The organism is Chryseobacterium sp. FG46, from assembly GCF_057809135.1.
This window is the reverse complement of record NZ_JBMDJJ010000003.1, coordinates 57,672-115,342: the sequence shown is the minus strand read 5'-3', so window position 1 is coordinate 115,342 and position 57,671 is coordinate 57,672. Positions and strand designations below refer to the sequence as shown.

Sequence of the window (57,671 nt, the reverse complement as noted above, 5' to 3'; positions counted from 1 at the left end):
AAAGAGTTCGGCATGGTTATAAAGAAAATATCCGTTTTCCGGTTTCCCGGATTTTTTCATCAGATAATCTACCATATAGATCAGTGATGAATTCTGTCTCTCCAGATAACTTGGAAGCAGCCCCAGAAAAATAAAATCTTCCGGTTTTCCGATAAACTGATCAAAGCTTTTGTAAATACTCTCCTCATAAAGCTCAGTATCTGCGATGAAATGTTTTGAAAGGTTCATTTGGGTTGTTCCTGAACTTTGAAAGAAAAGATCCGTATCAATATTTTTATCCAGAATCTGATGGTTTTTAAACATTTCAATAGGAAGAAACGGAATTTTCACCAGACTGTTGACCTCATCGGGATTAACCTTCAGAAAATCAACGAATTTCCTATATATTTCAACATTTTCATATTGATAACGAAATGTTTTCAATGAGGCATTCAGGAAATCCTGTTCAGTCTGTATGTTGAATATATTTTTCAATTCCATAATTTTTGAGTTTTTTAATCCCTTACTACAAGGCAATTACAGAGATAAAATATTGTTTTTTAATAATTTTTTAATGTATTAAACCTATTTTGGTAGACTTATTGCAATGTGTTACTTGGAATATGGATTAAAAACAAGAGTGGGTTTTTCCACCCGTTCGAAAGTTACCTCTTTTAGGGGTAATTTTTTTTGCTTTATTTTTGAAAAGTCTTCAGTTCAAAATCTTTTTCAAAAACCCCGTACGTGAAATAGGAAATCCAGTCTCCAAGGTTGATATATTTTGCATTATGGTCCAGATCCAGTACCATAGGCAGATGCCTGTGTCCATAGATAAAATAATCAATCTTCTGGGTTTTCAGCTTTTCTTTGGAATAAATGATGAGAAACTCTTTATCTTCTCCCAGAAAAGCTTTGTCTTCTTCTCCTGAGATCATTTTATTTTTTTGGGAAAGATACAATGCCACTTTCATCGCAATATCGGGATGAAGCCATTTGAAGAACCATTGTGCCACAGGATTTGTGAATAATTTTTTCATTCTTTTATATCCTTTGTCTCCGGGTCCCAAGCCATCTCCGTGGGCCAGCAGAAACTGCTTCCCTCCCATTTCAAAATATTGTTTCTGATAGAATACGGTACAGCCAATCTCTTCTTCCAGATAATCTTTCATCCAAAGATCATGATTTCCGACAAAGAAATAAATATGAATTCCTCTGTCTTTCAATTCTGCAATTTTCCCAAGCACCCGGACATATCCTTTGGGAATAACATGCTTCCATTCATGCCAGAAGTCAAAAAGGTCACCCATTAAAAACAAAACCTGAGCATCTTCTTTGATCTCATCCATCCAGCGTATAAATCTCTCCTCCCGCACCTTGCTTTCCTTGGGTGTAGGAGCACCAAAATGCTGATCCGAAGCGAAATATACTTTTTTTCCAGGTTCTAAATTAATTGTTGTTTTTAACACCTTCTGAGTTTTGTGAAAAATTATTGATTATCTTCTGCAAACCATTCTCCATAAGAGTTTTCTGTCTCATGAAGTTTAAGATAGGCTAAAGAAATTCCTTCGGGAAGTCTTGATTTGATTTTAGCAGCAATGGCGTACAACATGTTTTCACAGGTTGGCTGGAAGCTGCAATAGATTACTTTATGTCCTTTCTGCTCAAGGTCATCTCCCAGTTCTTTATGAGGAGACAGCGCATTGACAAGGACCGCATGATCCCATACGTCCACGATCTCAGATTTTACGATACTTTTGATATCTCCGAAATCTACCACCATTCCATTTTTAGGATTTTCAATATCATTAATCGGTCTCCCTTTCACTGTTACAAACAGCTTATAAGAGTGTCCATGCATATTTTTACACTTCCCATCGTAGTTGTAAAGCACGTGAGCCGTTTCGAATGTAAAAATTTTTGTAATACGTATCATATTACAAAGATATGACAAAACCGCTTAATAGAGAAAAGACTGTTTCTATTAAGGCGATTTTAAAATATTTTTTTAGCAGGTTTTCAAAATTGATATCTATTACTTCTTGAGAATTAATTGGTCTACTTCAAAACCTAATTGACACAAATAATCCAATCCATCTTGAACTGCTATTGAATTAACACCTGACCATCCATTTCTTAATCCAAGCAAAATAAACTATTTAATGTACTTTGGCTCATTAAGATTAACGGTATCTTCTGAATTTGTTATTTTACTTCTCAACTTAATACCGGATTTTAAAGGCTGACCCATAATATAATGATCAACTGTTACAAACTCAACGATCAAAGGAGTCTGTTTATGCCCTCTTAGAAAAACTTTCAATGTTAGAGTATTAATTTCAGTTCCAGCGTTCAATTGATCCGTAACCGAATACAAATATTCATTATTATCGATGACTATCTTTCTTAATTTGTTTTTCATCACCTCTCTTTATCTGATCGTTTTTTCAAATCTGTTAATGACTTTATACTGTTTATTTTTAATGACAATCTCATATTCTCCTTTGTCCAGAATTAAATAACGATTGTCTTTAGATGTTTTGAGTTCAATGATATCGGCAGGAATTCCTTTTTGTTCATACTCCCCTTTTCTATAGGCAAAAATCAATGCCGGATATTCTGAAACTTCAGAAACCGGAATCTTATACCACTTTCTATTTTTCGTCAGCATCCAATCTGGTCTGCCTTTGATGTATTTTGTAACGGGATGAATGATTTTAATATCGGTATACAGCTCTTTATCTTCTCCGTTATAGATTGCCTGATTTTCATCTTTTAAAACAACAGGGATAGTATTATTTACCAATCTTAAAAGTGGGTCATTATACTTCGGGTTACTTTTTTCTGAAAACTGAGTCTGATCAATGGTAAAAGGATTCACACCTGTTAAGTCTGAAAGCCTTCCCGCCATTGTTTTCTCCCAGGATTTATGAACACCTTCATAAGCGTGCTGATAACCGCAGTAGATGAAATATTTGCCATCTTTATTTTTCTGCATAAAATCGAAGATATTGTTTGCCTCTCCTATTTCTCTTTGTTTATTATTTCCTTCTGCTTCATATGGGAAAAGCTTGAACCCAATTTTCAAGGCATTGTAAATAAAGTTTCCGAATTCCGGTTCTTTGGAATAATATCCACTGTTAAGAGCAGCAAATTTCGTGGTGTTTACAGAGTCACTCGCTAATGTTTCAAGTCCCAAATATCTGTATCCGTTATCATATAACCCCTGAAGCAAGGAAGATGCGAAAGTTCGGTGACTGGCATTGTGATGGGCTTCATTAATGATGATAATCTGTTCACTAAAGGATCTTTCTAAGATATAATCTTTTGCGTTGACAGGGATTAGTTTTGTAAATCTTAAACTATCTGCAGTGCTCAGCTTTTTCACTCTTCCAAAAGTCATATCCCAACTTTCCAATGCAGGGTTATATTGTCCGCTTATCGAGTAAAATGTTGCACCCATCTGGCTTCTCCAGGATTGACTTTGGGTGGAGTCTGCCACCTTTTTTTTAATATCATCTGCAAACCAGTAAGGATTTTCCTGGCCATAGCCTGCCATGCTTAACAACAACAATGTCAGTGAATATAAAAGCTTCATGTATATTTAGTTTTTGGTTTAGTTTTATACTAAAAAAATCTCTCCAACCAGTCGTTTTCCAAACGTTTGATCTTTTTAGTTTCAGGATCAAACAAAATCCAGAGTGTGCTTGAATTTACCACCAGTTCATCATTGCAATAGAATTCTACTTTCCTTGGCTGCTTAGCTCCTTCCGGAGCCATTGGATAGGTTCTTACCGTAATAACATCATGCAGATAAACCTGTTTTTTGTATTGAATATGATGATCCAGAAGCATCCAGGCGTTGTTTACATAATCTGTTTGCTGTTTCAGAAGATCCCAGTGCTCTGCTGCCACTTGTTCCACCCAGTGTACATACTGTACATTATTCACATGGCTATTGTGATCAATATGTTCTTCTGTTACTTTGATCTGTTTTTCGTACATTAAATTCATTCTGCTGAAAGTTTACTCAAATTTATTATTTTAAAACAAAATATTCTTCATCCCATTAATCACTTTTACGCATAAAAAAACGGAATCATGAATTCTGATTCCGTTGTAATATTCAGTATATTAAGTTTCTTATTTAGATTTTCCAGCCGGTTTTGCAGGCGTTGCTGCAGCTCCTAATTTACTTTTCACAAGAGCTGTGATATCTTCACTTCCATCGTTGTAAATAAGATTATTAGTTTCCTGAGATGCAATATCAAAAACATAATTGATACCTTTTTCTTTGGCAGCAGCAGAAATAGCAGCTTTTACTTTTTGCTGTAACGGAGTAAACAATTCATTTTGTTTTGCAGAAATATCTTTAGCAGCCTGTGCTCTTGATTCTTCAATTTTTTTACCCAGAGTCTGTAATTCTGTTTGTGCTGCCATCAGTTCTTTCGTCACCGCTTCTTTGTTAGCTTCACTAAGGGTCTTTTCTTTATCCTGGGCTGCCTTCAATTTAGCCTGATAATCACCGATTAATTTTTCAATTTCAGTCTGCTTGGTTTTTGTCAGATTATCCACAGTTGCACTTATTGTTTTTACTTCGGATAAACTTGCAAAAATTTCATCAGTATTCACGCTACCAATCTTCTGTTGGGCTTTTGCAGCATTTGCTGTAAGTGTCAATCCTAATGTAATAAAAAGTACTTTAATTAAATTCATTTTTAATAATATTTTTTCAGCCTCAAATATAATTCAAATTTCAATTACTTATCATGTAGTATTTATTTCTTTATTATTTTGAGATATCAATAGTGTAAAAACAGGCTTAAACACCTTTAAACAAAAGAAAAACCTTCCCACAGTTGAGAAGGTTTAATATCAAAAAAATAGGAAAAAATGACTAATGGAACTGTGCGGTTTCTGTAGAATCTTTCATCGCTACAGTAGCCGAGGAACCGTTGGTGACAATATTCTGTACTTCATCAAAATATCCTGTTCCTACAAAAGACTGATGCTTCACTGCTCTGAATCCTTTCTGCTGTAATGCAAACTCACGCTCCTGAAGTTCTGAATATCCTGCCATTCCTCTTTCTTTATAAGCTAAAGCCAATTCAAACATAGCCGTGTTCAAGGCATGGAATCCTGCAAGGGTAATAAATTGGAACTTGTATCCCATTTTAGCCAGCTCTTCACGGAAAGTAGACATTTCTTCCACACTCAGTCTTGCTGCCCAGTTGAATGAAGGTGAACAGTTATAAGCCAGCATTTTTCCCGGAAATTTAGCATGAATTCCTTCTGCAAATCTTCTCGCCTGTTCCAGGTCAGGATTTGAGGTTTCCATCCAGATCAGATCTGCGTATGGAGCATAAGACAAACCTCTGTCGATTCCCTGTTCTACTCCGTTTCTTACCACATAAAATCCTTCAGAAGTTCTTTCTCCCGTTACAAATTTTTTATCCCTGTCATCAATATCAGAAGTCAGTAAATCCGCTGCATCCGCATCTGTTCTTGCAATAATAAGACTTGGAACACCTAATACATCGGCAGCCAGACGTGCTGCAATCAACTTATTGACTGCTTCCTGAGTAGGCACCAATACTTTCCCACCTAAGTGTCCGCATTTTTTTGCAGAAGAAAGCTGATCTTCAAAGTGTACGGCAGCAGCTCCCGCTTCGATCATTTGTTTCATCAGCTCAAAAGCATTCAGATTACCTCCAAAACCTGCTTCTGCGTCGGCAATAATAGGCACAAGATATTCTTTGTTTCCTGTTCCGCTTACGGATTGCACCTGATCTGCCCTTAGTAAGGCATTATTAATTTTCTTTACCACAGAAGGCACTGAGTTAGCCGGATATAATGACTGATCCGGATACATCTCACCTGACAGGTTGGCATCCGCCGCAACCTGCCACCCTGAAAGATATATTGCTTCCAGCCCGGCATCTACTTCCTGTACCGCCTGATTACCTGTCAATGCGCCAAGTCCTGCCACATAATCCTGAGTATTTAATTTATTCCAGAATTTTTTGGACATTTCTGTAGCAATAGTATAATCTATGGTATAAGAACCGCGAAGTTTTAGAACTTCTTCTGCTGTATAAGGTCTCTTAATACCTTTCCAACGTGGATTTGTAAGCCAATCCTGTTCAATAGCTTGGATTTGTTCTTGTCTTGTTTTCATAATATTGGGATTTTGTTTGATTAGAGGTTGAGTTTTGAGGTACGAGATTCGGAGTGCGGGGTTTTAGGTTTGAACGAATGATAAAAACTATCTTGAATAGGAGGTTCAAACTTTCAGATAATCCCACGCTCTCACTCTCAATCTAAATAAAAGGATATGCTTTAAGGGTCAGAAATTCTTCAAATTTTTCAGAGAAAATCAGTTCATTGAAAAGTTCTTTGGCGAGATTAAATTTTCCGTTCTGGAAACGGGCTTCTCCTACATACTTTTCAATATGGTCCATTTCTTCTTTTTCCCACTGCAGTATCATACTTCGGGTCAATATCCTGTCATCACTCAGAACTGCTTCGTTTTTCAGCCACTGCCAGATTTGTGTTCTTGAAATCTCTGCAGTAGCGGCATCTTCCATCAGATTATAAATAGCAGCAGCACCGGTTCCCATCAGCCAGCTTTCAAGGTAAAGAATTCCTACATTGATATTTTTCCGGACTCCTTTTTCAGTAATATCTCCTTTGGGGATTTCCAGCAGCTGATTTTCCGCTATATGATATTCAAATTTTTTATCGATCTGATTTTTGGAAGGCATATACTCATCAAAAATTTCTTTTGCCACCGCTACCAATGCCGGATGTGCTACCCATGTACCATCATGACCGTTTTTCACCTCCCTTTCTTTGTCATTTTTTACTTTTTCAAAAGCTTTTTTATTGGCTTCATCATCATCCTTTACAGGAATCTGGGCAGCCATTCCGCCGATAGCATGAACGTTTCTTTTATGGCAGATTTCGATCACTCTTTTTGAGTATGCATTCATAAAAGGAGAAGTCATCGTCACCTGGTCTCTGTCCGGAACAATAAACTCGGGAAGGTTTCTGAATTTTTTAATGTAAGAGAAAATATAATCCCATCTTCCGCAATTCAGTCCTGCGCTGTGTTCTTTTAATTCAAATAAAATTTCATCAATCTGAAATGACGCAGTAATGGTTTCTATTAAAACGGTAGCTTTAATAGTTCCTTCCGGGATTCCAAGGTAGTTTTGTGCAAAAACAAAAACCTCATTCCACCATCGGGCTTCTTTATAATGTTCCAGTTTTGGAAGGTAAAAATAAGGACCGCTGCCGTTTTCCAGAAGCTGTTTTGCATTTCTGAAGAAATACATTCCAAAATCTGTCAGTGATCCGGAAGCTTTCTCTCCATTGATCTCAATATGTTTTTCCGGGAGATGAAGACCGCGTGGACGAACCTGTAAAACAGCCGTTTTCTCATTCAGGGTATAGGCTTTTCCTTTTTCGTTGACAAAATCAATTTTTCGGTTAATGGCATCAGAAAGATTGATCTGTCCCTGGATACAGTTTTCCCACACCGGCGAGCTGCTGTCTTCAAAGTCGGCCATAAATGTAGAAGCACCCGAATTCAAGGCATTGATAATCATCTTGCGGTCAACAGGACCGGTAATTTCTACTCTTCTATCCAGCATATCGTCAGGAAGCGAAGCACATACCCAATTCCCATTCCTGATGTCTGCAGTTTCTTTTAAGAACCCGGGCAGATTTCCCTGATCAAAATGTTGCTGAGTATTTTTTCTTTCTTCTAAAAGTTCAAGTCTTTTATCATTAAAGTTTTGATGAAGCGAAATCAGAAAATCTACCAAATCAGGAGTAAATATTTCCTCAAACTGCTTCTGTGACTTTATTTCTAACTGAGTCTTTGTTTCCATAACCTATTGATTTTGTGATTTGATGTTACAAACATAAATAAAAATTTTCACAAATAGCGAACGTTCGCTAAATTTATTTTAAAATTTATTATGCGAATAATCGCATCTAATTATTTATATTTGAGTAATGAATTCAGAAAGCGACTTTATCAAAACAGTTTTCGGGCTAAAACTGAAACAGCAGAGACAAAAGAAAAACTGGTCTCTGCAGGATCTTGCTGTAAAGACAGGATTATCAAAATCTTACCTCAACGAAATTGAAAACGGGAAAAAATATCCCAAACACGATAAAATCATCCAGCTTTCTGAAGCGCTCAACTGCACTTTTGATGATCTGGTTTCTACCAAGCTTGATAAAAGTCTTGCCCCTTTCAATGAAATTCTGCAGTCTGATTTCTTTAAAGAAGTTCCTCTGGAACTTTTTGGAATCAATAAGAACAACCTCATCAGCATCATCAGCGATGCTCCTAAAAAAGTAACTGCTTTTATCAATGCCCTGATCGAAATTTCTCAGAATTATAATCTGGGAAAAGAAAGATTTTATTTTGCGGTATTAAGATCATTTCAGGAATTGTATGACAATTATTTTCCGGAAATTGAAGAAAAGGTAGATTTGTTTACACAGGAAAATCAGTTAAAAATCAAGAAAAGTTTAAAGTCTGATATTCTGGAGAAAATTCTTGCAGAAAAATTCAGCTACACCATTCAGTCGGAAGATTTTGAAAAATATGGAACTCTGGATAATCTGCGATCTCTTTTTATTCCGGAGAAAAAACTTTTGCTTCTGAATCAAAAACTGGAAAAGGATCAGAAAACATTCATCCTCGCTAAAGAAATCGGCTTCAATGTACTGGAATTAAAAAATCGTCCCAATACGTATTCATGGCTTGACTTCGGAAGTTTTGAAGAGATTCTGAACAACTTTTACGCCTCTTATTTTGCAGGAGCATTACTTATTTCCAAAGAACCCGTCATTGAAAAAACTTCAGAATTTTTCCAGCAGAATACATGGGAATCTAAAAATTTTGAGGCTCTGATCGACAGCTTCACCCACTCTCCTGAAACGTTTTACTATCGGCTGACCAACATCCTCTCGGCTGAAATGGGAATTAAAGATCTTTTTTATTTATGTCTGGTAAAAAAGAAAAACTCGGATAAAATTCAGATTTTAAAAGAGCTTCATCTTAATCATCAACAGGCTCCTCATGCGAATGCAATGAACGAACATTACTGCAGAAGATGGATTGCTGTAAAAAATCTTGGTGATTTAAAAGAAAATGAAACCCTTACGGATGCTCAGATTTCTCATTATAAAGATCAGGGAATAAGCTATCTGGTAATTTCCACTTCACAAAAAAATCCTTTTTCAGATGGAAGTAACAGAAGTTATTGCCTGGGGATTTTACTGAACTCTCAAACGATTAAAAAAATAGGTTTTATCAAGTCTCCATCTTTAAAAACCATCAATGTAGGGGTTACCTGCGAATCATGCAGTATTGCCGATTGTGAAGTGCGACAGGCAACGCCTGTAAGGCTGGAAAAGGAACATTTTAATTTGAGTATGAAGAATGCTGTAGAGAAAATCAGGAAAACGTTTGAAGATATTTAAAAAGTGAATTGTGAATTGTCAATACGCTTCGCTTGTGAGTTTTTATATGAGGTTCGGGATGCGAGATTAAGGTTTGTGAATAATAGATTTGCTGTTGAAATTCACGGGTAAGTTATTTTCTAAACGCGGTGTTCACAAAGTTTTCTATACTATTTAATAGCTTTTGGGTCGCTATGGCGTTCCACTCAGCAACGAAAAAATGCCTTTGCGAACCAAATATAAATTAGTTCATAAAATTCGCGAACAATAATAATTCACTATTGACATTGCGAAGCAAAAATTGACAATTATTTTCATATCTTAGTAAAAACACACTATGATATTAGATATATTGTTTCCTAACCGCTGCATTCACTGCAGCAGAATCATCGATCCTGAACTTTTGGTTTGTGATCTTTGTTTCAGCCAGATTCATTTTACCCATTACAATTATTTTGAAAATAATCCGGTTAAGGAAAAATGCAGTTTATTCTTTCCGGTTGAAAACGCATTCGCTTTAATACAGTTTGAAAAGGAAGGTTTAAGCCGTCAGATTATTCACGATCTGAAATATAGAAGCAGGGAAAAAGCAGGAAAAATCTTAGCCGATTGGACAGCAGAACGACTTGATCTCAAAGATAATTTCCCTGACCTTTTAGTAAGTATACCGCTTCATCCAAAGAAACTGAAGAAAAGGGGATATAACCAGCTTCATTTGTTTACCGAAACTTTATCTTCATTTTATAACATTCCTTTTGATCATCAATTAATTAAACGAAATCATTATTCTAAAGCACAGGCCTTAAAAGACAAGAAACACAGACTGGAAACTGTCAATACATTCTCCACAACCAAGCCTGTTACCGGAAAGCATATTCTACTGATTGATGATGTTTTCACTACAGGAAATACGGTTTCATCAGTGGCATGGGAGATTTTAAATGCCGGAGATAATAAAGTAAGTGTTTTAGTGATGGCTGAGGATGTTTGATATGGGAACGGATGCGAGTTTCGGGGTACGAGTTTCGAGTTTCGGGTTTCGGGATTTTCTGTGCGGAGAAATAATCAAAAATATTTTTAAACCCAAAAACTCTCAAACACTCTTACACTTCCGCCTCATCCATTTTCACGATTCAATTCTTTTTCCTAATTTTCAGAAAACTATACAACTATGCCCAATCTGATTTTACTGCACGGAGCTTTAGGTCACAGCGACATTTTCAAACCTTACCTGAATGTCCTGTCATCCTATTTTACAGTTCATACTCCTCTTTTTTCAGGACATGGAGACCAGGAACTTCCGGCTGGCGGTCTCAGTATTAAAAAGTATGTCCAGGAATTATCCGAGTATTGTAAAGTGAATCATCTGACAGATGTATCTATTTTCGGGCACAGCATGGGTGGTTATGTCGCACTTTGCTACGCAATGGAAAATCCTGACAATGTAAATTCTGTTATAACACTGGGCACAAAGTTCGACTGGACTGAAGAACAGGCTTTAAAAGAAAGTAAGATGCTTAATCCGGATGTTATTCTTGAAAAAATTCCGCAGTATGCCCAGCTTTTAGAATCACAGCACGGAAGAAAGTGGAAACAGCTTCTTCCTGGTATTGCTGATTTAATGATTGATTTAGGTAAAAATCCTCCTCTGGAAAATAATTTTGCTACGATTACCACTCCCGTTCAAATCATGGTGGGTGATAAAGATAATATGGTAACGCTGGAAGAGAGTTCAAGGGTTTACAGAAGCCTTCCAAATGCAAAACTGGCCGTACTTCCGGATACAAAGCATCCTATGGATAAAGTACGACCTGATTTATTATTGAACTTAATAAAAGATTTCTGGAATCTTTCTTAATTATCGCTGAAGTTTTTCTCCGTAGCTCAAATCTCCGGCATCTCCCAATCCTGGTGTGATATACCCTTTTGAAGTTAAGTGTTCATCAATTGCTCCTACCCAGATATGAGCTTCAGGATATGCATTCTGAACAGTTTCAACTCCCTGTTTCGATGCAATGGCTGCAACAATATGAAGCTGGGTTGGATTTCCGTTGGTCAGCAAATCTTTGATGGCTTCAATAAGAGAAGCTCCTGTAGCCAGCATTGGGTCTGCTACGATTAGCGGTCTGCCTTCAATGCTTGGGCACGTAAGATAATCCTGTTTGATTGAGAAATAATCGTTGGCATCATGTTTTCTGTAAGCTGCCACAAAACCGCAGTCTGCTCTGTCTAAATAGTTCAGGATTCCTTCGAATAATGGAACACCTGCCCTTAAAATAGTTGTAATAACCGGTTGTACAGCTATTTCCCTGCTTTTTATCGTATCTAAAGGAGTTTGAATTTCAACTTCTCTGTACTCCAGTCCTTTACTGATTTCAAAAGCGGCAATCTCCCCGATTCTTTCCATATTCCTTCTGAATCTCATTCGGTCATGCTGGATCGTAACGTTTCTAAGTTCGTTAATCCATTCGTTGACAAGAGAAAAGTGTTGCGATAAAATAGTAAGCATGAAAATTTTATTTTTAATTTCAGTTAATTGATATTAATTGCCACAAAATTACAACTAAAAAACGAATTGAAAGATCGGACTGAAAGAGAAAGTCTGGTTTGGTGATATAAAAATCTCCGGCAAGCTTCGCTTGCCGGAGATTTTTGATGAACATCTGTTCTTGTTATTTTTGTCTGAAATAGACTTCAATCGGAACTCCGGTAAACCCGAATTCTTTTCTCAGCTGATTTTCAGTAAATCTTTTATAAGGTTCTTTCACATACTGTGGAAGGTTACAGAAAAATACAAACTGTGGTGACGGCGTAGGAAGCTGAACACAATATTTGATTTTGATATACTTTCCTTTCAATGCCGGTGGTGGTGTATTTTCGAAGATCGGAAGCATTACTTCATTCAGTTTTGAAGTTTTAATTTTCTTCTTACGGTCTTCATAAACCTCCATGGCAACTTCTACAGCTTTCAGGATTCTTTGCTTCGTTAAAGCTGAAACGAATAGGATTGGAATATCCTGGAACTGACCGATTTTATCTTTGATTGACTTTTCAAAATCACGCATCGTATTAGTCTGCTTATCTTCGATCAAATCCCACTTATTAACAAGGATTACAATTCCTTTTCTGTTTTTCTGAGCCAGTCCGAAGATGTTCATATCCTGAGATTCCCATCCCTGTGTAGCATCTACCATGATGATCACAACATCAGAATATTCAATAGAACGGATTGATCTCATTACAGAGTAGAATTCAAGATCTTCGCTTACCTTCGACTTTCTTCTCATCCCTGCGGTATCTACCAATACAAACTCGTGTCCGAATTTATTATATAAAGTCTGGATACTGTCTCTTGTGGTTCCTGCGATATCGGTTACGATATTTCTTTCAACATCCAATAAGGCATTGGTCATTGTAGATTTTCCAACGTTTGGACGACCCGCAATCGTAATTTTAGGAAGTCCTTCAAATGGATCTTTATATTCTGTAGTAGGAAAATCTTTAACGATATCATCTAATAAATCTCCTGTTCCGGAACCTGTAGCCGAAGAAAGTGTATAATATTTATCAATTCCTAACTGATAGAATTCTGTTGCAGGAAGCTCTTCCTTTGCAGAATCTACTTTATTGATAACGATGTAAATAGGTTTGTTGGATCTTCTAAGAAGTCTGTAAATCTCGTGGTCTGTATCAGTAAGCCCTTCTTCAACATTCATCATAAAGATAATAGAAGTGGCTTCATCCACCGCTAATTGTACCTGTTTACGGATTTCTTCTTCGAAGATATCATCTGTACCTACATCATAACCTCCGGTATCAATTACCGTAAAGTCTACTCCGTTCCAGTCTGATTTCCCGTAGTGACGGTCTCTGGTAACACCAGCTGTAGAATCTACAATAGCTTCTCTTCTTTCTAATAAACGGTTAAAAAGCGTGGATTTTCCTACGTTGGGACGTCCAACGATTGCGACAATATTTGACATAAAAAATGTTTAATAATCCTTTTACTTTGCTCAAGGATATGTTATTAATGGGTTACTCCAACTTTTGGAGCCCAATTTTTTTGCAAAGATAAGGTTTTATTATTTAACGTCACTTTAAGGATGGAAGCTGGAAGAAGGAGGATGGAAGTCACTATCTATGGGAAATTCATAAGAGTCATTCTCTTTAAAACTGAACAGACAATATCTGGAATGCAGCTATTCTCCTTATAAAAACAGATTATTTTTAAATTTTTATTAAAAAATAATTATTTGTATATCAATAAGTAAAGGGATTTACACTCTCATTATGTTAATTAATCTTTACTTTAGATTTTCATATTTAAAATAATTTCTATAATTTCGCGGCATAGAAACAGACCCATGGTGTAGCGGTAACACTACTGATTTTGGTTCAGTCATCTGGGGTTCGAATCCCTGTGGGTCTACAAACCATCCTTTTTCAAGGGTGGTTTTTTGTTTTTTTATATTCTTATAATGAATGTTTCAATTGTCATTAGTCAAGATTCGTATGTGAAGTGCTCAATTTTTAAGACATAATTATTATATAACAATGATAAGCTGCATTCATTTGGGTTGAAATAAAAAATAAATGTCTTTAATTCAATTATAGTCCTTATTACCTCTTTTCAGATTTAGCCTTTTCTTTTTCTTTGTTAAAATAATTATCATCTTTTTCAAATAAGTTAGTGATTTTAGAAAACAACTTGGATAATAAACTTCTTTTATTTGTGACAATTTCTGCCTGTCCTACCATATTTTTTGATAAAACAAGAGCATTTCCTGTATCACTTTTCAATCCAATGGGTAATTCAACAAGGATTAAATAATAATTTTGAGTTGGTATCAAAGAGATGGATTGTATTTTACCTTCCAATTTACCATATTCCTGATAGGGGAATGAGGCTAGTTTTATAGATACAGTTTGTCCTATCTTGATTTTACCAGCTCCCATTGGAGGAACAAATAATTGTGCAACATATTTATTATTGTCTGGAAGGACACTAAATATAGGTTCACCTTGCTTAATAAACTGATTAGACGAAATAAATTGCATCATATCAACAGTTCCATCAATAGGCATTTTTACAACATGTCTGGATTCCCAAAGATTAATATTTTGAAGTAGTTGATTATATGTATTTATGAGTTTAAATTCTAAATCAGATATATTAATCTTTTTTTGGGTATTAAGCACATTAATATTCCCTTTATTATCAGAAATATTAAGACTATTCTCTACATCCCTAGCCTCGTAATTTTTAAGATTTTCATTTTCTTTTAGATAATTTCTTTTGGAGTTCTCATATTCAACCTTGGTAATTAATCCTTTTGCCATTAATAAAGAATCATCCCTATATCTACTTTTTAATAAAGCAATCTCATTTCTTTTAACATTTTTGATTTCATTTCTTTTAGAAATCATTTCAAGATACTTGAAATTTTGTTTATTTAACACTTCCTTTCTTGCATCATTCTCATTGTACCCCTTTTCTCTTTCAATGCTGTATAAAGTATTCAGTAAACTAAAAAAAGGTTCTTCCAATTCTCCTAAATCATAATTTGAAGCAAAAGATAAAGCAGAGGATTTCAGAGAATATAAATTATCAGCATATTTTAACAATACTTTTTTTAATTCCAAAATATCATCTTCATTGGATGGGTTTTCCATAATAGCAAGATAATCTCCTTTCTTCAAAAATTTATGTGGATAAAACTTTTTGAATATAATTTTACCTGAATTTTGCGACAATATTTCTATTGGTGGCTTTTCTGCTGTTACTCGTGCTTCTCCTATTACAATTTCGGGAGATTTTATTAGTTGTAATAAGATTATTGCTGTAGCTATAATTGCAACTAATGAGTAAAATAAAATTGAATTGAATTTTGGGAATTTAGAAATGGCATCATCAAATTCTTCTGAATAAATAGTTTTCTTATTCATGGTTTTCTAAAATCATTTGGTTTTTAAATAGCTTATAATAATACCCTTTTTTATTGAGCAATTGTTCCTCATTTCCCATCTCTACAATGCTCCCGTTATTCATAACAATTATACCATCTGCTTTTTTAATAGTTGCAAGTCTATGGGCAATAAGTATTACTGTTTTTCCTTCGAAGGATTTATTAAGATTATCCACTAAAATATTTTCATTAATAGAATCTAAAGAATTGGTTGCTTCATCTAAAAATAGAAATTCAGGGTTTTTGTATAATGCCCTCGCAATCATTAGTCTTTGTTTTTGTCCTTCACTTAAACCTCGTCCATTTTCTCCCATCATTGTATTTAGTCCAGAAGGCAATGTATTTATTTCATTTAATAGATTTACTTGTTGTAGTACTTCGTTCAGTTTATTCTGATTATAATCACTTCCCAAAACAATATTATCCTTTATTGATTCTTTGAATGCTTCTGCTCCCTGATTTACTACTCCAATATTCTTCCTCCATTCGTTAATATCAATAGAGTTCATATTGATATTTCCAATAAAATAATCTCCTTGAGTAGGGGTATACAATCGTGTTAAAATTTTCAATAATGTTGTTTTGCCACTTCCACTTGCCCCAACAATAGCTGTAACTTTTCCCTCAGGAATAACCAAAGAAATGTTATTCAGTATATAATTTGCAGCATTGTTATATTTGAAATAAATATTTTTTAAAAAGATTGTTTTATTTGTGGGCAATTCTCTTGCTGTAACATCCTCTTCAACCTGCTCCTCAGGGGTATTACTGGAATCATTCATTCTGGTAAAACTTATGTATGCCATTTGATAGGATGAAATAAATTTTGTTATTTCTAATAGAGGGCTTCTCAGCTGCCCTAATATGTATTGAATTGCTATTAGCATACCAATGGTAATTTCTCCTTCTATTACATAATAAACAGAGACAAATGTTAAAACAACATCAGATATTGTATTGATAAGGTTTGCACCAAGAGTATCTATTTGGTTAATTCTCAATACTTTTATTCCTAAATAGTATAACTTTACCTGAACTTTTTCCCATGACCACCTTTTTCCCTGCTCATAATTGTTATTCTTAATTTCCTGGATATGAGTTAAAAGTTCCATCCAGTGTGTATTATTCTTTGCTTTTAATGCAAAATAATTCATATCTAATTTTTTGCGGACATTCCAAAAAAACAGATTCCAGCACACATATAGTAACCCTCCAAAAAAGAAAATAAAAAGTATGATTGGTTGATATATAAAAAGTATTGTTCCAAAGACAAGAATATTTAAGATTGCTAATATGATGCTAAAAGCAGAGTTCATAATGAAATTTTCCATTCTTTCATAATCCAATGCTCTTTGAAAAATATCTCCTGATGATTTATTTTCAAAATAATTAACAGGAAGTTTTAACAATTTGATGATAAAGTTGGATAATATAGAAACCTTTATTCTTGAGGATATATGAATGTTAATAGATTGCCTAATCCAACTACCAATACTAACACTTATGACTAATACAATATTTGCTATCAAAAGCATTGAAATAAAGCCATAATCTTTAGAAGATATTCCAGTATCAACTATAGATTGAGTGATAAAAGGTATTGCAGACTGAATTAATGTCAGAATAACCATTGTAGCCAATAATTGATAAACTTGTGTTTTATAGGGGGATAGGTGGCTTATAAAATAATTAAATGCATAGACATTGGTGGGATTTAAAGAGGGTTTTATTTCGTTAAACTTATCAGTCCGTTCTAATAATAATAAAATTCCTTTTTTTGTCTCATCCTTTTCATAATTGAGCCATCCCTCTAAAAATTCTTTATGCGAGTATTTTACAAGACCAACTTTTGGGTCTGAAATATATACAGTGTTCTTAGTGATTTTGTAAATGACCACATAATGATTGTTTCTCCAATGTGCAACACACGGAAGAGGAATGTTTCCTATCAGTTTTTCAAATTCAACTTTTACTGGTAAAGACTTTAGCCCTAATCTTTCAGAAGTAAGCCCTAATTCATATAATGAAAGTCCTTCTTTTGATACTGATGATAAATCTCTAATGTCCTGAATAGAAAAGAATTTACCATAATATTTGGAAATAATTTGAAGACAAGAAATTCCACAATCTTTGCTATCTAATTGTCTGTAATTAGGAAAATTTTTCATTAAATTTGTGTTTTAAAATATGCAGATAATAGAATTTTTCATGATCTTTACTTAAAAAGACGCTTAATATTCTGTCTAAAATTTGCAAATGTACTAATTGAGGAATTTTTTCTATCGGTTTAAAATCAATTATTATTTCTAAAATCAGTTCAAATCTTTTTGCCAAAGCATTTTCAATATTCTTGTTAGATTTTATAAATTTGTCTTCTATCTTTTGACTGTTGTTATTTAAAAAGTTTGACATTTTGGCTTTGGAATCTATCTTTATCAAATAGAAATTATATAAATCATCAATAGTAATTTCCGAATAACCAAAGAAGTCTGTTATTATTCTGAAAATTATTTTTTCTTTGTCTAATTCTTTACGTGATTGTATCTTATTAATCAAAGAAAACATAAGTTCATTTACAATTAATTCATTATCAACACCCATAAATTTTATTTCAGGATAACAAAAAATATTATTATAGGGAAATGTAAAATTATAATCTTTGAAAATGCTTTGAAAAAATATTATCCATTCTTTCTTTTCTCTCTCTATGCTTAGATTTGTATTATCAATTACTACGTAACATCCCTCTTTTTCCTGATTTTCTTCATCAACTTGATAAATGAAAAATTTCAAATCTATATTTTGCGTTTTAATTTTTTCAATAATATCTACTATTTGATTAAACTTGAATGTATTCTCAATATAGCATACTAATGATTTTTGAGTGTAATCATCCAAAATAAAATTGTTTGAATATTTTTCATTTGCTGAAATTGAATATTGAGTAATTAATTCTGTAATAATTTTTTCAAAATTTATTTTATCCCCTTTTTGTAAATATTCAATAAGTTTTGAAACATTTGGCACTTCATTGGGAAAGTTTTGGAAGAAATATTTATTCTTGCTTTTTTCTGTTTTCAGATATACTCCCCTTTTTAAAAGAAAAAAATCAACAAATAAGGAAATGATTCTTGAGGCTTGTAAAAAATTTTCTACTGTAAAGGCAGAAGCCTGTTTAATGGGTTGTAAATAATCTTTGATTTTAAACTTCACTTCATTTAAATCAAAACTAATTACTTCTGCTGAAGCATTAGGGACATATCCAATTACATAATCTCTTATTTGTAAAAGTTCTTTGGCTTCATCTCTGATTATAATCCCTGTTTTAAAGGCATGAGCAAGAAAATTCCCCTGCTTAAAATGTTTAGCTATAATATTTATTATTTCAGAAGAATTTATTTTAATGGTATTAAAAGCAAAATTATTATGAAAAAAACTCTCTGTTGATGAAAATGAAAATTTGTAGCTAATCAACAATAGATCTATATCATTTGCTTTCTCTTTTTTTTCTGAGTAACTACCAAATAATATGCAGCCTTCTATTGAAGGGAAATAATTATTTAAAAAAGATTCTACCTCTTGATACATAATTATTGCTTTTTACAGCCACATTCAGAAAGTATCTGAGTAACATATTGATTAAAAGTAGGTAGATTCTTTTCGTTTTTTGTATCTGAAATTACACCATCACTTATTAACTTTTCTTTTCCATAAATAATTCTTTTTATATTAGTAAAATTACTATTTGAATGTATTTCTTGTGGAAAATGAATATCTAAATAATTTTTATAGTCACTAAATTGCCTTTCTGATAATATTTCTAAAAGATAATTAGTAAAATTGATATTATATATCATAAATCCAAAAAAACGATTATTATTTTCAATATTTCCCATTTTTTCTTTATCTTTCTGAAAAGCATCTTGAATCTTTCTTTTTAAATCATTGTTATTGCTAATATTTGAACCTTGTTCAGAAAAGATATTCTGCCAATATTTACTTGGGTAAAAGTGAAAGTCTATTATATTTCTTATTTGTTTCTCCTGATTTATACTAAGTCCTTTTGTAGCAAAATTTAATTGAGTAATAAACTTGTTAAAAACTAGTACAGAATCCTTTGGGCAGTTATATTCATAAGCTACATAGTAGTTTTTAATTCCCTCATTTATACTTTCTAAAGTCAAATTTCCCCTAAGTGAATCTTGTTTTACATAATCTCTATACTTTTCATAACTCCCATATTTATTTTCAATTAAATCATCAATCTTATTGTATTTTTTTTCATCAACAATGAAATTATTTAAATTATCTTCTGATAAAAAACAATTATATATACTACCCAAAAAGGAGAACTCTCTTGTAAGATATAATGTTTTGAAATTCTTATTATTCTTTATGAAAAGTTTGATGCTTTTAGCATAACTGCTTTCTTGAAAAAGCATTGTTGTTTTTCCTGAAAAAGAGTGAAATAAGTTTTCTTGATACCAAATCAGAAACGCATCGTTATTTTTTTCTATATCATTCTTTTTTTCTCGAATATAATTTAATCTATATATTGGATATATTTTGGCATTTTGAAAAAAAGTATTTTCATCTGACATTTCGATTTTTGGAATTCCTATGATTTTTTTTCCTTTTGCAAAAGAATTCACACCTTTATAAATAGCTTCTTTTTGCACCTTTGTTTGTGCTGAAAAAAATACTACTGTTAAAAAAATAACAGTAGTATATATTTTTGCTAATATTTTTATCATTTTGCTCCAGTAATTTCAAATAAACCTCCATATAAATTTATATCACTTTGAGAAACCGTATCGTATCCATTAGCAGATGACGATTGAGAATTAGCAATCGTAAATGTTCCTGCATCATTATCATATCCTACTATTACAACCTCATGACCAACATTAGCTTCTGCACCTAGATTTGCTATCACAACATTATTATTATCAATTGCTCCTGTAATTGCTCCAACATTAGACATTAGAGGATTTGTATCTAAAACAGTATTAACAGCTTGGATTGTTTGAGCATATGTCAAACCAGTAAACATCACATTAGCCATAGGTATGTTTAAACCCTGTGCAATTTGCAATGCAGCTTGAGCTCCTGTTAGTGCATGACTATTTGCTGTTGCTGCAAAAGCTATTGCATAGCTTACACATGCGCCACCAATTTGTTGCTCAACTGCTGCAGGAAGACCAGATACTGTATGAGGGTCACCTCCTCCATTGTTTCCACCACTTCCACCACCCCAATCACCAGGATAATCACCACCGCCATGAGTTGGGTCATAGCCCCAACCACCGCCATCATTTCCACCACTACCCCCATCCCAATGAATGACCACCTCTCCAATATTAGTGTAATCATACCAGTTTCCACCAATAATTTTTTTTGTTTCAATAGGATTTAGAACCTCTAAATCCAAATCACCTAATTGTGTTTTTGTTTTCATGAAATTGTTTAAAATATTAAGTTAAATTTGTCAATTTTCAATTTTAGCAGATATAAATTATCTTTCAATTTATCGCATTCAATCGACAAATTGATATTTTCATAAATTTGATTTTTATATTGTAATGTTGTTTTCCTGCCTAATAATAGCAATCGTCTGCAGTAAACGGGATTTATTTATTATTTTTGTATTGTTAATACTGAGGATTTTATAGATTGAGTTATCTATTTATTTTTTAATCCTCAACTCTAAAGAGGTAAGAGGTTGTCTAGGTTGTGTTTCAAATACAGCTTTTTCTTTGGGAATGACCGCATAAAACGAAGCATATCTATACTTTTCATTCTCTATTAAATCAATAAACTTATAAGCTTTTATCGTTTTAGAAGACTCAATCATTTTTCTATCTGGTAGAGACTCTTGAGTTATATAATGTACTACTTCTTTATTTTTAACAAAAAGTAATCGAACAGTTTCAATACGGTATCCACCTGTCTTGAACTCAAAAGGAGATTCAATTCCCAAGTCTTTTTTTAAATCTTGTCTATTAGAAAATGTATGCATAACAACAAGTGTATCCCAATCAAAACAAGTCACACTATTCTTTAGGTTTAAAATTTCTCCTATTTTATTTTCCTTATTAGGTTTTGGAGACAGTTTGTTTTCCAACTTAACTAAACAATCAGGATTTGTCTGTCCGAATGAAAGAAAAGATAAAAATAATAACATCATATTTTTCATTATAATCATATATTATTCTTTTACTTTTATGCTCATTCCTGATTTAAGGGCTTTTTCGATTTCTTCATCTTTATCTCTAAGAACTTTAGGATACACTTCAAATACAGCTTCTTCTCTAGGGATTTTTACTAAACCATTAATGCTATTATCTATTAAATTAACAAAATGATAGGACTTTATAGATTGGGCAGTTTCAAAAGCTTTTCTATCTACAGAACTTTTTTGAGATATATAGTATACAACTGTATTGTTTTTTACAAACAAAAGTCTGGCAACACTGTCATGCTGAAACCTATCATCATAATAATTCAAAGGTATAATAATGCCTAACTTCTCTATATACTCTTTAGGTGTGCTCGCCATTACAACAACCAATGTGTCCCATTCAAAACAGCTAGCATTATTTTTTATATTAATAATTTCTCCTATTTTATTTTCCTCATTTACTTTTGGAGATAATATTTCTTCCAGCTTTACCAAACAATCTGGATTACTTTGTCCTTTACATGAAAAGGTAGATAAAAAGAAAAGTATTACTTTAAAAATTTTCTTCAATATGTTTATTCCTTAACTTTTATACCTAAACCATACTTAGGATTTGTAATTTCTTTACCATTTTCATCATGATAAATCATAGGATAAGTTTCAAAAACGGCCTTTTCTTTAGGGATTTTTGCATAGCCACCATTGCCATAATTATTAAGTAATTGAATAAAGTTGTATGCTTTGATAGATTTTGCTTGGTCAAAAGTTTCCCTACTTACTGTTGGTTTTTGCAGTATATAATGTACTACTGTATTATTCTTTACAAATAACAACATAGCTGTACTATCTGCTCCCCAACTGTAATTATAATCAAAAGGTATTTTAATTCTTAAAGTCTTTTCTGTCATTTCCTTGTTGCTAATAGCCATTTGCACTATTAAAGTGTCCCATTCGAAACAATCAGCATCATTCCTTAAGTTTATGACTTCTCCCATTTTATTTTCTTCATTTACTTTTGGGGACAATTTTTCTTCCAAATTAACCAAACAATCTGGATTATTTTGTCCTTTGCAAGAAGAAAAAGACAAAAAAGATAATATTACAAACATTGTAAATTTGAAGCTGTACATTATGGATGAGTTTTAATGTTACCGTATTGGCTTGTCCCACTATTTACAGCATTCCAAAAATCATTTAAAAATTGCTGCATATTAGTGCCTGGATCTCCATTTTGCGAATACCAATTAAATCCCCATTGATTATTATGTAAATCCATGGCATTGTCTGGACCAGGGTTTGCTGTTTCATGAAGTGTATGAAACTCTTTAGCCTTATCAAGACCTAAATCAGCTGCATCTAATGCAGACCACATTGCATGCCTTAAAGCATCATAAACGTTGTCTGCTTGATTTTGCCCATACATCAAAGCTACATTAGCATTTTGTCTCATAAGCCCTTTTTGTTCTCCAGTTGTATTTACAACAAGCCACCATAATTCTTGCGCCGAAGGAGTTTCAAGTATCCCATCCGCTGAAGAAGTATTACTTCCGCCTCCACTTCCACCATCCCAATCACCAGGATAATCCCCACCGCCATGAGTTGGGTCATAGCCCCAACCACCGCCATCATTTCCACCACTACCCCCATCCCAATGAATGACCACCTCTCCAATATTAGTGTAATCATACCAGTTTCCACCAATAATTTTTTTTGTTTCAATAGGAGTTAGAACCTCTAAATCCAAATCACCTAATTGTGTTTTTGTTTTCATAAGTGTTTAATGTTTTAAATTAAGTTCTTCTATTTTTAATTTTAGCAGATATAAATTATTTTTCAATTTTTCACGTTCAATTGATAAATTAATATTTTCATAAATTTGATTTTTATATTCTGATATTGTTTTTCTACCCAATAATAACAATTCTTTGTAGTTGTCCTTAAGTTTACTAGATATTATTATTTGTTGTTTCAATGATTGTATTTGAGCTTTTAAAGTCCAATAATAATTAATTAATTCATCTATAGCCTGCATTTTTCTATTTCTTTCTTCTTCAATTTTATATTTTAAATTCTCTTTTTCTACAAACGCTATGTTAGTTTTATCCCTTGAAATTCCCCAATCTAATATAGGGATTCTGATTCCTAAAGTAACAAATTGAGTTTGACGAGGAGTATTAAATAATTGTGAAATTTCATTTGCAGAAGAATTAAGCCCCAATCCAAGCTGAAGATTTAATGACATACTACCCTCTTTTTTTATTTTATCAAGATTTGCTTCTGCTTCCAACTCTTTTATTTTCCATTCTATATTATATCCGTTCTCTTCCATAATTTTAATTAGTTCTTCCTTATTAATGGTAAATTCTATTTCTTCGATACCTTCTAATAATATGGAATCTTGAATTTCAATGTTGGTTATTCTTTTTAATTGGCTTAACGAATTTTGATGTTCTATTTTATTAGCTTCCAAATAGCCTTTTAACTGTTCTAATGTTAATTCTGTTTGTTCCACATCTGTTTTAATGGCTCGACCATTTTTATACTTTTCATTTATTTCATTTAGCATAAACTTTACCTTATTCATATTTTCTTGTAATAAATGAGATTTTAATTGTGATGTTTCAGCATCAATATAAGATTTGGCTATATCATATTTCAATCGAATAATATTCTGATAATACTCAATTGAATCTTTCTTTTTTGTGAGAGTATTTATTTTTTTTTCCCATTTATAATTATTGTATCCATTAATTGATTGCTGATATGAAAGATTTACCCAATTACTAGAAAAATTAGTGTAATTGTTATTAAAATCTCTGGAATAATTTATTGAGTTTGATAAACTAATGGTACCTCCTGTAAAGGGTAAAAACTGGCTTGTATTAAGTCCGATGTTTGGATTCAAATAATTACGTTCAACAAATTTTATTGTTCCATCAGGCTGCACTACATCAGAAATAGCTCTTTGATAAGGCACGGAAGATGTTAATGTAACTTTAGGTAATAAAGATTTTCGAAAAAGACCATTTTGTATTTTTTTTATTTTGTATTCATTTGTATTAATTTTATATGAATAAGACTTATCAATGCTATTCATAAAAAAATCTATATTAACAGTATTCTGACAATATAGGTTCAGAGTATTTAATACTATTATAAACAATAATATTTTCTTCAAGTTATTTATGTGTTTTTTCAAAAATAGTAACAATTTAGAATCCCTCAACATTAAATAATAAAACAACATCAATTTAAACCAACTCTAAACAAAGATATTTCAACACATTTATAATAGTTAATGTTCTCATTCAAATAATTTACATAGGGTTTTAATGATAAAATAAACGCAATGCATTCTTTTTAATTTAAATAATAAAAGCTTAACCTTAGCTATTTTTTGTCTTTGTCATCTTTCGATTTTCTTTAGGTCTAAAAAACAATCCTTTTTAAAGGCTGGTTTTGGTTTTTACTTTATATCTGAAATTAATGGTAATACATTTGTGTTACATATTGTGATAAACAAAAAAGACAGCATCGCTGCTAGTCATGGTCGGAAGATTTTTTTCTTCCGACTTTTTGTTTTTCATCCGTTAAAGAATAGAGATAAGTGCCTGGTTTTTAATTTTTTATATTGTTTTATTGATTGAGATTTCATATCTTTATATCTGATAATCAATTATTTACGATATTTTTTAAAGACCACGAAATTTCTCTTAAACAGGTTTTAGAATTTATTCCCCAGGCACTTTTAAGCCATCTTTCTGCAAGTACCAAGGTAGATTATTACAGCAAGGTTCTGCATGGCAAAAAAATGTTTTATCTGCTTTTGTTTTGCATCTTTGATAATGAAAAACTAAGTCAAAGAACTTTAGAAGATACTTTTAACAGCAGCGGATTCAAAGCGTTGTTTAGTTTAGGAGAAGAAGAAAAAGTGCGAAGAAGTTCAATTTCAGAACGGCTATCCAAAATTGACTCCAATTATTTTAAAGAAATCTATGAACAGATCTATGAACAGTTTTCAAGTCTATATGACAAATCTGAAATCGAAAAATATAATCTGATCAGAGTGGATAGTACAATAGTTGCCGATACTTGTTCAAAGCTCAAAGAAGGGATCGATCAAAAAAGTGGAAAGAAGTTGGTGAAATTCAGTTTTTCTTTTGACGGAATTTTACCATCAGCTGTAGAGGTTTTTACGGGACAAAAATACTCAACAGAAGACAATGCTCTTGCTGAAGCTATTCTGAATCAGGTGAAGAAAGAAGAGCATCATTATAATATTTATATCATCGACAGAGGGATGCAGTCTACAAGAACGATGAAAGATTTTGAACAGAAGTGTCTGAAATTTATTATTCGTTCCAAAGAAAACAGAAAATTTGAAGAGATTGAATCTTTTCTTGAAACAGAAAACGCTCTAAAATGGGATGACTGGAAAGTGATTAAAGACAGCAAAGTGAGACTTTACACCGGAAAACCCATCCAAAACAAACGTGGAAATATCCATCATCGGGAAGAAAAAGTGGAAACACATTTTAGATTGCTTGTCATCAAAAATGAAAAAACAGGCAAAGAATTTTGGTTTGTAACCGACGAATTTGAACTTTCTGCAAAGGAAATATCAGATTATTATCGTAAAAGATGGGATATTGAGGTGTTTTTCAGGTTTATGAAACAAGAACTGAATTTAAGCCACCTTGTTTCGCTCAATAAAAATGGAATTGAAGTGATGGTTTACATGACCATGATTGCATCGATGTTACTGTTGATCTACAAAAAAGTAAATAATTTGGGATATAAAACCGCAAAAAAGAGAATAGCAATGGAACTTCGGGATATGATCACCGCTATTTTAATCGTATTTGTGGGAGGGGGATCCCACAAAAGTTTTCAAAACATAAAAAGGTCGGAATTTCTTCCGACCATGACTACATCACTACTGTCTTTTCCATTTTTCATTTTTACTTATTAAACCAGATCAAACCTATCCAGATTCATCACCTTCGTCCATGCTGCCACAAAGTCTTTTACAAACTTACCTTGTGCATCGGCGCTTCCGTATACCTCAGCAATGGCTCTCAATTCAGAATTAGACCCGAAAACAAGATCGGCACGGGTTGCTGTCCATTTAGGCTGACCTGTTTTTCGATCAGTTCCGATATACAGCTCTCTATCGTCTGACATTGCTTTCCACTGAGTTCCCATATCCAGAAGATTCACAAAGAAATCATTGGTAAGAACGCCCGGACGACTGGTGAATACACCATGTTTTGAACCGTCAAAGTTCGTATCCAAAGCACGCATTCCTCCTATCAGCACGGTCAGTTCCGGAGCGGTAAGGGTTAATAGCTGTGCTTTATCAATCAGTAAAGATTCTGTAGACACAGTGTATTTTCTTTTCAGATAATTTCGGAATCCATCAGCTGCAGGCTCAAGGTAGCCCATAGACTCTACATCCGTCTGTTCCTGAGAAGCATCCATTCTTCCCGGAGCAAAAGGAACTTTCACATCCTGACCTGCGTTTCTTGCAGCCACTTCAACAGCAGCATTACCGGCTAAAACAATAAGATCTGCCAATGATATTTTCTTACCTCCACTTTGAGAATCGTTAAATTCTTTTTGGATTCCTTCCAGAACAATTAATACTTTATTCAATTGTGAAGGATTGTTGACTTCCCAGTTTCTTTGAGGTTCCAGTCTGATTCTGGCTCCGTTGGCACCACCACGCTTATCACTTCCTCTGAAAGTAGAAGCAGAAGCCCAGGCTGTAGATATAAGTTCTGTATTGCTTAGTCCTGAATTTAAAACTTTTGTTTTCAACGCCTCCACATCATTTTCATTAACCAGTTCGTGGTTTACTTCCGGAATAGGATCCTGCCAGATCAGCTCTTCCTGTGGTACATCCGGTCCCAGATAACGGGCGCGTGGTCCCATATCTCTGTGTGTTAATTTAAACCATGCTCTGGCAAAGGCATCGGCAAACGCATCAGGATTTTCGTAGAAGTGTCTTGAAATTTTTTCGTATACAGGATCCAGTCTTAACGAAAGGTCCGTGGTAAGCATTGTTGGTTTATGTTTTTTGTCAGCATCAAATGCGTCAGGAATAATATCAGCTCCATCCTTAGCTACCCATTGGTGAGCTCCGGCAGGGCTTTTTGTTAATTCCCATTCATTTTCAAAAAGGTTTTTAAAGAAATAATTACTCCATTGAGTCGGAGTTTCTGTCCAGGTTACTTCCAGACCGCTGGAAATCGCGTCTCTTCCTCTACCAGACTTATACGTGCTTACCCATCCTAATCCCTGCTGTTCAATTCCGGCTCCTTCAGGTTCTTTTCCTACATGATCTGCCGGACCGGCTCCATGGGTTTTACCGAAAGTATGTCCTCCGGCAATCAAAGCAACGGTTTCTTCATCGTTCATCGCCATACGTCCGAAAGTATCACGGATGTCTTTGGCAGCAGCAATAGGGTCAGGATTTCCGTCCGGACCTTCAGGGTTTACATAAATAAGTCCCATTTGTACGGCAGCCAATGGATTTTCAAGATTTCTTGAATGAATATCTCCATCTGCATTATCATCAGCAGGAAGAACTGCCGAGTGACCTTCTTCTACTCCTTCCGAACCGTGGGCATACCGTAAATCCCCTCCAAGCCATGTTTTCTCAGATCCCCAATATACGTCGGAATCCGGTTCCCACACATCTGCACGTCCTCCCGCAAATCCGAATGTTTTAAAGCCCATGGATTCAAGAGCGATATTCCCCGTAAGGATCAGAAGATCTGCCCATGATATGTTTCTTCCATATTTCTGTTTGATCGGCCACAGCAATCTTCTTGCTTTATCAAGACTTACGTTATCAGGCCAGCTGTTTAAAGGTGCAAAACGCTGTTGTCCTGCTCCTGCTCCACCTCTTCCGTCTCCTACACGATATGTTCCGGCGCTGTGCCATGCCATACGGATAAACAAAGGACCGTAATGACCAAAGTCTGCCGGCCACCAATCCTGAGAATCTGTCATCAATGCATGAAGGTCTTTTTTTATTGCTTCCAGATCAAGGCTTTCAAATGCCTTGGCATAATCAAAATCCTTATCCATAGGATCTGAAAGGGAAGAATGCTGACGCAGAAGATCTACTCTAAGCTGATCCGGCCACCAATCAGAATTCTGAGTTCCTCCTCCTGCTACATTCTTCTTCATTGTTCCGTTGTGAAACGGGCATTTACTGATGTCATTCAAATCTTTTTCCATTGTCGTTTATTTTATTTTTTATGTTGATTAATACAGTTTCAATTTTCTGTTGTAAGAACATGACAAACCTACAACGTTTGGACGATAAATACAATCTATTAATTTTTATTTCAATGATAGTTAAAAACTATAAATCAATATTTTTAACGGCACAGCACCTGGACACAATTGTGGTATTAAGTTAGTCATTTTTCAGATTAACTTAAATAAAAACAGCAATATAGAATCCAATTTAGAATTACTCAACGTAAGAATTTAAAGGGGAAAGGAAGCTGGATGCTGGAAGGAGGAAGTTTAACAGCATCATGAAATATAAATTAAGAATTTCTAAAAAAATAAAAAAAACACCCTATTTCAAGACCCACTAAAAAGTAGTTCCAGCTTCCATCACCCAACTTCAGGCTTTATCTCACTAAAAATAAATTATCTATCTTTATATTGACAAAATATGAACATCTGCTATGAAAAAAATAATTGTTGTAATTCTCGTTACGTTTATCATTATTCAGTTTTTCCCTATCGATAAAACAAATCCACCACTTACTCCGGGAATGGACTTTCTAAAAATTAAAAATACTCCGGAGAAAATTGCCCGTACCCTCAGAACGTCATGTTATGACTGTCATTCCAATGAAACAAAGTATCCATGGTACAGCAATATCTCCCCGATGTCATGGTGGGTAAAAAATCATATTGACGAGGGCAGGAAACATCTTAATTTTTCTACCTTTGCAGTGTATGAACCTAAAAGACAGCTTCATAAACTTGAAGAATGTATAGAAATGGTTGAAAAAAAAGAGATGCCGCTTGAATCCTATTATTTAGGCCATCAGAATGCTAAACTGTCGGATGAGCAGCGTGCAGATCTTATCCATTATTTCAAAAAAGTAAAAGAAGACACGGAAAGGGGAATTCTATTTAATAAATAACATCATGGAAAATTGGAAAAATAAGCATATTGTATTTTTTGATGGAGATTGCGGTGTCTGTAATTTCTGGGTGCAGTGGATTTTGGAGCGAGATAAGAAAGACCAGTTCATGTTTGCTTCTCTTCAATCTGATTTCGGACAGCAGTTTTTATCAGAAAGAGGGCTGGAAACCAATGTATTCAATACCATGTATCTGTGGAAACCCGGACGGTATTATCTGATCAAGTCAAAGGCGGTACTGGAAATCGCTAATTTACTGGGAGGAGTTTATAAACTTTCCGTTGTTGGGAAAATTCTGCCTGCATCTTTAAGTGACAAAGTGTATGATGTCATTTCCAGAAACAGAATGAAACTTGCCAATCAGAAATGTTATTTACCGGATCAGCAGCAGAAGAAAAAGTTTATTCAGGTATAATTATTCTTATACAGTTTCATTTAACTTATAAAAATATCATTCCGTAAGAGTTTCCTGCAATATTAATGTATTGTACAGATTCCTACGGAATGATAAATAAGACGTATAGTTGTTTTAATTTAATGTTTAATAAAAATTAAGCTGAAGAACAGTCTCTTCCCAGCTTTATCAATTATCAATTATCAATTATTACTCATTGCTCATTACTTATAAATTAAGCGACCATACAGAATAAGAATTCGGCGGACACTGGATTTTCACCCATTTATCTCCCTGGGTTGTTGGGTACCAGCTTGAGTTCCCTGTGAAGTCTTTGATCTGCTGGCTGCTCCAGTTGGTTTCTATCCATCTTTCCTGCCAGTTTGAAGATGTATTGATGTAAACAACAAGTCCTGGATTGCCGTTATAACCGTTACGTCTTGCAATATATTCGTCATTATCGGTGTAGAGAATAGAAGTTGTTCCGGTAGCTTTATTATTATGAATCCAGATCAGATTGTTCAGTCTTTCTTTATTTAACCATTCTTCATAATCTCTGTAAAAAATAGTGGGATACCCTTCATGAGTTAAGATATAGGCGTATGCAGGCATTTTATTGTAAATGATGTCTGTATCATGATTGGCTACAAAAGTGACTGCTTTGTATGGGTTTCTTTTCCACATCATATCATCATTCAGAACATTTAAATTACCATTATCAAAGGCCTCATCCATTTTGTAATAAGCAGCAAAATCAAATACGGAACTGTTGGCATTATTGGCCCACCACTCCAGCGTATTTACATTTGAATCCCATAATTCTCCGACAGAAAATCCTCCTACTTTAGAATTCCATGTATTAACTACCCAGGGACCGAAACCTTTAACATAATCAAACCTCCAGCCATCAAATTTCATTACGTTTTTGTAATATTTAGCAACAGAATCATCTCTTCCCCAAAGCCAGTCCTGGACATGAGGATTCGCATGGCATACATCCGGAAAACCGCCAAAAGCTCCTTCATCATTATTTCCATAGGAATTTTTGTAAAAGTCATTATAATTTCTCTGGAATTTTCCTGAAGCAACCCCTGAAAAATTGGTCCAGGTATTGGTTCCTGTAAAAGGATTGGCTTCGGATTGTCCTCCACTGTTGTGATTGATTACAATATCTGCATATACCTGCATATTTTCAGTATGAGCCTTCGTAATCAAAGCTTCAAGCTCGGCTCTGGATCCGAAACGGGTTTCCGTGCTTCCATTTTGATTAAAATCTCCAAAATCATAATAATCTGTAGGATCATATCCCATAGAATAGGCTCCGTTCTGTGCTTTTGATGCGGGCGGTAACCATACAGCGCCAATTCCTGCATTGGACCACGCTGTCAGTTTATCTTTAACGGTATTCCACCAGTTGCCACCTTGCGGAACGTCCCAGTAAAAACCCTGCATCAGAACTCCGCCACCCGGTCCGGCTGTAAATTTACTTTGTGCAGAACCTGAGCCGCTTCCTGTACTGAAAGGTCGTCCATCATGATGGGTTACATTCACTGTTTTGTTGTGAACCTCTTCTTGCCTGGAAGTATCAGTTGTTAATTCATCACTGGTTCTGCATGAGCTTACCAATGCCAAAGCCAGCATTGAAAGGAAAAAGTTTGTTTTTTTCATCGCTTTAATAAATTATCAATGTATTAAACAAGATACGATTTTATTAAAGACAAATTCAAATGAATGGGAAATATTTTCATTTTCTGCAATAAATAAAGAAGAAAGACATTCAAATTTTTCATTAAAAAATCATAAATTTTTCAGAATCCCGAGACAATTTTTCTTTTAATGCATATATTTGCATACTATGGAATACAATACCCAAAAAACTCAGCTTCATATGCCGGAATATGGCAGAATTATACAACAGTTGGTTGAGCGCTGCAAAGAACTTCCTTCCAAAGACGAAAGGAATGAAATGGCTATGGCAATCATCGATTTTATGGGTCAGAGAAACCCACAACTTCGCGACGAGGAAAATTATAAACATAAACTTTGGGATCATCTTTTTATTCTTGCCAATTATGATCTGGATGTAGAGTCCCCATATCCGTTCCCTACTCCTGAACAATTGGCAGAAAAACCTAAAAGAATGGAATATCCAAAACTTCAAGGTGACTTTAAGTTCTACGGAAAAAGTATTCTTCAATTGATCGAAAAAGCAATCGAACTGGAAACGGGTGATGAAAAAGAAGCCCTTATCGAAGTGATCGCCAACAATATGAAGAAGTCTTATAATGTCTATAATAAAGAACATGTGACGGATGATGTTATTTTCCGCCACCTGAAAGAGCTGTCTGAAAACAGGTTGGATCTTACCGGAATTGATTCTCTTGAGAAGAGTAAAATCTATTACACCAGCAATAACAACAACCGAAATAATAACAATAGTAACAACAGGAATAATAACAATAATAAAAATAATAACCAGACCAACAAAAGAAGGCATAATAACAATCATAAAAACAGAAAATAATGAGTGGAACATTTCAAATAAGAGGAGGAAAAAGACTGCAGGGTGAAATAACTCCACAAGGAGCCAAAAATGAGGCTCTGCAAATTTTATGTGCTGTTCTTCTGACAGACGAAGAAGTAAGAATCAAAAATATTCCGGATATCCATGATGTGAACAGACTGATTGAAATTCTTGGAGATTTTGGCGTAAAAATCACTAAAAACGGACAGGGAGATTATACTTTCAAGGCTGATCAGGTTAATTTTGATTATATAAAATCTAACGAGTTCAAAAAGGACGGGGCAAAACTCCGTGGATCCATTATGCTGATGGGACCCATGCTTGCCCGCTACGGTGAGGCTTATATGCCGACTCCGGGAGGTGACAAAATCGGGAGAAGAAGACTGGATACTCACTTTCAGGGACTTGTAGAATTGGGTGCTGAATTCAATTATGATGAAGAGCAATATTTCTATTCTTTAAAAGCTAAGGAACTGAGAGGAAAATTCATCTTATTGGAAGAAGCTTCTGTAACCGGAACTGCCAATATTGTAATGGCAGCCGCTTTAGCAAAAGGAAAAACAAGAATCTACAATGCTGCCTGCGAACCTTATCTTCAGCAATTATGTAAAATGCTGAACAGAATGGGAGCGAATATCTCAGGAATCGGATCCAACCTTCTTACTATTGAAGGTGTTGAATATCTGAGAGGAACTGAACACACGATGCTTCCGGATATGGTAGAAATCGGTTCATGGATTGGTCTTGCAGCGATGACAAAATCTGAGATCACCATCAAAAATGTAAACTGGAACCAGCTTGGTGTTATCCCGAATACCTTTAGAAAATTAGGAATTCAGCTTGAGCAAAGCGGTGACGATATCTACATTCCTGCTCAGGAACATTATAAAATCCAGAAATTTATTGACGGTTCTATCCTTACCATTTCGGATGCGCCATGGCCTGGATTTACACCGGATTTATTATCTATTATTTTAGTGGTGGCTACTCAGGCAAAAGGAAGTATTCTGGTTCATCAGAAAATGTTTGAATCCAGATTATTCTTTGTAGATAAATTAATTGATATGGGCGCGCAGATCATTTTATGTGATCCGCACAGAGCCACGGTAATCGGATTGAACCAGGAAGCTCCGTTAAGAGGAACAACCATGGTTTCCCCGGATATCAGAGCCGGAAATGCACTTCTTATTGCAGCACTTTCTGCAGAAGGAAAATCTATTATCCATAATATCGAGCAGATCGACAGAGGATATGAGAATATTGATGGAAGACTAAGAGCTATTGGTGCTGACATCGAAAGAATCTAAAATTATATTATTTAATGATAGAAAAGCGTTCAGAAGGTTCTGAACGCTTTTTTTGTTTAACCACCCCGTCAAAAATTCTTTGAATTTTCGCCATCCCTCCAGAGGAGGGGAATTTTGTACCAATCGATTATTTGCTTTTAGTATAAAATAAAAAGTGCCCGGTAAAAACCAGACACTTTGAGTAATTAAAACTATATGAATCTCACTTAAAAATAGGTTCTTCAGGTATATTCTACCGCTGTATTGATAAGTTTATTTTTATTCAGATACACTTCAAGCTGCTGAAAATCATCTGAATTCACATTTATATATAACTGTACCGAACCGAAACTGTATCCGTTCACGTACTCTACATTAGCAGATAACACTTTATGACAAATGCCGAATTGATTATAGATCGTATTCATCAAATGTTCAAATTTCATTTTGCCATTCAATTCTATTTCCAGTAATAATTCTTTTTTAGGCAGGTTTATTTTATTTTGTAAAACCTGCAGGCCGGGATTAAGTGTAATCATTGCTAAACATTTTTGGGTTAAACTCTGTCAGATCATAGGGCACTTTGCTTTTAAATCTGTGACAAAAATAGAAAAAAATATTAGTCCACCAAATTAGTAGACTAATATTTTTAAAAATTTAACATAAAAAAAGAAGCCCTGTTCAGCTTCTCACTATATTTTAAAAATTTCCTATTCTTTCCAATTTGTCAGAACCGGCAAGTCCGTTTGGATTGCAACCAGGTTCACCTTCAGGGACTTTCAGTTTTTTTTTGGAGTAAAATTCTTCCCAAAATGTGTTTGTTTTTCCTGTTTTCGGATCAGTAAATGTCATGGGTTCCAGTTTGAAAATATGTTCTTCCCGAAAAGCTCTTTCCACAAAATCTGAACAGTAATAGGAATTTTCATCCAGAATATAATTGAAATTGTAAGGTTTACCCAACATGGTATTCGCCTTTTTAACCGCTTCAGGAATAGCTTTCTGATATTCCGGTTTTAACCGGTAAACAATCACTTCCTGCCCTTCTTCTTTCTGATCTTTAATAAAATCTTTTACAACCTGCCTCTGAGAGCCGCCTTTGGGTGCAGCATGCAGAACAAACATTTTGCTGCCCTCTTTTTCCAGAATTCCTATATGATCAAATGAGGCCGTTTTTTGTTTTTGAGTGACATTATTAATCGCTCCCGAAAGCCCGGATTCCTTGGCTGTTACAAAAAGAAGATCACCATTTTTGAGCTGTACATTACTTATAGGAACAGTATTATTGCATTGTACCAATAATAAAATCATACAGTATAAAAGCCCTGCAGCAGTTATTTTTTTTAATCTAAATTCACACATTCGATTCTATTTTCAGGACCAAAATTACAAAATAGAATTCATTACATTTGTGGTAATATAGATCTATTCTTCACACCAACCCAAACACTCCAGGAATCTTATGCCGCATATTTTATTAATTGAAGACGACGACAGACTTTCAAAATTGATTGCAAAGGGATTTCAGGAAGCAGAATTTGAGGTCACTGCAGCTTACGATGGAAATACAGGTCTGAAGCTGGCTTTACAGACCCATTTTGATCTGGTAGTGACAGATATTGTATTGCCCAGAAAAGATGGTCTTGAATTCTGTAATGAAATTAAAGCTTTAAAACCCAATCTTCCTGTTATTATGCTTACTGCATTGGGAACTACGGATGATAAACTGGAAGGATTTGATGCCGGAGCCGATGATTATCTCACCAAGCCTTTTGAAATGCGTGAACTGGTAGCAAGAATTAAAGTGCTTCTCAAAAGATTTTCACAACAGCCACATCAAAAGGTTTCTGTTCTTAAATACGAAGGTATTGAAATGAATCTGGAACAAAAAACTGTGTACCGCGATCAAATGCCCATAAAGCTGACTCCTAAAGAGTTTAATCTTTTAAAATTCATGCTGGAGAATTCCGAAAGGGTTCTTTCCAGAAGTGAAATTGCGGAAAAAGTATGGGAAACTCATTTTGACACAGGCACTAACTTTATTGATGTCTACATCAATTATCTCAGAAAGAAAATAGATAAAGATTTTGAAACCAAACTGATCCATACCAAAGCCGGTATGGGATTTATTATGAAAAAAGACTACGAAACAGGCACTGTACAGTAAATCAGTAAGATGAACTAAAAATATCAGGATGAAAATAAGAACCAGACTTACCCTGCTTTTTACCTTAATCACTGCAATGCTTTTGGGTGTTTACAGTATTTCAATCTATTATTCATCCAAAGAAGCCAGAGAAAAATCTTTTTACAGCGAACTTCAGAACGAAGCCATTGCCAAGGCTGATTTATTTTTCCGAAGCTCACTTCCCGAACAGGAAATGCACAAGCTTTATAAAAACAATACAAGAACGCTCAATGAAGTTCAGGTAGCAATTTATGATGTTCATAAGCAGCTGGTTTATCATGATGACGCCAAAGTAGATTATGTAAAAGAAACTTCGCAAATGCTTTCTCAGATCTTTCAAAAGAAGAAAATTAATTTCTTTTTAAATGATTTGCAGGTTATCGGTATGGTGTATCAATATGAAGGACAAACGTATGCGGTAACTGCGGCAGCTTATGATCAGTACGGATATGAATATCTTACTCATCTCCTTACCATCAGTATTATCTCATTCTTCATTATTCTGGTTTTGATTTATCTGGCTGGAATATTTCTTTCCAAAAAAGCATTAAGTCCGCTGACTGAAATGGTTATTCAGATAAAAAAAATCACAGCCGGAAAACTACAGCTGCGTCTGAAAACTACAAAAGAAAAAGACGAGCTGAATGAACTAGCCCAGAACTTCAATGGAATGCTGGAAAGGCTTGAAAATTCTTTTGATTCGCAAAAACATTTTGTATCCAATATTTCACACGAGTTGAGAACGCCTTTATCCGCCATCATTACCGAGCTGGAACTTGCATCTGAAAAAGATAAAACCAAAGAAGAATATCAGGAAACCATTCAATTCGCACTGGATGATGCCCGAAACATGGTAAAGCTTTCCAATAGTTTAATGGATCTCGCCAAAGCAAGCTATGATCCCAATGAGATCAGCTTTTCGGAAGTTCGTCTTGATGAAGTTCTTCTGGAATCTTACACTAAAATCACAAAAGAAAATTCGGGATATAAAGTTTCGCTGAACATTGAAGATTCGGTAGAAGAAGACCAGCTTATCATACAGGGAAATGAATATCTTCTGCAGGTTGCCTTCAATAATCTTATTGACAATGCCTGTAAATATTCTCCGGAACATACTTGCCTGATTGACGTAAGTACAGATTCAAAAATTCTCACCATCCATTTTACCAATACAGGAAATGCTATAAATGAAGACGATTTAAAGCATATCTTCAAACCTTTTTACAGAAGTGAGAATTCCAAAAGTGAAAAAGGTCATGGAATAGGACTGTTTCTCACCGAGAAAATCATTCACCTTCATCATGCAAAAATTACTGTAGAATCAGAATATAATGAAACTACTTTTAAAGTCGATTTTATAATCAGTTAACGTATAAAAAGACTTCATTTAAATTTATTTGAATATTAATTCCCCTTAAAACCTTAATTAGCTTAATGGTTTAAAAATATTCTTTACTACTCATGAGAAAGAGATTTTTTATTGAAAATGGTAGTTCCTATACTTGCTGTAACCACACATGCAATGGAAATCCACTGTAAAAAAGATAATTCTTCAGCAAGAAAAACCAATCCTGAAAGTGCAGCAAATGCAGGTTCCAGGCTCATCAGAATACTGAAAGTCTTTGCCGGAAGTTTTTTCAGCGCCATCATCTCCAGTGAAAAAGGCAAAGCACTGGAAAGAATAGCCACACCAAGACCTTGTATAAAAATAGTAGGGGTAAGATTGAAAACGGCTCCATCCCATATTGTAAAAGGAATAATTACAAGACTGGCAAATATCATCCCGGTGGTTACCGCATCTTTTCCATCCATTATTTTGGAAACCTTTCCACCCATTACAATATACAGAGCCCAGAATATTCCTGCCAGAAAGGCAAGCCCAAGTCCAACCAAATCTACATGATCATTCTGCCATGGGACAATAAGCAGGATTCCCAAACAGGCCAGTAAAGCCCATATCACATCCAGCAGTTTACGGGATAAAGCTAAAGCAAGAAATAACGGACCTGCAAACTCCACAGTAACAGCTAATCCCAGCGGAATCCTTTGAATGGCCATATAGAAAATAAGATTCATAACCGCCAGCCCTATTCCGTAGATTGCACAATATTTCCATTTCTGGCTGTTAAATTGTAAAAACTTCGGACGGTTGATCAAAGTTAACAATACAGCAGAAAGTACAATTCTTAAAGTAACCGTACCAATAGCTCCAATGGCAGGAAAAAGCTGCTTTGCAATAGAAGCACCTCCCTGTACACATATAATAGCTAAAAGCGTAGCAGGTATTGCTATGTTTGATTTTTTCATTTCTACACTATAGTGTTCAAAAGATGTTGGAAGGAAATTTCCGGAATTAAACAAGTTCTTATTTCATATAAAAATCATGAGATTCATTATATAAAAAAGCCTGCTCCAAATGTATTGAAATTTTATCTCTTACAATGGGTACAGATTTCATATAAATTTTCGCACAGATTTTCTCTAATGATTTTCTAATAACATTCTAAAGCTTCTCTAACAGTAAAAAAGCATAATGGTCTTTACTTTTGCACAGTAAAAAATAAAGCATATGGACTCAGATCCTTACAGTAATTATCAATCTTAAAAGCTTTAGTTGTACTCACTTTTCCCGTACAGCTGAAAAGCTTTATAAAACAGGAAAAGTTATGAATACATTTGAATTCACCCTACGTTTACTCACCGCATTCTGTCTGGGAGCCGGTATTGGTTTCGAAAGACAATGGCGTAAAAAAAATGCAGGCCTGCGTACCAATACTCTGGTGTGTATCGGCTCTGCGGCCTTTGTATTAATTGCCATCAGAATTGGTGGCGATGCGGCCGGACGAATCACCTCTTATATTGTCAGCGGAATAGGTTTCCTTGGCGGCGGTGTTATCATGAAAGACGGCCTTACCGTAAGAGGATTAAACACGGCAGCCACATTATGGTGTTCGGCGGCCATAGGCGCACTATGCGCTTTGGGATATCCTTTGGAAGCCCTCATCACAGTTCTCTTCATTGTCTCTACCAATATATTTCTGAGACCTACTATAGCCTCTCAGAAAGAAAACAGAAGCAAAAAATGGCTCAGTACCAGGAAAAATAACAAAGAAAAAGTAAAAATCAGCAACAGCACTCAATTGTATTAAGATCATGAAAAAAGTAATCTTAAGTAGTATTATTCTCTTTGCAGTTTCCTGTAAAGACAATACACCCCAGACAAACAAAGAACCGGAAATAATGACCCGCGGTAATCAGATTACTGTTCCGGAAACCCATCCTGTTTTCAAAAAAATTAAAACGCAGGTTATTACCGGACAGGAACACAGTGATGGTGTGGTTTCAGCAGGAACAATCCAGGCGATCCCTAATCATTATGCGGAAATTGCCAGTCCTTTTTCCGGAAGAATTACCCAATCGTTTATTCAGCTTGGACAAAATGTTTCTGCGGGAAGTCCTCTTTTTGAAATTCTTTCATCAGATTATTTTTCAGTTCAAAAGGATTATACAGATGCACTGAATGATGTACAGCTCGCAGAAAAAAATTACAGACGCCAGCAGGATCTTGTAAAACATGGAGTTGGAATTCAGAAAGAACTGGATGAAGCAGAAACTGATTTTAAAAATAAAAAAACATCTCTCTCCAATGCTTCTTCTGCCTTGAAAGTTTATAACAGTAAGGGCGGAGGTATAGGAAGTCCACTCGTTGTAAGAGCTCCCATCAACGGAGAAATTATTTCCAACAAAATTGTAAACGGGCAATATCTGAAAGGAGATGCAGATCCGGTAATGATCATCGCAGAATTATCAAAAGTCTGGATTTCCGGTGATGTAAAAGAAAAAGACATCCGTTTTGTGAATAAAGGAGATCAGGTCTCTGTAAAAGTAAGTGCCTATCCGGACAGAAATATTACCGGAAAAGTGTATCACATCAATGAAATTGTAGACGAAGATACCCGAAGTATTAAAGTTCTTATTGAATGTGATAATCCGGACAGAAAACTAAAGCCAGGCATGTACGCTACAGTCAACTTTTCAACAACTCCGGAAAAGACAGTGATGATTCCCGTAACCGCTTTAATGCAGCAGGACAATTCCCAGTATGTATGGGTAAAAACCGGTAAGAGTCAATATACAAAACGTTCTGTGACAACAGGAGAAACCGATGAGAAAACAGTTAGAATAATATCAGGCTTACAACCCGGAGAAACCATCATGACTGAAGGGGGAATTTATATGCCGGATGCAAAATAATGTAAAAGAAAAACTATGAAGAAATTACTGACAATCTCTATACAGAAGAGATGGCTTATGCTTGCTCTCTTCCTTTTACTGGGATTCTTCGGGTATTATTCCTGGACCAGATTATCCATAGAAGCCTATCCCGATATTGCTGATGTAACCTCTCAGGTGGTAACGCAGGTTCCGGGACTGGCTGCTGAAGAAGTGGAACAGCAGATCACCATTCCTTTGGAAAGATCTCTGAACGGACTTCCGGGAATGCATGTGATGCGAAGCAAAAGTACCTTCGGGCTTTCCATTATCACCATGGTTTTCGACGATGGTATAGACGATTACTGGGCAAGGCAGCGTATCCAGGAAAGACTGACGGATGTGGAGCTTCCTTATGGTGCACAGCCGGGATTAGATCCCCTTACCTCGCCCATCGGCGAAGTGTATCGTTATATTATCGAAAGTAACAATCACAGTCTGCGGGAGCTTACAGATTTACAGAAGTTTGTGATCATCCCCCGTATTAAGCAGATTTCAGGAATTGCTGATGTGACCAATTTCGGGGGAATTACCACTCAGTTTCAGATTGAGCTGGATCCGCATAAACTTGAGCAATACGGACTGTCACTTTCTGAAGTTACTGAAACAATTTCCAAAAATAATGTGAGCGCCGGAGGAAGTATGCTTCCCCGTGGGAACCTTGCGTACGTAATCCGTGGAATAGGTTTGGTAAAAGACCTGGATGACCTTGGAAAAATTGTAGTCAAAACCCAGAATGGAGTTCCTGTTTTTCTGAATGACGTAGGAACATTGAAATACGGAAATCTGGAAAGAAAAGGAATTCTTGGCTACACAGACCAAAAGCGTAACTATTCCGAAAGTGTAGAAGGAATCGTACTTTTATTAAGAGGTCAAAATCCTTCGCAAGTGCTGGAAGGAGTACATGAAGCGATTGAAGAACTTAATAATGAAACACTTCCACCCGGAGTAAAGATCCACCCTTTTCTGGATAGAACGGATCTTGTAAAAACCACGCTTACCACAGTTTCTCACACCCTTACTGAAGGAATTGTTTTGGTTATTATTGTGCTGATTGTATTTTTGGGAAGCTGGCGTGGAGCATTATTAGTAGCTATTACCATTCCGCTTTCTTTGTTATTTGCTTTTATATTGATGCATTTTACCAATATTCCGGCCAATCTGCTTTCATTGGGAGCTATTGATTTTGGAATCATTGTAGACGGGGCCATCGTCATGCTGGAAACCATTCTGAAAAAAAGAGAAGAAAATTCAGAAGAAACACTGGAAGAAAAAACCATTACCCAAAGAGTGATTGAGGTGGCCAAACCTATTTTCTTTTCCACCATCATTATCATTACTGCTTATCTTCCATTGTTTGCATTTGAAAGAGTGGAAAAAAAATTATTTACCCCTATGGCTTTTACTGTTGGATATGCTCTGTTGGGAGCTCTGGCTGTAGCATTACTACTGATCCCCGGATTAGCGTATGTAATCTATAGAAAACCACAAAAGATCTATCACAATAAATGGCTGGAAAAACTAAGCACAGCCTACGGAAAGAGCATTGAAAAAATAATGCAGACTCCCAAAAGAGTTATCATTCCTATTATGATTATCCTGGTATCTGCCGGTGTTCTCTCCTGGCATGTAGGAAAAGACTTCCTTCCGGAGCTGGATGAAGGTTCTATATGGCTTCAGGTACAGCTGCCACCCGGAATTTCTTTAGCCCAATCAAAAGAAATGAGCGATACCTTACGTGCCCGTACTTTAAAACATCCCGAAATTACTTATATGATGGTTCAGGCAGGACGTAATGATGATGGTACCGACCCGTGGACGGCTTCCCACTTTGAAGTTTCTGTCGGAATAAAGCCCTACAGCGAATGGCCGGCAGGAAAAACAAAAGCAGACCTCATCAAAGAACTGGCAGCTGATTATAAAGATATGCCGGGGTTCACCGTCGGATTTTCACAACCTATGATTGACGGGGTAATGGATAAAATTTCCGGAGCTCACAGCGAACTGGTCGTAAAGGTCTATGGAGAAGATTTCAAAGAAACCAGAAGAATTGCTGAAAATGTATTGTCTACTTTAAATAAAATTCCAGGTTCGGCAGATCTTGCCATTGATCAGGAACCCCCATTGCCTCAACTGCAGATTATTGCTAACAGAGACAAAATTGCCCAATATGGACTGAATGTAGCAGATGTAGCCGACCTTATTGAAGTTGCATTGGGAGGAAAAGCCATTTCCCAGATCTTTATCGGCAATAAGGTATATGATATTTCATGCCGTTATACAGAAGACAGCCGCGACACACCAGATAAAATCGGAAACCTGATGCTTACCTCAGCTTCCGGAGCAAAAATTCCTTTATCACAGGTAGCAGAAGTGAAACTAAGTACCGGCGAAAGCACTATTACCAGAGAAATGAATAAACGACATCTTACGGTAAAACTGAATTTAAGAGGTACTGATCTTTCTTCTTTCCTGAAAAAAGCACAGGATACAATTGAAAAAGAGATCAAATACGATCATGAGAAATACCAGATCAAATGGGGCGGACAGTTTGAAAATCAAAACAGGGCGTATTCAAGGCTGGCATTTATTGTTCCGTTAGCACTGGCCATTATGTTTCTGCTGCTGTATGGTGCCTTTGGAGATTTCAGACAGGCTTTGGTCCTGATGTCTATTGTTCCGCTGGCATTATTTGGCGGAATGCTGGCACTCAATATCCGGGGAATGTCTCTGAATGTATCCTCTGCAGTAGGATTTATCGCACTCTTTGGAGTTGCTATTCAGAACGGAGTGATTATGATTTCTCATATCAATGATCTCCGAAAGAAAGGATATGAGCTGAAACAGGCCGCCATCAAAGGCGCAAAAGACCGTTTCAGACCTGTACTGATGACCGCAACGGTTGCTGTAATCGGATTATTTCCGGCATCACTGGCCACAGGAATTGGTTCTGATGTACAGCGTCCATTGGCAACTGTCATTGTTTACGGGCTGATGTTCTCTACTATTTTAACCCTATTCGTGCTGCCTGCTATTTATTTTATGGCTGAATGCCGAAGCGAAAAACAAAATTTGGAATCAGATGAAAATTAAAGTTCATATTATCATATTATTTGTCGTATTGTTTAATATTACGGATATGAAAGCACAGGAAAAAGAGCTTTTACCCTTTGAAGAATACCTGAGTCTTGTCGGAAATAAAAATTTAGGATATGCTTCTCAAAAGTACAATGTAAGTATGGCAGAATCTGCTATCCAGACGGCTAATATGTTTCCTGATCCTCAACTGGAAATGGAAACCACTAATAACGGCGTACATCAAAGTATGGGATATGTCTACGGTGCTTCCATCGGCTGGACGCTTGAACTGGGTGGAAAAAGAAAAGCCAGGGTAAATCTGGCAAAAAATCAATCGGAGCTGAGCAAAATACTATTGCAGGATTTTTTCAGGAATCTTCGTGCAGATGCCAGTTTAGGATATATTGATGCTTTAAAATCCAAAGCTTTGCTTGAAGTGCAGCAGGATTCTTATCAAAACATGCAGCAACTGGCAAAATCCGACAGTATTCGTTACCAATTGGGAACTATAACATTAGTCGCTTCCAAACAGAGTAAGCTGGAAGCCGCTTCTTTGCTCAATGAAGTATATCAGGCTGAAAGTGCAGAACAGCAGGCTATCACCGGTTTATCGGTATTTCTGGGAGACAGCAAAATAACCGGCAGAGACGTTGCTGGAGATTTCAATGCCTTCAACAGAGATTTCAGTATGGATGATCTGATCCTCCAGGCTTTGAATGAGAGAGCAGATTTAATGGCCGCCAAACAAAATACGGAAGTTACCAAAAGCCTGATCAATCTTGAAAAGGCGAACAGAGTCATAGATCTAGGTATCAGTGCCGGAGCAGAGCGACATACGGAAGCGACTAACGAAATTGCTCCTTCCCCAACTGTAAATGCGGTAAAAATGGGCATTAGTATTCCCTTAAAATTTTCCAACAGAAGAAATGCAGGATTGAAAATAGCAGAAATGGCCCATTCGCAGGCAGAAGTTGAATATAAACAGATTGAACAGGGAATAAAAGCTGAAGTGATACAAGCCTATCAACACTATGCAGCCACTCAGAAGCAGCTCAGACAATTTCATAACGGAATGCTTTCAGAAGCACAAAGCATTCTGGAAGGGATTACTTACAGCTATAAAAGAGGTGAAAGCTCTATCCTTGAAGTTTTGAATGCCCAGCGAACGTATAACAATGTAAGAAAAGATTATTATGAGGCTCTTGCAGATAACGCAGCCGCTTTGATTGAGCTTGAGCGAAAAGCGGGAATCTGGGATATTCATTTTTAGCTGGAAGATGGGTGCTGGGAGATGGGAGTTTCTGGAAGTCGGTGAATAAATATACACCAATTAATTAACTTTTAAATATTTAGAATGTTCATCAAGGAATGACAACCGGTAGTTTTAAAAACAAATATTACTTCCGGCTTCCCTCCTCTAGCTTCCAGCTACTCCCAACCATTGATTTTAAAAACACCAATATCACATCCAGCTTCCATCCTCCAGCTTCCAGCATAAAAAAAGCCCTGAAATCAAATAGATTTCAGGGCTTTTTTTATTTCTTATACTGTGATTCATAAATTTTAATCCAGTCATCAGGTGTCATTTTCTGACTCAGTTCAGCTATCAGCTCAAAGGGAATATCTTCTGCTTTTTTGAAGCGTACACAGGATTTACCCATATCCAGCTTCTTTTTGGAATGTTTGGGATATTCTGCCACAAACCATTCTAGTAATTCCGGTGTGGAATACAGCCCCATATGATACAATGCTATAAAATTCTTCTGGGAAGCAAGGTTGATAAAAGGCAGCGGTGTTCCGGGTGCACAGTGATATCCGGCAGGATATGTTGTCAAAGGAACTACCCAACCTATCATTCCGTAATTTGTGGCTTCTTCAAAACCTTTCGGGAGATTATTATTCACCGTATCAAAAAGCTTTTTAAAAGCTTCCTGTCTTTCTTCAGGAATTTTTGAAATATAATCTTCTATAGAAACTGACTGAATCTGCATGTGATAATTTTTTCTAAAATACGATTATTTTATAAAATTGTACACACTGAACATCTGAACCTCTTTGCTGCTCTTTTGCAGGAACATCATTTTATTAACATCCGGAACATACTGAATCATATTTCCATCTGCAAAACCGTAGTTCTGGAAGAAGTTTCTGCCTTTATAATCAAGGCTTACTTCCTGAGGTTTCAGATTAGCGAAGTCAAAAACCTTCATTGAAAACCCTGTGTTACCAAATGCTCCTTTAGGATAGAAAGCGGAAATATAAAGTTTTTCTCCGGCTTCAACCACATGAATTCTTTTTCCGGTAGAAGTTCCTGCTGCTACAAATTGTTTTACCTCACCTTCTTTATTAAACTTGATCAGCATTCCCGCATCCAGAGAATATACAGGATCAGGAAAACGGTTCATTGCTGTAGGCATTGGTCTCGTCACTGTTTCCTGCTGAACAGCCATTAAAGTCTCATCCCCTTTCACAATCGTTTTGATAACCTTTACATCACTCATATCTTTACTTCCTGCCAGATTGGTATTGCTGATGACCGCTTTTCCGGATTTCATATCATAAAACATTACCGTTCCGAAAGTACTCGCTCCAATGGTAACTGCGGCATTTTTTCTTCCAAAAGTTACCAGATAATCATTGTCATTTTTACTGAATGCATATAATTTTTCAGGAATGTATTTATCATCGAACGGAAGATCTTTATCTTCAGTATTGGAAACCAATTCCAGCTTATAAGATTCCTTCCAGCCTGCAGCCTTACGCAATACAACGATTTTTGCTGAGTTGGTTAATGTCAAAGACTTTTCAACATAATCATTGCTTAATGTAATTTCTTTGTTCCAAACCGGAGTAAGTGTTCTCAGATCCAATACCAGAACATCATTTACATTCTCTGTTTTTTTGTTGGCAAATCTGTCATTGAAGATCGCAGCATATTTACCGTTTTCTGAGAAAAGAACATACGTTGTTCCTGATCTGTTGGTAGATTCAATACTGTATTTTGCAATGCTTTTTGTGGTGAAAGTACCTTCCTTTCTGCTGAAAACATGTTGAAAAACTTCTTTTCTGTTTTCTTTTCCGAAATACTCTTCCGTAAATGCTATCAATTTATCATCATCGATCTGTTGTGATCCCAGATAATTGTGAAGTACACCATTCGTTTTGTTGGCATAATCTTTCACATAAGTATCCACAAGACTTCCGTTCTGATCCAGTTTTCTCATCAGCAATTTTTTGTGAGGGAAAACATTTCTCATCAGTCCGTCAATATTAATAACACTGAACATATAAGAATTGTAATCATCTGCCAGTACCAGTTTATCATCCGTTTCAAGATTGGCATCCACAGTGAATTTTGTTCCTTCTGTTACTTTCGTCTGTGCGTAAGAGTACACAGAAGCGGTAATTAATGCCGAAGCAATAATCTGTTTAATCATATCGTTTTCTTTAGTTATTATAAATTTTTTCTTCCAGTCTTTTCAGTTCAAGATTGGCATCGTAGGATAGTTTGATATCCACTAAATGCTCCTGTAACTCATTTAAATATTTCTCTGCTTCCTGATAGTTTCCTAAAGCAATATTCAATCTGATCAGGTTAAAATAAAGATATTCTCCGATCTTCTGATTGTAAACAGCTTTCTTATCGTTGTAATTTACTTTTGTTAAAGCTGTTTTCCAAAGATCAATTCCTTTCTGCATATTCTCCATGGCTACTTTGTTTGGTGCGTAATCTGATTTTGCCTGAAGCTTTTTCAGATTGGTCGTAACGTAGATATATGCTTTTTCCAGATCATCATATTCACCTTTGTTTTTTACTGTTGCTAATGTCACTGTAGAGTTGATCGTCTGATACCCGAAGTTTTCATTGATAATATTTCTTGTACGGTCAATCGTTCTTTGCAGGAATCTTTTTTCCTGAGCATTCAGATTAATTTCATTAGTCGGAACACTTGCTATTTCTGTAAAATCTGAGAAATAGGTTTTATCCAGCTTTACAGTACCACCTTGCTTCGCTATGATTTTTGTTGGCTGATTGGCAAAAGTCTTTCCCTGATTGTCCTGAAAATTTGTTCTTTCCATTTCAATGACAATATCAAGATAATTCCCACCTTTTGAAAAGCCGGTCACATCTATTTGAGAAGCCAGAATTTTGTTATCCACAATTAAAGCATCTCTCAGATCGGGCTGTTGATAAACCGGCATTGAAGGAATATTAAGGACAGGTCTTGAAGGAAGCCTCAGTACGGGAGCTCCGTTGGCAGCTGCAATTTTTTCAACCGCTGATAATTTGCTGTATTCTGCAGATTCCAGTTTGTATTTTTCCTGAAGTTTTTTCACCTCAGCATCATAGTCTTTTAATCTTTCCTGATGCTCATATTTGGCATTCTCAACATTAGTCTGATAATTATCTACCTTTTTCTGATGGTCTTCTTTCGAAATTCTTATAACATCGTCTTTTGTAATATTATAGGGAGACTTTACCGTAATCATGTAATTTCTGTTAGAAAGTTCCGTAGGAAACACCGGTTCTTTTAAAAGCTGAAAACTGATTACTTCTTTATCGATTCGCTGAGCCTGGAAAAATTCGGAATAAAATAATGGTATTAAAAAAAGTAGTTTAAATTTATTCATGGATGTTATAGTTTTCGGTGCAAATGTATAATAATTTTATGGACAATTTCTGATAATATTTTGTCCAGTTATTATTAAACTGCTCATAAAAAAAGGCAGCCGCACGAGTGCAGCTACCTACAAAAATTATTAACTCAAAAAACTTTATTTTTTAATGGCTTTTACTGTTGATTTTGAACCATCTTTAAAGTTCATTGTCACCAAGTATAAACCGGCCTTTAATTCACCTAACTGAAGTGCTGTTGATGGTTTATCTATAGCTTTCACTACTCTTCCCGCTGCATCTGTAACTGTTATAGTCTTAACATTTTTTATATCATTAATATGAAAAACATCTTTAAAAGGATTTGGATAAATATCTCCTTTTTTAAAACCATTTACTTCAGCAGTACTGAGTTGGGTATTTTTGTCTGCAGAAAAAGCAAAAAGATTGACAATACCATCACCTCCGCTTTTTGTAAGGGTAACACTTTTTACAGATTTAGACTGGTTGGCTGTATCCATATTCAATGCAAACTGATATATTCTGGGATTAGAGCTATCAGATTCTATATCATCAATACCTACAACAACTCTTCCCAGACCCTGAACCGCATAATTGGATCCGCCATACCAATCAGGAATACTGATATTGGAAAATACCTGAGAAGTATTATCTGTAAATGTCACTGTAGCCATTACGGTAGCCGCTCCACTTCCGCTTGTTGCAAGCATATACAGTTTTAAAGCTGCTAGTGGTGTTATAAATACAAGGGTCCCATTTTGACCGGCAGTTTCCAACCTCAGCGAATTATTGGAATTCAGATCTCCCAACTGATAACTCAATCCGGGAGTTGAGGCTACTACAGAATTAATAATACTATTAGCAGGTATACCAAAAGCCAGAGGCGGATCAGAACTTACTGCTTTAAAATCTGTCGCTACAAAAGCATACCCTACTCCATCAATATCATTGGAAACGGAATCATAAGAAGATCCGATACCATTAGCTATAACATCATCCGTATATCCGGACAGAACAGGCATTGTTTGAAAATTTTGAGCCTGCATTACAACGGTAGAGAATAAAGCAACGCATGAAAGCTTTTCTAAGAATAATTTTTTTTTCATAATAAGATATTTTTTGTGTTTAATCTAATCCAAAAATAAAAAACCAATGATAAAAAAGCTATTTTACATAACAATAAATAACATATTGACTTAAATTGTAAAAAAAATCTACAAAAAGACTAAAATTATTAGTACTTAAAAAACTTATAATGAATATTATTTACTTATCCTGAATAATAGATCTTGAAACTTAGAAATTATCTGCCTCATAAAAATTAGAATATCAAATCTCGGGAAGTTACACCTGATCACAAAAAAGGCAGCCACACGAATGCAACTGCCTACAGAAATTATTAACTCAAAAAATTTTATTTTTTAATGGCTTTTACTGTTGATTTTGAACCATCCTTAAAGTTCATCGTTACCAAGTATAACCCGGCATTTAATTCACCTAACTGAAGTTCAACAGTTGGATTGTCTATAGCTTTCACTACTCTTCCCGCTACATCCGTAACTGTTACAGATTTAACATTCCTGATATCCGCAATATGCAGAACATCTTTGAAAGGATTAGGATATACATTCACTTCTTTTTTCTTCAAATTCGTTTCTGAAGTGGATAAAGAGGTAGCCACTTCAAATGTAAAATCAATGAATTCTCCTCTTGAAATAGCAGTGCAGGGGTTTGAAGGAGCTGTACTGTTATAATCAGTCACCACTCTCATTCTATAAGTTCCAAGAGGTGTACCTGCAGGTACAGTGATAGATCCCGAAGTACTTGTAATATAAGTGTTGGTAGCAAACATTCTTTCTGAAGCTTCAAAAGTTAAGTTATTATTCCAGTCTACCCAAACACCAATTCCACATGTAGGACCACCGGCAGTAAAAGATACTGAAGTACTGGATCCCGGAGCATTTATTATTTTGTTGCTGCTTGCCGTTAAGTTTTGATACCCACCTGCAACACTTGAACCGGACGAATAAGCCATATCTACAAGTCCTCCAGTAGAACTGAAGTCAGAAAGCCATGAATTCTGAGAAGTAGATGAAGGTAAGCAATACCCTGTTCTGAATGTAAGCATCTCACTCCAGATACTTTTGTCACTACCACTGCATACAGATCTTACCCATGCATAATAGTTCGTATCCGCAGATAGTAAACTCAATGGTGCAGAAATAGTGGTAGAAGTTACAGAATTGGTAGCATTCAAAACCGTTGTAGCATCAGGCGCAGTATTGGTTGTACTGTAATATACTTCGTATCCATTTGCAGGAACCGAAGCTGGTGCGGTCCAACCGATTGTTGCTGAGTTCATTGTTACGTTTGATGACGTAAGTGCAGTGGGTTCAAGGCAGGAAGGGATATTCTGAACGGTAATATTATCAATATAAATAGAACGTGAAGAACCTCCTAAACCATGTTTAAATGCTAGCTGTAAATCAGTACCCGCCGGAATATTAACTGTATATTGAGTGTGGGTAGTTGTTAAAGCAATAGGAGTTCCAATTTGTGTAAAGGAATTGGGATCTGTAGGATTTGATAATGTTCCCACTAACAATGTATAATTACTTCCTCCTCCTCTTGCATAGAACCTTACACGCTTCGTACCATCTGAAAGGTTGATAGTAGGAGGTGCAACCAGCATCTGACTACCCGTAGTAGCAGTTGAATTGGTCATATAATAAGCGTTAGGAGCTGAATAATTATTTGTTGTTGTTACATATCCATAGCCTGCAAATGATGCACTTTCCAGATATGCCCAGCAGCTTGGCGCATTGTTATTACTTTGTGAACCTGTACTTGTCGTATCAAAGTTTTCTGTGTAAGGAACAGTGAAAGTAGAACAGGCCGTTTTAAATGTTCCTGCAAAAGACCATACGCTTTGGCTCGTTGCAGTATTACAGTTGGATTTTACCCAATAATAATAGGTTGTATTTGAATTGAGACCTCCTATTGTTGTACTTGTTCCTGTTACTCCAGGATAAGTAGGAGTTACTGAATTTGCAGGAGTTGTGTTTGAGGTACTGTGATACACATCATAACTGGCAGCGCTCCCAGTCCATGAAACTAAAGCAGAATTAGCTGTGATTCCGGAAACCGCCTGCAATGCTGGAGGTGCACAGTCTGAATACACATCTGCTGAAAAAGCAAAAATATTAGGATAACCCGAGCCGCTTGCTTTGGTTACCATCACACTTTGTATGGGTTTTGCCTGATTAGCAGCGTCTATTACTAATGCATTTTGATAAAGTCTTGGATCTGTAGTACTGGATTCTAAGGCATCCGTAGTTCTTTTAATCCTTCCTATTCCCTGGATGGCAAAATTGGATCCCCCATACCAGTCAGCAAGACCTATATTGGAAAATACCTGGCTGCTTCCATCCGTAAAATTAACTGTAACATTTACAGCAGATGTTCCACTACCGCTGGTAGAAAGCATATACAAAGTAAAAGCCGGTTTAGGAGTGGTAAAAGTAAGAGTTCCGCTATCATTGGTAGCAGCCAGTCTTAATGAGTTATTCCCACTTAAGCTTCCTAAAACATAGCTAAGTCCGGGAGTTCCTGCAACAGCAGAATTAATAATACCATTTATTGGCAGACCATAAGTAAGAGCCGGGCTTGTAGAAGTTAACTGAAAATCTCTTGCAACAAAAGCATAAGAAACTCCATCTACATCATTGGTTGTTGAAACTGATGAGGAACCTATTCCGTTTGCAATTACGTCTGCCGTATAGCCCGAAGAAACCGGCATTGGATGAAAATTTTGAGCCATCATTACACTGGCCGAGAAGAGAGCGATGGCAGACACCACTCTAGAAAATAAATTTATTACCATTTTAATCACATTTGTAGCGAAATTTAGTAAAAATAACAACACAAAATTATTATTTTTAATAAAAAATCAATATTTACTTAAAATTAACAAAACATCAACATCAACTTTTATCAAATTAAGTAGAATTTAAAGGATATATAAAAACTTGAGAAAACTCCTTCTTAATTAACTCATAATTTTATTATTGAGAAATTAAATCTTATTTTTGTCATACAAATTTTTTGAACAATGCCGAATATTTCAAACAGAGCACTGCATATGCCGCCATCGCCGGTAAGAAAACTGGTTCCTTTTGCACTACAAGCAAAACAGAAAGGAATAAAAGTATATCACCTTAATATCGGACAGCCTGATATTGAAACTCCGGAAACAGCTTTAAATGCTTTAAAAAACATCGATTTAAAAGTATTGGAATATGCGCTTTCTGAAGGGAATATTGAATACAGAAAAGCCCTTACAGAATACTACCATTCTTTAGGCTTCTCAGATCTTACTCCTGACAACTTTATTGTTACCAACGGAGGTTCTGAAGCGCTTAACTTTGCGATTTCTACTTTATGTGACGAAGGGGATGAAGTGATCATTCCTGAACCTTATTATGCCAACTACAATGGTTTCACCAGCACATTTGATGTGAATGTAGTAGCAGTTCCTTCTACAATTGATACGGGCTTTGCTTTGCCACCTGTTGAGGAATTCGAGAAAAAAATTACAGAAAAAACAAGAGCAATCATTATCTGTAACCCTGGAAACCCTACCGGATACCTTTATACCCGTGAGGAACTTCAGAAACTGGCAGAAATTGCTTTAAAATATGATATCGTAATCATCTCTGATGAAGTATACAGAGAATACGTATACGATGGAAAGCAGCAGATTTCAATGCTTGATTTCCCTGAATTAGCTGAAAACTGTATCATCATTGATTCTGAATCCAAGCGTTACTCTATGTGTGGTGTAAGAATCGGATGTATGTTAACACGTTCCAACAAGATCCGCAATGCTGCCATGCTTTTTGCACAGGCAAGATTAAGCCCGGTTCTTTTAGGACAGATTGCAGCAACAGCAGCACACCAGAATGACGGTCCCTACATCAGAGCCGTAAGAGAAGAATATACCCACAGAAGAAATGTATTGGTAGATCTTTTAAATGCTATTCCTGGGGTAATCTGCCCTAAGCCAAGAGGTGCTTTCTACTGTGTTGCAGAACTTCCGGTAGACGATACTGAAAAATTTGCTCAGTGGCTGCTTGAAAAATACTCTCTTGACAACGAAACCATCATGGTTGCGCCTGCAGGAGGATTCTACAGCAATCCTGAATTAGGTAAAAAACAGGTAAGAATTGCCTACGTTCTGAAAGAAGAGGACTTAAAAAGAAGTGCTGAAATTCTTAAAGAAGCTTTAAAGAAGTACAGAGAAGAATTCAGTCTGTAAAATAAATCTTATGCCGACAACAAAAAAACTCTATCTGAAAATCCTGTTTTCGATTCTTTTGCTGTCGGCATTTTTTTCTTGTGATTCCAAAAAGACAGAAGAGTCAGCTCCTCATAAAAATCCACACGAGATTACATTCATCAGCGTATCCGATATTGGAGGAAATCTTGGAAATTACAGGATTATCAAAGCCACAAAAGATTCTGTTTTTGCAGAAAAAGGAGTGACAGCCCGTAAAACCCATAAATCATGGGCATCTGCCATCCATCCGCAAATTTGGAAAAAGCTGGTATCATCCGTCCATATTACAGATCTTGACCATATCAAAAGCTCTCCCAGCCAGCAGTCTGTAGGCGGAACAGATGAAACCTTCCAGATCCGGACTCCCAAAAAATCTCATATCTATGTGAATGCTTATGCAGACACTTTACATTACGAGCAGTTACAGCAACTTAAAAAACAACTAGACAAGATTCTTCCCAAAGAATACCAATAAAACATGCAAGAAAATTTTTCACTAAAGCCTTATAACACATTCGGTGTTGAAGCCAAAGCCCGATATTTTACTGAAGTCAATACCATTGATGAGTTAAAAGAAGCGCTCACTTTCGCGGAAACCCAATCTCTTCAGCTTCTTTTTTTAGGAGGAGGAAGCAACATTCTTCTTACCAAAGATTTTGACGGCCTTGCCATCAGACTTAATTTAAAAGGAATTTCTGAAGAGAGCATCCATGAAAACGAAGTGTGGGTAACCGCAAAAGCAGGTGAAAACTGGCATGAATTTGTGATGTACTGCCTGCAAAAAAATTATGGTGGTCTTGAAAATCTTTCTTTAATTCCTGGAAATGTAGGAACTTCTCCCATGCAGAATATCGGGGCTTACGGAACCGAAATTAAAGACATTTTTGTAAGCTGTGAGGTTTTGGATTTAGAAAGTTTTGAACTGAGAACATTTAATCTTGAACAATGCAGATTCGGGTACAGGGATTCTATTTTCAAACAGGAAGGAAAAGGCAGATATGTTATTCTGGAAGTTACTTTTAAACTGACTCAAAAAGATCACCATATCAAGACAGAATATGGAGCTATCCAATCTGAACTTGAAAATCTTGGCATTGAAAATCCTACCATTCAGGATGTTTCCAGGGCAGTGATCAATATACGACAAAGCAAATTACCTGATCCTAAAGAAATCGGAAATGCGGGAAGTTTTTTCAAGAACCCAACCATTCCTTTAGCTCAGTTTGAAGCGTTAAAACAGCAGTTTGAAAACATTCAGGGGTATCCGAACGGAAATAGGGTAAAAGTTCCTGCCGGATGGCTGATTGAACAATGTGGATGGAAAGGAAAACAAATAGGGAATGTGGCTTCACACAAATTACAATCTCTGGTGATCATCAATGCTACAGGAACTGCTACCGGAAAAGAAATTTTTGATTTCTCTACTGAAATTATCAATTCTGTAAAGGAAAAATTCGGGATAGAGCTTGAACGGGAAGTGAATATTATTTAAACTAAAAATAGACAAAGGCTGATTCATATGAATTCAGTCTTTTTTATAAAATATTATCCGTAAGTGTTGGATAAACGCAAAGCCGCAAGGATCTTTTATTTTCTTTGTTATTATTTTAAGGCGCAGGGATTTTATCTTCGATAAAATTCAATGCTGTTCGATCTTTGTGCTATAAAAGGATTAACCTTATCTTATTTCATTCTCACCCTTGCTGAAAATCTCCGATTTTCTCGCGCTTAAAAACGGAATATTATTCAAAATCATTGCGCCTTTTCGATTACCCAACAAAATTAATTCAGAATCAATTCATATCTAGTCTCCGGAAAATCATTATTTTAGCTTAAAAATTACAATTTGCGATGAAAATAGCTATTCTTGGAGCCGGAAATATGGGCCTTTCTTTCTCAAAATCATTTTTAAAATACGAACTGATCAAACCTGAACATCTTCACCTTATTATCAGAAGTCAGGAAAAATTCTCCAAAATAGCTGAAGAGTTTCCCAAATCTAAAATTTCCACCTTTGAAGAAGTAAAAGACATCGATGCTGACCTGATTATCATCTCTGTAAAGCCTCAGGATTTTCAAACGGTGGCTCAAAATATTCAATTTACTTTCAAAGAAAACCAGATGGTTTTATCCATCATGGCAGGAATCAATATTGAAAAAATCCAAAGATTACTGAATCATCCGCTTGTTGTAAGAGCAATGCCCAACTCTCCTACCCTTCTGGGAATGGGAATCACAGGCTATACTGCAGCCAATGGCATTTCTTTCAGCCAGTTAATCAATATTGAAAGATTATTGAACAGCACCGGAAGATCTGTTTATCTGGAAAACGAAGAACTGCTGGATGGTGTAACAGCTCTTTCAGGAAGCGGACCTGCTTATTTCTATTATATTATCGATGCAATGATTAAAGCAGGTATTGAAATGGGAATTGAAGAAAATCTTTCCAAACTTTTTGTAAAACAGACTATGCTGGGAGCTTATCATCTGATCAATAATTCAGAAAAGAATCTTGAAGAGCTGATTAAAGATGTTGCATCCAAAGGCGGAACTACTGAAGCTGCTTTAAAAACGTTTGAAGAAAACAGTTTCAAAGAAATTCTGAAACAAGGAATTCTGAACGCCGAAAAACGCGCCAGGGAACTTAATAATTAAATCTTTTTTCAATCATTCTGCAAAACTGCCACCCAAGATACACTCCAAAAGTATTCAGGATGATATCGTCTACCTCAAATATTCCCATTCTTGTAAAATACTGAAGTGCTTCCACAATAACAATACATGAGATAAAGCCAAACATCAGAGGTTTCAGTTGTTTCAGTTCGGGAATAATCCAGCCCAAAAATCCAAAAGGAATAAACATCATTATATTTCCCAAAACAATTGTCACAATATCTATCGTCTTACTGGGGCCCTGGATAAATTTAATCGTAGAAAAAAAAGGTTCTACCGTAATGAGATTTTCCTCATACTGAAATCTGCCCATTCCTAAAAACATCAGATAGAGCAAAAACAGAGTATACGGAACAATAATGATTTTATAAATTTTCTTTAACATCGAACTGCTAATATATTCATTTCAAAAACATTAAATTTGTGTATTAAAATAATTTAATGAAATACGTTCTACTTACACTTATTTCAGCAATGCTGCTGTCGGTTTCATGGCCAACTTATGGGGTTCCGTTTTTTATATTTTTCGCTCTTGTTCCTCTTCTCATGATGGAGCATGGAATTTCAAAATTTTCAGATTATAAAAGGAAAAGCTGGGCGGTCTTCGGATTGTCTTATCTATGTTTTGTGATCTGGAACGTAGTTACTACAGGATGGCTGTATGGCTCAAAAAACCCTGACGGAAGCCACTCTCTGATGGCTGTTATATTCCCGGTACTGGTCAATTCTCTTTTATATTCACTGGTATTCCAATGTTATCACTGGTACAAAAACGCACAGGGAACCTATTGGGGATTAGGATTCTTGATCGCCATCTGGATGAGTTTTGAAAAATTTCATTTGGGATGGGAATTGACGTGGCCCTGGCTGAACCTTGGGAATGTATTTTCAGATTACCCCAAACTGATCCAATGGTATGATACTTTAGGAGCAACCGGAGGAAGTTTCTGGATTCTTGTCATTAATGTTCTTATTTTTTACACCGTAAGAACATGGGAAGCAGGAAGAAAGCGAAAAGATCTTATCAAAAACTCAGCTATTGTTGCGGCTTTAATTGTTCTGCCAATGATTATTTCAGTCATCAAATACAACAATTTTGATGAAAAACCCATAGGACAGGTAAATGTTTTGATGCTGCAGCCTGATCTTGACCCTTATGCTGAAAAATATTCGAAAGACAGTCTTACCATAGAACAGGATTTATTAGCACTTGCCGAAAAAAACTCAACAGGTAAAATTGATTATTATATAGCACCGGAAACAGCTCTTCCGGGAAGAGGATCTATTTCAGAAACCGCTTTTGAAAAGAGTTTACTTCTCAACAATATTAAAGGATTTTTATCCAGTCACCCAGGATCTGTTTTTGCCACAGGAATTTCTTCACACCGTTTTTTTTATAATCCTGCTGACTTGCCTAAAGAAGCATATCAGATCAACAGCGGAGTTTGGGTAAGCAGTTATAATACTGCCATTCAATTGGTTCCTAATCAAAAAGTTCAGGC

The 57,671-nt window shown here is 35.5% G+C and carries 51 protein-coding genes and 1 tRNA gene (2 of these 52 cut by a window edge); 20 read left to right on the top strand and 32 right to left on the bottom strand.

Annotated features, from left to right (window positions below):
- The 9 genes from ACODR7_RS03380 to aceB all read right to left on the bottom strand — a co-directional run.
- Positions 1–480, bottom strand: partial view of a LuxE/PaaK family acyltransferase gene (locus ACODR7_RS03380; protein ID WP_488837278.1) — the 5' end (the start) only. Its footprint begins 510 nt before the window's first position; only the first 480 of its 990 coding nucleotides appear in the window; its start codon is at positions 478–480; its stop codon lies beyond the left edge, outside the window.
- A 194-nt stretch (positions 481–674) separates the two neighbouring features.
- Complete coding sequence (locus ACODR7_RS03375; protein ID WP_488837276.1) at positions 675–1,445, bottom strand: UDP-2,3-diacylglucosamine diphosphatase; 771 nt, start codon at positions 1,443–1,445, stop codon at positions 675–677.
- A gap of 20 nt (positions 1,446–1,465) precedes the next feature.
- A complete protein-coding gene (locus ACODR7_RS03370) occupies positions 1,466–1,912 on the bottom strand; it encodes a 6-pyruvoyl trahydropterin synthase family protein (protein ID WP_076596381.1) in 447 nt (148 codons plus the stop codon).
- Between the two features lie 219 nt (positions 1,913–2,131).
- Positions 2,132–2,398, bottom strand: a complete 267-nt coding sequence (locus ACODR7_RS03365; protein WP_488837274.1) for a hypothetical protein — start codon at positions 2,396–2,398, stop codon at positions 2,132–2,134.
- 9 nt (positions 2,399–2,407) lie between these two features.
- Positions 2,408–3,574 (bottom strand): hypothetical protein, encoded by a 1,167-nt coding sequence (locus tag ACODR7_RS03360; protein ID WP_488837272.1) that lies wholly within the window; start codon positions 3,572–3,574, stop codon positions 2,408–2,410.
- Positions 3,575–3,603: 29 nt separating this feature from the next.
- Positions 3,604–3,990 (bottom strand): acyl-CoA thioesterase, encoded by a 387-nt coding sequence (locus ACODR7_RS03355; protein WP_488837271.1) that lies wholly within the window; start codon positions 3,988–3,990, stop codon positions 3,604–3,606.
- Positions 3,991–4,119: 129 nt separating this feature from the next.
- Positions 4,120–4,692, bottom strand: coding sequence for an OmpH/Skp family outer membrane protein (locus tag ACODR7_RS03350; protein ID WP_277115269.1), 573 nt, complete (start codon positions 4,690–4,692; stop codon positions 4,120–4,122).
- A gap of 181 nt (positions 4,693–4,873) precedes the next feature.
- On the bottom strand, positions 4,874–6,154 hold the full coding sequence (gene aceA, locus ACODR7_RS03345) for an isocitrate lyase (RefSeq protein WP_277115268.1): 1,281 nt from the start codon (positions 6,152–6,154) through the stop codon (positions 4,874–4,876).
- A gap of 142 nt (positions 6,155–6,296) precedes the next feature.
- A complete protein-coding gene (gene aceB, locus ACODR7_RS03340; RefSeq protein ID WP_488837269.1) occupies positions 6,297–7,871 on the bottom strand; it encodes a malate synthase A in 1,575 nt (524 codons plus the stop codon).
- A gap of 127 nt (positions 7,872–7,998) precedes the next feature.
- Here aceB and ACODR7_RS03335 point away from each other — a divergent pair, with 127 nt between their 5' ends.
- The 3 genes from ACODR7_RS03335 (at position 7,999) to ACODR7_RS03325 (ending at position 11,317) form a co-directional block, all read left to right on the top strand.
- On the top strand, positions 7,999–9,480 hold the full coding sequence (locus ACODR7_RS03335) for a helix-turn-helix domain-containing protein (RefSeq protein ID WP_488837267.1): 1,482 nt from the start codon (positions 7,999–8,001) through the stop codon (positions 9,478–9,480).
- 316 nt (positions 9,481–9,796) lie between these two features.
- A complete protein-coding gene (locus ACODR7_RS03330; RefSeq protein WP_488837266.1) occupies positions 9,797–10,450 on the top strand; it encodes a ComF family protein in 654 nt (217 codons plus the stop codon).
- Between the two features lie 180 nt (positions 10,451–10,630).
- Positions 10,631–11,317: an alpha/beta fold hydrolase gene (locus tag ACODR7_RS03325; RefSeq protein ID WP_488837264.1), complete on the top strand. Its 687-nt coding sequence runs from the start codon at positions 10,631–10,633 to the stop codon at positions 11,315–11,317.
- Here ACODR7_RS03325 and upp read toward each other — a convergent pair whose 3' ends face one another.
- Both upp and der read right to left on the bottom strand, forming a co-directional pair.
- Positions 11,318–11,968 carry a uracil phosphoribosyltransferase gene (upp, locus tag ACODR7_RS03320; protein WP_062676151.1) on the bottom strand — a complete coding sequence of 217 codons (651 nt, stop codon included), beginning with the start codon at positions 11,966–11,968 and terminating at the stop codon, positions 11,318–11,320.
- A 163-nt stretch (positions 11,969–12,131) separates the two neighbouring features.
- Complete coding sequence (gene der / locus ACODR7_RS03315; protein ID WP_076596391.1) at positions 12,132–13,442, bottom strand: ribosome biogenesis GTPase Der; 1,311 nt, start codon at positions 13,440–13,442, stop codon at positions 12,132–12,134.
- Between the two features lie 375 nt (positions 13,443–13,817).
- On the opposite strand from der, the gene ACODR7_RS03310 reads away from it, so the two are divergent.
- A tRNA-Gln gene (locus ACODR7_RS03310) sits at positions 13,818–13,888 on the top strand.
- 191 nt (positions 13,889–14,079) lie between these two features.
- Here ACODR7_RS03310 and ACODR7_RS03305 read toward each other — a convergent pair.
- From ACODR7_RS03305 to ACODR7_RS03260, 10 genes are all read right to left on the bottom strand, one after another.
- Positions 14,080–15,405 carry a beta-barrel domain-containing protein gene (locus tag ACODR7_RS03305; RefSeq protein ID WP_488837261.1) on the bottom strand — a complete coding sequence of 442 codons (1,326 nt, stop codon included), beginning with the start codon at positions 15,403–15,405 and terminating at the stop codon, positions 14,080–14,082.
- A complete protein-coding gene (locus ACODR7_RS03300) occupies positions 15,398–17,593 on the bottom strand; it encodes a peptidase domain-containing ABC transporter (RefSeq protein WP_488837259.1) in 2,196 nt (731 codons plus the stop codon). Before ACODR7_RS03300 ends, ACODR7_RS03305 begins: the two co-directional genes overlap by 8 nt.
- On the bottom strand, positions 17,577–19,013 hold the full coding sequence (locus ACODR7_RS03295) for a hypothetical protein (protein ID WP_488837257.1): 1,437 nt from the start codon (positions 19,011–19,013) through the stop codon (positions 17,577–17,579). Before ACODR7_RS03295 ends, ACODR7_RS03300 begins: the two co-directional genes overlap by 17 nt.
- Positions 19,014–19,015: 2 nt before the next feature.
- Entirely contained in the window at positions 19,016–20,179 is a 1,164-nt protein-coding gene (locus ACODR7_RS03290; RefSeq protein WP_488837255.1) for a hypothetical protein, read from the bottom strand.
- Positions 20,176–20,883: a C39 family peptidase gene (locus ACODR7_RS03285; RefSeq protein WP_488837253.1), complete on the bottom strand. Its 708-nt coding sequence runs from the start codon at positions 20,881–20,883 to the stop codon at positions 20,176–20,178. Before ACODR7_RS03285 ends, ACODR7_RS03290 begins: the two co-directional genes overlap by 4 nt.
- A 228-nt stretch (positions 20,884–21,111) precedes the next feature.
- Positions 21,112–21,630, bottom strand: a complete 519-nt coding sequence (locus ACODR7_RS03280; RefSeq protein ID WP_488837251.1) for a hypothetical protein — start codon at positions 21,628–21,630, stop codon at positions 21,112–21,114.
- Positions 21,631–21,633: 3 nt separating this feature from the next.
- Positions 21,634–22,176 carry a hypothetical protein gene (locus tag ACODR7_RS03275; protein WP_488837249.1) on the bottom strand — a complete coding sequence of 181 codons (543 nt, stop codon included), beginning with the start codon at positions 22,174–22,176 and terminating at the stop codon, positions 21,634–21,636.
- 5 nt (positions 22,177–22,181) lie between these two features.
- Positions 22,182–22,715 carry a hypothetical protein gene (locus tag ACODR7_RS03270; protein ID WP_488837247.1) on the bottom strand — a complete coding sequence of 178 codons (534 nt, stop codon included), beginning with the start codon at positions 22,713–22,715 and terminating at the stop codon, positions 22,182–22,184.
- Positions 22,716–22,735: 20 nt separating this feature from the next.
- Positions 22,736–23,377 (bottom strand): DUF6973 domain-containing protein, encoded by a 642-nt coding sequence (locus ACODR7_RS03265; protein WP_488837245.1) that lies wholly within the window; start codon positions 23,375–23,377, stop codon positions 22,736–22,738.
- A gap of 6 nt (positions 23,378–23,383) precedes the next feature.
- Complete coding sequence (locus ACODR7_RS03260) at positions 23,384–24,703, bottom strand: TolC family protein (protein ID WP_488837243.1); 1,320 nt, start codon at positions 24,701–24,703, stop codon at positions 23,384–23,386.
- Positions 24,704–25,249: 546 nt separating this feature from the next.
- Here ACODR7_RS03260 and ACODR7_RS03255 point away from each other — a divergent pair.
- Entirely contained in the window at positions 25,250–26,578 is a 1,329-nt protein-coding gene (locus tag ACODR7_RS03255) for an IS4 family transposase (protein ID WP_488837241.1), read from the top strand.
- Here the strand turns inward: ACODR7_RS03255 and katG are convergent.
- Entirely contained in the window at positions 26,575–28,854 is a 2,280-nt protein-coding gene (katG, locus tag ACODR7_RS03250) for a catalase/peroxidase HPI (protein ID WP_488837239.1), read from the bottom strand. The genes ACODR7_RS03255 and katG overlap by 4 nt on opposite strands.
- A 461-nt stretch (positions 28,855–29,315) precedes the next feature.
- Between katG and ACODR7_RS03245 the strand changes: the two genes are divergently transcribed.
- Together ACODR7_RS03245 and ACODR7_RS03240 are read left to right on the top strand one after the other, a co-directional pair.
- Complete coding sequence (locus tag ACODR7_RS03245) at positions 29,316–29,783, top strand: heme-binding domain-containing protein (protein ID WP_488837237.1); 468 nt, start codon at positions 29,316–29,318, stop codon at positions 29,781–29,783.
- A gap of 4 nt (positions 29,784–29,787) precedes the next feature.
- The gene (locus ACODR7_RS03240) at positions 29,788–30,198 is read left to right on the top strand and encodes a thiol-disulfide oxidoreductase DCC family protein (RefSeq protein ID WP_488837235.1); all 411 of its coding nucleotides are present in this window, start codon (positions 29,788–29,790) and stop codon (positions 30,196–30,198) included.
- Positions 30,199–30,405: 207 nt separating this feature from the next.
- On the opposite strand, the gene ACODR7_RS03235 is transcribed toward ACODR7_RS03240, so the two are convergent.
- Complete coding sequence (locus ACODR7_RS03235; RefSeq protein ID WP_488837233.1) at positions 30,406–31,845, bottom strand: alpha-amylase; 1,440 nt, start codon at positions 31,843–31,845, stop codon at positions 30,406–30,408.
- 187 nt (positions 31,846–32,032) lie between these two features.
- Between ACODR7_RS03235 and ACODR7_RS03230 the strand changes: the two genes are divergently transcribed.
- Together ACODR7_RS03230 and murA are read left to right on the top strand one after the other, a co-directional pair.
- Entirely contained in the window at positions 32,033–32,701 is a 669-nt protein-coding gene (locus tag ACODR7_RS03230) for a DUF4290 domain-containing protein (RefSeq protein WP_488837231.1), read from the top strand.
- On the top strand, positions 32,701–34,008 hold the full coding sequence (murA, locus tag ACODR7_RS03225) for a UDP-N-acetylglucosamine 1-carboxyvinyltransferase (protein ID WP_076595892.1): 1,308 nt from the start codon (positions 32,701–32,703) through the stop codon (positions 34,006–34,008). Before ACODR7_RS03230 ends, murA begins: the two co-directional genes overlap by 1 nt.
- Positions 34,009–34,229: 221 nt before the next feature.
- Here murA and ACODR7_RS03220 read toward each other — a convergent pair whose 3' ends face one another.
- Together ACODR7_RS03220 and ACODR7_RS03215 are read right to left on the bottom strand one after the other, a co-directional pair.
- On the bottom strand, positions 34,230–34,526 hold the full coding sequence (locus tag ACODR7_RS03220) for an NIL domain-containing protein (protein WP_488837228.1): 297 nt from the start codon (positions 34,524–34,526) through the stop codon (positions 34,230–34,232).
- Between the two features lie 160 nt (positions 34,527–34,686).
- Entirely contained in the window at positions 34,687–35,346 is a 660-nt protein-coding gene (locus tag ACODR7_RS03215) for a YiiX/YebB-like N1pC/P60 family cysteine hydrolase (protein WP_488837226.1), read from the bottom strand.
- A gap of 100 nt (positions 35,347–35,446) precedes the next feature.
- On the opposite strand from ACODR7_RS03215, the gene ACODR7_RS03210 reads away from it, so the two are divergent.
- Positions 35,447–36,151 (top strand): response regulator transcription factor, encoded by a 705-nt coding sequence (locus ACODR7_RS03210; protein WP_488837224.1) that lies wholly within the window; start codon positions 35,447–35,449, stop codon positions 36,149–36,151.
- Positions 36,152–36,179: 28 nt separating this feature from the next.
- Positions 36,180–37,541: an ATP-binding protein gene (locus ACODR7_RS03205; RefSeq protein ID WP_488837222.1), complete on the top strand. Its 1,362-nt coding sequence runs from the start codon at positions 36,180–36,182 to the stop codon at positions 37,539–37,541.
- 86 nt (positions 37,542–37,627) lie between these two features.
- Here the strand turns inward: ACODR7_RS03205 and ACODR7_RS03200 are convergent, their stop codons facing one another.
- Positions 37,628–38,479, bottom strand: coding sequence for an EamA family transporter (locus tag ACODR7_RS03200; RefSeq protein ID WP_488837220.1), 852 nt, complete (start codon positions 38,477–38,479; stop codon positions 37,628–37,630).
- A 359-nt stretch (positions 38,480–38,838) separates the two neighbouring features.
- Between ACODR7_RS03200 and ACODR7_RS03195 the strand changes: the two genes are divergently transcribed.
- Genes ACODR7_RS03195 through ACODR7_RS03180 form a run of 4 tightly spaced genes read left to right on the top strand, consistent with a single transcriptional unit; the run spans position 38,839 to position 44,792 of the window.
- Positions 38,839–39,321, top strand: coding sequence for an MgtC/SapB family protein (locus tag ACODR7_RS03195; RefSeq protein ID WP_488837218.1), 483 nt, complete (start codon positions 38,839–38,841; stop codon positions 39,319–39,321).
- A gap of 4 nt (positions 39,322–39,325) precedes the next feature.
- Positions 39,326–40,426, top strand: coding sequence for an efflux RND transporter periplasmic adaptor subunit (locus ACODR7_RS03190; protein ID WP_488837216.1), 1,101 nt, complete (start codon positions 39,326–39,328; stop codon positions 40,424–40,426).
- A gap of 15 nt (positions 40,427–40,441) precedes the next feature.
- Positions 40,442–43,537: an efflux RND transporter permease subunit gene (locus ACODR7_RS03185; RefSeq protein ID WP_488837214.1), complete on the top strand. Its 3,096-nt coding sequence runs from the start codon at positions 40,442–40,444 to the stop codon at positions 43,535–43,537.
- Complete coding sequence (locus tag ACODR7_RS03180; protein ID WP_488837212.1) at positions 43,527–44,792, top strand: TolC family protein; 1,266 nt, start codon at positions 43,527–43,529, stop codon at positions 44,790–44,792. The genes ACODR7_RS03185 and ACODR7_RS03180 overlap by 11 nt, the downstream gene beginning before the upstream one ends.
- A 265-nt stretch (positions 44,793–45,057) precedes the next feature.
- Here ACODR7_RS03180 and ACODR7_RS03175 read toward each other — a convergent pair whose 3' ends face one another.
- The 5 genes from ACODR7_RS03175 to ACODR7_RS03155 all read right to left on the bottom strand — a co-directional run bounded on the left by ACODR7_RS03175 (position 45,058) and on the right by ACODR7_RS03155 (position 52,041).
- Entirely contained in the window at positions 45,058–45,513 is a 456-nt protein-coding gene (locus tag ACODR7_RS03175; protein ID WP_488837210.1) for a DUF1801 domain-containing protein, read from the bottom strand.
- A gap of 24 nt (positions 45,514–45,537) precedes the next feature.
- Complete coding sequence (locus ACODR7_RS03170) at positions 45,538–46,959, bottom strand: hypothetical protein (protein ID WP_488837208.1); 1,422 nt, start codon at positions 46,957–46,959, stop codon at positions 45,538–45,540.
- A 10-nt stretch (positions 46,960–46,969) separates the two neighbouring features.
- Entirely contained in the window at positions 46,970–48,154 is a 1,185-nt protein-coding gene (locus ACODR7_RS03165) for a hypothetical protein (RefSeq protein ID WP_488837206.1), read from the bottom strand.
- Between the two features lie 144 nt (positions 48,155–48,298).
- Positions 48,299–49,264, bottom strand: a complete 966-nt coding sequence (locus ACODR7_RS03160; protein WP_488837204.1) for a T9SS type A sorting domain-containing protein — start codon at positions 49,262–49,264, stop codon at positions 48,299–48,301.
- Between the two features lie 308 nt (positions 49,265–49,572).
- Entirely contained in the window at positions 49,573–52,041 is a 2,469-nt protein-coding gene (locus tag ACODR7_RS03155; RefSeq protein WP_488837202.1) for a GEVED domain-containing protein, read from the bottom strand.
- Between the two features lie 228 nt (positions 52,042–52,269).
- Here ACODR7_RS03155 and ACODR7_RS03150 point away from each other — a divergent pair, with 228 nt between their 5' ends.
- From ACODR7_RS03150 to proC, 4 genes are all read left to right on the top strand, one after another.
- Positions 52,270–53,475 (top strand): pyridoxal phosphate-dependent aminotransferase, encoded by a 1,206-nt coding sequence (locus ACODR7_RS03150; protein ID WP_488837200.1) that lies wholly within the window; start codon positions 52,270–52,272, stop codon positions 53,473–53,475.
- Between the two features lie 10 nt (positions 53,476–53,485).
- Positions 53,486–53,971 carry a hypothetical protein gene (locus ACODR7_RS03145; protein WP_488837198.1) on the top strand — a complete coding sequence of 162 codons (486 nt, stop codon included), beginning with the start codon at positions 53,486–53,488 and terminating at the stop codon, positions 53,969–53,971.
- 3 nt (positions 53,972–53,974) lie between these two features.
- On the top strand, positions 53,975–54,988 hold the full coding sequence (gene murB / locus ACODR7_RS03140; protein WP_488837196.1) for a UDP-N-acetylmuramate dehydrogenase: 1,014 nt from the start codon (positions 53,975–53,977) through the stop codon (positions 54,986–54,988).
- A gap of 359 nt (positions 54,989–55,347) precedes the next feature.
- On the top strand, positions 55,348–56,151 hold the full coding sequence (gene proC / locus ACODR7_RS03135; protein WP_488837194.1) for a pyrroline-5-carboxylate reductase: 804 nt from the start codon (positions 55,348–55,350) through the stop codon (positions 56,149–56,151).
- Here proC and ACODR7_RS03130 read toward each other — a convergent pair.
- Positions 56,141–56,554: a VanZ family protein gene (locus tag ACODR7_RS03130; protein WP_488837192.1), complete on the bottom strand. Its 414-nt coding sequence runs from the start codon at positions 56,552–56,554 to the stop codon at positions 56,141–56,143. The genes proC and ACODR7_RS03130 overlap by 11 nt on opposite strands.
- 56 nt (positions 56,555–56,610) lie before the next feature.
- On the opposite strand from ACODR7_RS03130, the gene lnt reads away from it, so the two are divergent.
- Positions 56,611–57,671: the 5' portion of an apolipoprotein N-acyltransferase gene (lnt, locus tag ACODR7_RS03125; RefSeq protein WP_488837190.1), read on the top strand. The gene runs 574 nt beyond the window's last position; 1,061 of the gene's 1,635 nt are visible here — the first part of the coding sequence; the start codon lies at positions 56,611–56,613; its stop codon lies off the right edge, out of view.

Excerpts from the sequence above, each read along its gene's own strand:
- ACODR7_RS03165 (WP_488837206.1), bottom strand. The coding sequence starts at position 48,154 with ATGAATAAATTTAAACTACTTTTTTTAATACCATTATTTTATTCCGAA.
- ACODR7_RS03265 (WP_488837245.1), bottom strand. The coding sequence starts at position 23,377 with ATGAAAACAAAAACACAATTAGGTGATTTGGATTTAGAGGTTCTAACT.
- ACODR7_RS03330 (WP_488837266.1), top strand. The coding sequence starts at position 9,797 with ATGATATTAGATATATTGTTTCCTAACCGCTGCATTCACTGCAGCAGA.
- ACODR7_RS03235 (WP_488837233.1), bottom strand. The coding sequence starts at position 31,845 with ATGAAAAAAACAAACTTTTTCCTTTCAATGCTGGCTTTGGCATTGGTA.
- ACODR7_RS03240 (WP_488837235.1), top strand. The coding sequence starts at position 29,788 with ATGGAAAATTGGAAAAATAAGCATATTGTATTTTTTGATGGAGATTGC.
- murA (WP_076595892.1), top strand. The coding sequence starts at position 32,701 with ATGAGTGGAACATTTCAAATAAGAGGAGGAAAAAGACTGCAGGGTGAA.
- ACODR7_RS03360 (WP_488837272.1), bottom strand. The coding sequence starts at position 3,574 with ATGAAGCTTTTATATTCACTGACATTGTTGTTGTTAAGCATGGCAGGC.
- ACODR7_RS03230 (WP_488837231.1), top strand. The coding sequence starts at position 32,033 with ATGGAATACAATACCCAAAAAACTCAGCTTCATATGCCGGAATATGGC.
- katG (WP_488837239.1), bottom strand. The coding sequence starts at position 28,854 with ATGGAAAAAGATTTGAATGACATCAGTAAATGCCCGTTTCACAACGGA.
- ACODR7_RS03270 (WP_488837247.1), bottom strand. The coding sequence starts at position 22,715 with ATGTTTGTAATATTATCTTTTTTGTCTTTTTCTTCTTGCAAAGGACAA.
- der (WP_076596391.1), bottom strand. The coding sequence starts at position 13,442 with ATGTCAAATATTGTCGCAATCGTTGGACGTCCCAACGTAGGAAAATCC.
- ACODR7_RS03195 (WP_488837218.1), top strand. The coding sequence starts at position 38,839 with ATGAATACATTTGAATTCACCCTACGTTTACTCACCGCATTCTGTCTG.
- ACODR7_RS03295 (WP_488837257.1), bottom strand. The coding sequence starts at position 19,013 with ATGTATCAAGAGGTAGAATCTTTTTTAAATAATTATTTCCCTTCAATA.
- ACODR7_RS03335 (WP_488837267.1), top strand. The coding sequence starts at position 7,999 with ATGAATTCAGAAAGCGACTTTATCAAAACAGTTTTCGGGCTAAAACTG.
- murB (WP_488837196.1), top strand. The coding sequence starts at position 53,975 with ATGCAAGAAAATTTTTCACTAAAGCCTTATAACACATTCGGTGTTGAA.
- ACODR7_RS03155 (WP_488837202.1), bottom strand. The coding sequence starts at position 52,041 with ATGGTAATAAATTTATTTTCTAGAGTGGTGTCTGCCATCGCTCTCTTC.
- ACODR7_RS03280 (WP_488837251.1), bottom strand. The coding sequence starts at position 21,630 with ATGATTATAATGAAAAATATGATGTTATTATTTTTATCTTTTCTTTCA.
- upp (WP_062676151.1), bottom strand. The coding sequence starts at position 11,968 with ATGCTTACTATTTTATCGCAACACTTTTCTCTTGTCAACGAATGGATT.
- ACODR7_RS03290 (WP_488837255.1), bottom strand. The coding sequence starts at position 20,179 with ATGATAAAAATATTAGCAAAAATATATACTACTGTTATTTTTTTAACA.
- ACODR7_RS03205 (WP_488837222.1), top strand. The coding sequence starts at position 36,180 with ATGAAAATAAGAACCAGACTTACCCTGCTTTTTACCTTAATCACTGCA.
- ACODR7_RS03350 (WP_277115269.1), bottom strand. The coding sequence starts at position 4,692 with ATGAATTTAATTAAAGTACTTTTTATTACATTAGGATTGACACTTACA.
- ACODR7_RS03300 (WP_488837259.1), bottom strand. The coding sequence starts at position 17,593 with ATGAAAAATTTTCCTAATTACAGACAATTAGATAGCAAAGATTGTGGA.
- ACODR7_RS03305 (WP_488837261.1), bottom strand. The coding sequence starts at position 15,405 with ATGAATAAGAAAACTATTTATTCAGAAGAATTTGATGATGCCATTTCT.
- ACODR7_RS03185 (WP_488837214.1), top strand. The coding sequence starts at position 40,442 with ATGAAGAAATTACTGACAATCTCTATACAGAAGAGATGGCTTATGCTT.
- ACODR7_RS03260 (WP_488837243.1), bottom strand. The coding sequence starts at position 24,703 with ATGAATAGCATTGATAAGTCTTATTCATATAAAATTAATACAAATGAA.
- ACODR7_RS03200 (WP_488837220.1), bottom strand. The coding sequence starts at position 38,479 with ATGAAAAAATCAAACATAGCAATACCTGCTACGCTTTTAGCTATTATA.
- ACODR7_RS03285 (WP_488837253.1), bottom strand. The coding sequence starts at position 20,883 with ATGAAAACAAAAACACAATTAGGTGATTTGGATTTAGAGGTTCTAAAT.
- aceB (WP_488837269.1), bottom strand. The coding sequence starts at position 7,871 with ATGGAAACAAAGACTCAGTTAGAAATAAAGTCACAGAAGCAGTTTGAG.
- ACODR7_RS03365 (WP_488837274.1), bottom strand. The coding sequence starts at position 2,398 with ATGAAAAACAAATTAAGAAAGATAGTCATCGATAATAATGAATATTTG.
- ACODR7_RS03170 (WP_488837208.1), bottom strand. The coding sequence starts at position 46,959 with ATGATTAAACAGATTATTGCTTCGGCATTAATTACCGCTTCTGTGTAC.
- ACODR7_RS03325 (WP_488837264.1), top strand. The coding sequence starts at position 10,631 with ATGCCCAATCTGATTTTACTGCACGGAGCTTTAGGTCACAGCGACATT.
- ACODR7_RS03355 (WP_488837271.1), bottom strand. The coding sequence starts at position 3,990 with ATGAATTTAATGTACGAAAAACAGATCAAAGTAACAGAAGAACATATT.
- ACODR7_RS03210 (WP_488837224.1), top strand. The coding sequence starts at position 35,447 with ATGCCGCATATTTTATTAATTGAAGACGACGACAGACTTTCAAAATTG.
- ACODR7_RS03220 (WP_488837228.1), bottom strand. The coding sequence starts at position 34,526 with ATGATTACACTTAATCCCGGCCTGCAGGTTTTACAAAATAAAATAAAC.
- ACODR7_RS03160 (WP_488837204.1), bottom strand. The coding sequence starts at position 49,264 with ATGAAAAAAAAATTATTCTTAGAAAAGCTTTCATGCGTTGCTTTATTC.
- ACODR7_RS03215 (WP_488837226.1), bottom strand. The coding sequence starts at position 35,346 with ATGTGTGAATTTAGATTAAAAAAAATAACTGCTGCAGGGCTTTTATAC.
- ACODR7_RS03175 (WP_488837210.1), bottom strand. The coding sequence starts at position 45,513 with ATGCAGATTCAGTCAGTTTCTATAGAAGATTATATTTCAAAAATTCCT.
- aceA (WP_277115268.1), bottom strand. The coding sequence starts at position 6,154 with ATGAAAACAAGACAAGAACAAATCCAAGCTATTGAACAGGATTGGCTT.
- ACODR7_RS03150 (WP_488837200.1), top strand. The coding sequence starts at position 52,270 with ATGCCGAATATTTCAAACAGAGCACTGCATATGCCGCCATCGCCGGTA.
- ACODR7_RS03190 (WP_488837216.1), top strand. The coding sequence starts at position 39,326 with ATGAAAAAAGTAATCTTAAGTAGTATTATTCTCTTTGCAGTTTCCTGT.
- ACODR7_RS03130 (WP_488837192.1), bottom strand. The coding sequence starts at position 56,554 with ATGTTAAAGAAAATTTATAAAATCATTATTGTTCCGTATACTCTGTTT.
- proC (WP_488837194.1), top strand. The coding sequence starts at position 55,348 with ATGAAAATAGCTATTCTTGGAGCCGGAAATATGGGCCTTTCTTTCTCA.
- ACODR7_RS03180 (WP_488837212.1), top strand. The coding sequence starts at position 43,527 with ATGAAAATTAAAGTTCATATTATCATATTATTTGTCGTATTGTTTAAT.
- ACODR7_RS03245 (WP_488837237.1), top strand. The coding sequence starts at position 29,316 with ATGAAAAAAATAATTGTTGTAATTCTCGTTACGTTTATCATTATTCAG.
- ACODR7_RS03145 (WP_488837198.1), top strand. The coding sequence starts at position 53,486 with ATGCCGACAACAAAAAAACTCTATCTGAAAATCCTGTTTTCGATTCTT.
- ACODR7_RS03370 (WP_076596381.1), bottom strand. The coding sequence starts at position 1,912 with ATGATACGTATTACAAAAATTTTTACATTCGAAACGGCTCACGTGCTT.